Below are 57110 nucleotides of genomic sequence, written 5' to 3'. Positions count from 1 at the left end.
ATCAGGCTGACATTATAGTTTCCCATGCGGGTATGGGTAACATAATACGGGCCTTGGATCTGAATAAGGCGATTATTGTTGTGCCCAGACAGTCATCTTTAAATGAGCATATAAACAATCATCAAATGGATACCGTTGATTCACTAAGCGGCCTGCCTAATTTGTTTTGCGCCAGTAACTATGCTGAATTTTGTGATGCAATGGATCAGGCAGAAAAATACAATCCTGTTGATGTTTCGAATAATGAAAACTTACAGGGCTTAATAAAAGCAGTGGCTGATTTTGTTGGTTGATAGTGCATAATTAATCTTGTGTAAATTTACATTTGATATGGTGATTGTCAACTGACGTCAGCTGACGTGTAGTGTCATTTTTTGATACACCAGCTCCTTGTATAATTGAGCCAATACCCAGAGTAGTCAAGTTATTTTGATGCGGGTTCATAATGTTTATCAAGAAATAGAAGTGGCCTGTGTTCAATGTCCGGGGTTTTAAGCTCAGAGCCAGATTCTATTTTTATCGTGAAGATTATGGCTTCGGACATCCAGGGATATTTAATTAATCATTAAGGATTTATGCAATGAAACCAGTAATTATGGCTGGCGGATCAGGTTCGCGCCTGTGGCCCCTTTCTCGTGCGCTTTATCCTAAACAGTTTCTGCCGTTAGCCTCTGATCAGACCATGCTGCAGGACACGCTGGCGCGGATAGATGGGCTCTGTGACGCCGCGCCGATTCTGATCTGCAATGAAGAGCATCGTTTTATTGTGGCCGAACAGTTACGTGCGCAGAGCATTACCGCATCGATACTGCTGGAGCCGGTTGGACGCAATACTGCGCCTGCCATCGCTCTGGCGGCGATGGATGCGCTTGCACAGGGGGAAGACCCATTGTTGCTGGTGCTGGCTGCCGACCATGTAATTCAGGATACAGAAGGGTTTCAACGGGCCGTGCGGGCGGCAGCGCCACTTGCAGAGCAGGGCAAGCTGGTCACTTTTGGTATTGTTGCCACCGGCCCTGAAACCGGTTACGGCTATATCCGCCGTGGCATGCCACTGGAGAGTCTCGCGCTGCAAGCGTCGAACGATGGCGGTCATGATAGTTCCGCGGCTTCGTTACAATCGTACGTGGTCGATCGCTTTGTCGAGAAACCGGATTTGTCGACGGCTGAAACATACGTCGCCAGTGGCGAGTATTACTGGAACAGTGGCATGTTCCTGTTTCGCGCTAGTTGTTATCTCGATGCATTGCGCGAATTTCGGCCCGATATTCATGTCGCCTGTTCCAGCGCGATGGCTGGCACACGCCAGGATATGGACTTTGTGCGCGTGGATAAAGCGGCTTTTGTCGCCTGCCCGGATGAGTCTATCGACTATGCGGTGATGGAGCCGCTGTGCAGCGGAGAAGATACCGTTGTAGTCATGCCGCTGGATGCGGGCTGGAGCGATGTCGGCTCCTGGTCGTCGCTCTGGGAGGTGAATGCCAAGGATGAACAGGGCAATGTCAATCACGGCGATGTCATGACGCATGACACCAGCGACTGCCTTATCCATGCCAGTCACAAGCTGGTGACAACGGTGGGCTTGCAGGACATGGTAATTGTCGAAACGAAGGATGCTGTGCTGGTCGCCGCCAAAGACCGAGTGCAGGATGTAAAACACCTGGTGAACCGACTCAAGCTTGAAGGGCGAAGTGAGTACAAACTTCACCGTGAGGTCTACCGTCCCTGGGGCAAGTACGATTCCATCGACAATGGCCAGCGTTACCAGGTCAAATGTATTACCGTAAAGCCCGGCGAGAAACTGTCTATTCAGATGCACCATCATCGCGCCGAGCATTGGGTGGTGGTTTCCGGTACGGCAAAGGTACGCTGTGGTGACAACGAGCAATTGCTGACCGAGAACCAGTCTGTTTACATTCCCGTCGGTGTGGTGCATTCGCTGGAAAACCCCGGCAAGATTCCGCTTGAACTGATCGAGGTGCAGTCCGGCTCCTATCTCGCAGAGGACGATATCGTAAGGTTCGAGGACCTGTACGGGCGGGCTTGAAAGGCGAGAACATGAGAAAAGCTGTAGGCATTGAGGCATGATACGCGTGCTGTCTCGCGCCTACGGCTGACTTCCCCTTCGAAAATTTCTGACTTGCTGGATGCTAAGGCATGAATATTAGAGCTGTGCTTTTTGCTGGCCTCTGTATGGCATTGGCATATGGGCTGTTCCGGCAGGCACCACCACCGGAATTGTTTGAGCAGTCGGACAAGGCTATGCACCTGCTGGCGTTTTTCGCACTGACCTTCAGCGGATGCCTGGCGCTGCCATCTTGGTCTGGTGTTCGTTTCTGGAGCCTGTTTCTGCTGCTGGGGCCGGTACTGGAAGTCGCGCAGCACTGGTTTCAGCCGCAGCGCATCTTCAGTCTGGAGGATGCGCTGGCCAACATCGCTGGAACCTTGCTCGCTGGCGCGCTTTGGTGGTTGTGGTGCCGTGGCCGGGCCGTGGCAGCCTGAGGCTGTTGCTTCAGGTCGCAACTACCTCGCTGCCTTGACGACGGCGCCGGCGGGACGGCTTGCGGTGATGATTCGCCAGTACTGCGACCGCTGCCATTACCACGAAGGTTGCCGCATTAGCGGGGATCTGCAAATTGAAGTCGGTGGCTGAGTGAATCATCAGCGCCAGCAATCCCATTGCTGCGCCGAAGCCCACTCCGCTGCGATACCAGGACTGGCTTCGCCACAGTGCCCTGAGGGCTTGGTAAAACGCGAGCGCGACGAATAGCGCGAGCGGCAGTAATCCGATCAGTCCAAATTCGATTGCAAACTGCAGGTAGTCGTTGTGGGCATGGTCGAAATGCAGCCGGATATCAGGGCCGGGGTAGCGCTGGAAACTGGACTCGAAAGCCCCCGCGCCGATACCGGTCACCGGATGTTTCTGCAGCAGCGGTAGCGCGTAGCCCATGATGTCATCACGCTGTTCGTTCGCACTCGCGACCACCTCGCCATCGACCACCTGGTCCTCAAATTGTGTCTCCAGCAGTCGGTCCTTGAGCTTTTCAAGACCGAAATACTGGCTAATCACCAACACGTCGATTAAGACCAGGCTGGTAATGATCAGGCTGTTGCGAAGTCGATGCTCCCGGTTGATCAGGGTGAAGAGAGCGCCGACGATCATCAGGCTGGCAAAGAAGGCGGCATTGCCCATTCGGGAATGCGTCATTACAAGCGCGATGACCATGATCACCAGCGCGAGGCGCAGGCGGGTCTTGGGTCCTTCCAGCAGCTCGAGGATATAGCGCCAGCGAAACGGGCGGCCATCACGCAGTGCCAGCAGCAGGCCGATGCCGCAGGCAAGCGTCATCTCAAGGTAACCTGCAAGGTGATTGCGGTTGACGTAGGTGCCGGTGGCATTGCCGAGATAGGCGTCCTTGCTGCTTGTCAGCAGCCATTCAATGCCGGACAGGGTCATCAGGGTGCCATAAAAAGCCTGCATCGTACCGCTGACTACCAGCACACTGAGTAACAGCGTGAGACGCCGGCGGGTATTGAACAGCCCCACGATCAGGATGAAGAGCAATGTGTAGGCACAGCCCAGCATCAGGTATTGCACGCTTGCGCCGACATCCTGGCTGAGGCCCAGCAGGATTTGCAGTGCTACCCATAACTGGGGGACGGCGAGCAGTGCGACCATCGGCCAGGCCTGGCGGCATATTGGGGTATCGACCGGCGCCGCACGCCATTTGGAGATACAGAAAAGGCCGCATAGCAGAGCGCTGACCAGTACCAGAAAACCGGCGGACCAGTCCCGGTTGCTGCCCAGCGGTATCGGCAGCCAGAGCAGCAGCAAGAGCGTGGCTGCAATCAGGCAGTTATCGAGTAGTGTACGTTTTCGATTCATAACTATATCCGGTGTATGTTGAGAATGCCGGCAACCTGAATCATAAATAAACCGGTCCGCGGATGCTAGCGAGCTTTTAATTAACGGGATGTTAATGCTCAAGTGTCGCGTTATGGATACAAATAGATTTGGTTAAATATAAAATTCACTTATTGTGCGTCGCAGCATCTTATATTTTGAAATAAAAATGCCTTTTATTTGGCGGAATATGTATCGATTACTGCCAAATAAAGAGCTATCTATGTCCGTAACCCCGTTCTTATATTAACCGTCATTCTTTGGCGACAATACTCGGTACTCAGTCGTAGTTGGTGCCACAGGGCCTGGTCTCGACAGGCTCTCCAGTCGCTCAGGTGAGACAGAATACAGCAAAAATCATGACTATTTCATCTTAAAATCATAGCTTTACAGCTGAATGGCCCTTGTTCTTATCCAGTTGGATCGGCTGCCAGAATACGCTGATCCGTCAGTCCCCCACCTGTATGCGGTGCTCATTATGCTGCAGGATATTTCTTGGATGAGTGGAATTATTCAGTTAGTGCTCAGCTTTTTTATTCTCGATTTATAGACTGTTGCCTGTCAGGGACGCTACTTAATAGCGACAGATTTTCCGAATTTTCAGTTAATTATTTTTTGCATCGCAGCGATGCATGTAATCATTTTAAAAGGTGAATTTATTTGGCAGTATATATAGGCTTCTTAGCGTTCATAGAGGTTCGGTAAGGCTTGCTGGCTGTAGCCCATCGGCTTTTTTGTGCGACTGAAAAGTATCCACATATTCGCGGATAGCTCTGTTGTCTGGTCTATGTACTTCAATCATCAACCCACGAGGAAGTTAATATGCGCAAAGCGTTAACTGCTCTGGTCATGGCTGGCGCTCTGGCGTCGACCCTGACCACCACTGCTGCTTCTGCAGCACCGTCTGATAAAGCCGTGATGGCAACCAGCATGTCCGATACCACACCTGGCGAAGGTAACGGTAATGGTCAGGGTGCCAACAATGGTAACGGCTGGGGAGTAGGCGGTACTCCCCCGGCCAGCCCGCACTAAGCGGCGCTGACCGCCGGGTCGGCGCATGCCGGCCCGGCATTTACCCCAACTTGATGATTTTGAGCCATGCCCCTGAACATGAACCCGATGCCTGTTAACCTGCGACAGCGGCACTTGCTGGTCGCAGCCCTGGTCATTCTGCCGGTACAGGTTCTCGCCGGTAACCCGGCTGATATCCGTCTGGGTGGAATGTCGCTCACGCCGACTCTGCGCCTGACCGAGGCCTACGACGACAATTTTCGCGAGACCGCCGCACCAAATGAGGCATCCAGCTGGATCACCACCATCGAGCCGGCGTTTGAACTCGCGGCGGAGGACCGGCTGAACATCTATCGTCTGCGCTATGCGCTGGAATCCGACATCTATCACTCCAGCCATGGCAACGACAATACCGATCACCATCTGGACGCCAATGCGCATTTGGAATTCAGCAGTCGCCACCGCCTTGACCTGAATGCCGGCTACGACCGGGTGGAAAGCGCCGCCGATGCCACGTCGCTGGCGGAAAACGACAAGTACCACACCAGCAACGTTGGTGCCGTCTATGGCCTGGGTATCGAGTCCGCGACGATGCAGCTCGAGCTGGCCGTGGACCAGGAACGCAAGCGCTATGATAACCGCGGCACGCTGAACCAGGACAAGGACCGGGATACTCGCAGCCTGGGCGCCACGGCGTTCTACCGGCTTGCGCCCAAGACCCGCGCGCTGTTTGAAGTCAGCTTGACCGAATTCGACTATGTCAGGCTCAGATCTGTTGACAGCAGCACCCTCAGGTCGCTCGACAGCGTCAACCACTCCTATTTTGCTGGCCTGGCTTTTGATGCCACCGCCAAGACCTCCGGTACCTTGAAGATCGGCCACGAGAAAAAGGATTTCGATGCTCCAGGAGAGCGCGACCCCAGCCTCACCGCCTGGCATGCGGACCTGACATGGAAACCTCGCACCTACTCTGCGTTCCGGCTGACCGCACGCCACGGCATCAACGAAGGTAGTAACGAGGAGCAGTTCATCGAGAACCGAACGGCGGGTCTGGCATGGAGCCACAAATGGAGTTCCTTCTTCTCGAGCGACCTGGGCTATGTCAGGTCAAAAATGAATTACGACAACGCGGCCAACCGCGAGGACATCACCGACAGTTATCGTGTCGGACTCACCTGGGATGTTCGCCGCTGGCTGTCGCTGGAACTCGGCTACCGCTATCGCGAGCGCGACTCGAATGTCGCGCTGGAAAACTTCGAACGCAGCCTGTATTCGGCCGGTTTGAAGCTAAGTTTATGATTAATAATCTTTTTTGATCGAAATGGGGCGCTGGCTCCGTACCGTTTTCTGATAACTGCGATTTAGGAGAACCACATGATTGCGCGTTACCTGTCGGGCGTCTGGCTGTTGGCCGGCCTGTTTCTGCTAAGCGCTACGACCTGGGCGGCCGACGACGACCAGTACAGGCTCGGGTCCGGCGATGTCATCAGTATCAACGTCTTCGGCGAAGGCGACCTGAGTCTGGACGAGGTTCGCCTCAATGATGCGGGCAAGTTCTCCTATCCGTTTTTCGGCGAAATCGATGCGATGGGCAAGACCGCCGCGCAGCTGGAACACATGCTCGTCAGCGGTCTGAAAGGCGACTACCTGGTCGATCCCCGGATTTCGGTGCGCATCCTGGAGTACCGCGATTTCTTCGTCAACGGCGAGGTCAAGAGCCCCGGCGGCTACCCGTTCAAACCGGGTCTGACGCTGCGCAAGGCGATCGCCCTGGCCGGCGGATTCACTGAGCGTGCTTCCAAGAGCAAGTTCAGTGTTATTCGGGACGGCAACCGCACACCGCAGGAGAGGGCGCTCGACACCCTGATCATGCCGGGCGATATCATCACTATTGAACAGAGCTTCTTCTGATTATGGAAAACCAACTGATTCCGCAACAGCCTGCGTTTCCCGACCGGCTTGGCGAGCGGCAACCGGAACGTATTCGGGATGATGAACTCGACCTGCTGCGTCTCTGGCAGCCAATCTGGCGCCGCAAGTGGAGCATCGCCACCCTGATGCTGGTGGTGATGATGCTCGCGACGCTGGTGGCCCTGGCCATGACCCCTGTGTACCGTGCTGCCTCGACCCTGATGATCGAGGAGAAAGCCGCCCAGGTATTGTCGATTCAGCAGGTCTATGGTCTGGACGGCAACAGTAGCGGGTATCTGCAGACACAGTTCGAGCTGCTTAAATCCCGCGAACTGGCCGAGCGGGTCGTGCACGAACTCAGTCTTAACACCCATCCGGAGTTCGACCCGCGCCAGCAATCAGCCTCCTTGATCGATATCAGGGGCTTGCTCGACTTCAATGCCTGGTTGCCCTTTACCACGCCAGAGGACGTTGCCGAAGTCGATCCTGAGCTGGCCGAAGCGCAGGCTTTCAGGGCCGCGGTCGACACCTTCATGAAGCGCACGACTATCACGCCGGTTCCCAAGACCCAACTGGTCAAGGTCCAGATTGAGATGGCCGATGCGTCGACCGCCGCCCGGGCAGCTAACGCTCTGGCCCGCACCTATATCGACAGCCAGATGGAAGCCAAGCTGGAGATGACCAACAATGCCACCCGCTGGATAAACGAGCGGCTGGAGACGCTGAAGGTCAGTCTGCAAGAGTCTGAACGGCAGTTGCAGGCATTCCGGGACCAGGAGAATCTGGTCGACCTTCAGGGGGGGGTGACCACCGTGAGTGCCGGTGAGCTGTCCCGTACTAGCGATCGCCTGGTCGATACCCGCCGCGACCGTGATGCGGCAGAAAGCCAGTACCGGCAGGTCGCCGAGTTGAAGGGCGGCGGCTGGCAAAGGCTGACCGCAGCACCGGCCGTGATGAGCAACCCGCTGGTGCAGCAGTTCAAGGCGCAGGAAGCGCAGGCGCTGTCTAAAGTCCAGGAGCTGTCCAACCGCTACGGGCCCAAGCACCCCAGCATGATAGCTGCCCGCTCCGAGTTGAATACCGCCACGGCCAGCCTGAAATCGCAGGTGGAGCAGGTGGTCGCGAGTATCGAACGGGCCTACCAGCTCGCGGTCGCCAACGAAGATGCACTGCAGTCGTCGTTCGAACTTAACAAGGACGAGATTCAGGCGATCACCCGCAAGGAGTTCAAGCTGCGTGAACTGCAGCGTGAGGTCGATAGCAACCAGGCGTTGTACAACACCTTTCTCAACCGCCTGAAGGAAACCTCCGCCACCGCTGACCTGCAGAGCGCCAACGCCCGTATCGTCGACAGGGCCGTACGACCCGAGGTGCCGGTCAAGCCGAACCGCAAACTGATCGTCATCGCGGCGGGCTTGCTGGCACTCATGGCCGGCGTCGGCCTCGCCCTGCTGCTGGAAATGCTCAACAACACCTTCAAAAGCACCGAGGAGATCGAGGAGCAGCTTAACCTGCCGGTACTCGGCATCTTGCCGCTGCTCAAGGACAAGCTACGCAAGGATGTCGCCCAGATGTTCGGGCGCGGCGGCGAGACGGATCGAGCCTTCCTTGAGGCCATCCGTACGCTGCGCACCGGCGTGGTGCTGTCGGGGCTCAACAAGGAGCAGAAGGTGCTGCTGGTCACCTCGTCGATCCCCGGCGAGGGCAAGAGCTCCGTCGCCGCCAACTTGGCGCAGGCACTTGGCCAGATGGAGAAGGTGCTGCTGATCGACGCCGACATGCGCCGTCCCACCGCCGCGAAAAACTTTGAGCTGCCGGTCGGCACGCCCGGCCTCGCCAACCTGATTGCCGGTATCGCGAAACTGGAAGACTGTATATATCCGCTGGACGGAGTTGACCTGATCAGCGCCGGCACCGTGCCGCCGAACCCGCTGGAACTGCTGTCCTCCAAGCGCTTCGCCGAAACGCTGGAAGTGCTGGGCAGCAAGTACGATCACATCATTATCGACTCGCCGCCGATGCAGGCCGTGAGCGATGCGCTGATGCTGTCAGCGCTGGCAAGCTCGGTCATCTATGTGGTCAAGGCCGAGTCCACCTCGGTGCAGCTGGTACGCGACGGTATCGGTCGACTGCTGCAGAACCGGGCGCCGGTCTCGGGTGTCGTGCTGAACCAGGTCGACATCGAAAAGGCAAAGAAAAATGGTTACAGCCACGGTGCGTACTACGACTACGGCTACAGCAGCGACCAGCCGGCCTGAGGAGGTGTCCATGATAGACCTGCACAACCACCTGCTCCCGGGCATCGATGACGGCGCCCCCGACGTTGAGGCCTCGCTGGAACTGGCGCGCATGGCCGTTGTGGAAGGCATCACGCATATGGTCTGCACGCCCCACATCCATCCCGGGCGTTATGACAATACGCCGCAGTCCATTGCGGCGGCGCTGCAACAGTTCCGTGAGGCGTTGGCAAGCGCCGGCATCGAACTGCAGGTGGCCGCAGCGGCTGAAGTGCGCTTCGGGCTGGAATTGATGACCGGCGTTGCCGAGGACAGGATCCCGTTCCTCGGTCAATGGGAAGGCAGCAAGGTGATGCTGCTGGAGTTCCCCCATGGCGAGATCCCCTTTGGCGCCGAGCGCCTGACGCAGTGGCTGAAGGGCCGCGGTGTCCTGCCGATGATCGCCCACCCCGAACGCAACAAGGGCATCATGCGCCAGCCGTCGCGGCTCAGGCCGTTCCTTGAGCAGGGTTGCCTGCTGCAGGTGACGGCATCATCCCTGACGGGCCATTTCGGCGAGCAGGCCGCGGAGATCGCCACCGACCTGCTACTGCAGGGTCATGTCACCATTCTGGCGACCGATGCCCACAACCGCGACCGCCGTCCTCCCTGTCTGCGTAACGCCGTCAAGGCTGCTGAGCAGCTGATCGGCGCCCAGCGTGCCGCAGAGCTGGTGAGCCTAAACCCCTGGAAAATCGCGCTGGACCACTTCGATCGATGAACACTGCTACAAACCGACAAATACCGCCACGCCTGCGCCAGCTCGGGCTTGGCATCTTGCTGTGCTGCAGCTTGGCACTGGCCGTCGTCGGCCTGCGGCTGCTGATTGCGGGTGTTGCCGCCCACCAGGCGGAGCGCTTTGTCGAGGACTGGGAGCGGCAGGGCGTGCTGCCTTCGCTGCAGGCCTGGGATATTGCCGAGGCCGCCGCACAGCGGGCGGTGGCCTTCTATCCCGGCGCCAACGGGGACTACTACGCGCGGCTCGGCAAGGTCTACGCATGGAAGCACCAGCAGCTCGATTTCGGCGATGCAGAGGCTGAGCCTTCCCGGCTGCAGGCGCGGGATGCTTACCGGCTCGCCATCGCGGCCCGTCCGGACTGGCCCGACACCTGGGTGCAGCTGGCCTTCGTCAAGCTGCACCTGCTGGAGTTCGACGAAGAATTCGACCGGGCCCTGGCGCGCGGCTTCGAGAACGGCCCCTGGCGCATGACGATCAATCGCGGACTTGCCAAAGTAGGGCTCATCGCCTGGCCGCAGCTTGAGCCTGAACAGCGCCGGCAGATTCTGGAATCGGCACGGCGTACCGTCGAATACAGCCAGGCCCAGACCCGGTCGCTGTTCAATCTGGCCGATCGTATCGGGCAGACCCCGCTGCTCTGCGGCGCTCTGCCTGACGAGTTGAAATTCAGCCGCGGCGTTTGCGTGCCGGCCTCTGCCGCTGAAGGTCCACCCTGGCCATCCAGGGTCTGGACCGGCGTACTGCATAGCAGCTAGCCACGGTTGTGCAGGCAGACTGTAATGCGGGCAACGGCAGCTGGACATACAGTCCAGCGTCCGGCCTGGAACTGGGCCCTGTTGCAGCGACGCGCATGTTTTGTGGTGAGGGCTCGATCGATCACCGCTTTCTGCGTGACCTTTCCCATGTTCGCTCTGTTGTAATGCGTGACGGGCGAATTTATCTCGCGACCTTCGCCGACGGCTCAATTCTGGAGTTTTTGCCGCTGGACGCAGAGCGCGTTCAGTCGAGCTTTGACTGCGCTCGGGCGCGTGGCAGCGTGCAGGCGCTGGTCTGTTCCGATAGCGCGCTGGCGCGGCTAGATCTAAGAATGGATGAGCTCTATCGCAAGGCTCTGAACCAGTTTGAGCCGAGTGAGGTTCCCTCTCTGCAAGCGATGCAGCGCGGATGGATCAAGGGCAGGGGCGATTGCTGGAAAGCGCAGGCGCTACCTGAGTGTGTGTGTACCGAGTATGACCAGCGCATCACAGAACTGGAGGTCAAGACCGGCGATGTGCTGGTGCCCGCCGCCGTGACTTATACCTGTGACGACGGACGTCGCCTTGCAGCGTACTTCGACAACAATACCCGGCTGCCTTCACTGATGCTCAATGACGGCGAGGATCAGATGCTGCTTTACCGCAAAGCGTCCGGTAGCGGTGCCCGTTTTACGGGGCGAAATGTCGAGTTCTGGGACAGGGACTCAGGCGCGTTACTCCAGGGCCCAGGGCGGTATGCTGCAGTGCGAGGCGTTGTGACCGGCTCCAGGGGGCTGGCCCGGTACTGACAAAACGAAGCAACAGGCCCCGGTGGGCGCTGATTCGTACTGATCATGCGTTTTGAGGCATCGGTAATGCCCAGTGTCGGGGTTGATCAATACCTTGCTGTAACAACAGCAAAGCGCGAGCGACCGATCGGTGGTTGAAGTTGCCGGGTTTCAAGGCGATGGATCGCGTTGAGGCGCGAAACAGTTGCGATAACCATCGTCCATCGCCGTTGAAGGACTGATTGCGAAGGCGTGCTCGATCAGGTGGCCGAAAGCGGGGGTCCATTTATATCGCGGCAGTACAGGATTGCATATCGACAGGCCCGTCGATATGAAAACGCACCTTGATGGTGCGTAAATGTTTTGAGTTAGGCGCTAACGGGCGGTTATCTGCGTCGATCTTTAATTTTTTACCTGCAAGCTGTGGTCTGTCATTTTCTTACCGGATTATGGCCTTATAATGCTGCGCGTTTTGCACGCCAACGTGAGCAGAGTAGACATACATGATTAACCAAGACGACCCATCCAGACACACTCGGTATCCTGTTGCCCGGTTAAGCGGTGATTTCCATTACCGTATCGAGGGTGACCGCGCACGGCTTGGCGCCGATGTGACCATTCTCGACCCGCAATCGTTGGGCCAGCAGCGTTGTCTGCTGCAGCTTTGGGCCTGCCACTCACGCTTTGATGGCGGTACGTTGCAGGGAATCAAGGTCGCTGAATGTCCAATCGATATTCAGGACACGACTGTTTCTGTCGCCGAGCAAAGCACGCTGGCCCTGCCGCCAGCCGGGCAGGAAGATTATGCCATCGTCCTGACGCTTGTGGCCGTGGACGGCAGTGGTGCGGTACAGCTGCATGATTACGTCAATTTCGATAACCGCCAGGCGTTCACCCAGCCAATGCTGCTGGGCGAGGTTGAGTGCGAACTGGCTTCGGCTCATGTGGACTTGAGGGTTGAGCGCATTCTCAATCCGCGTGCCGCCAGCAACCTGTCCGGCTCGCTGACGCTGGAACTCTGGGCGTTGCACGAGCCCTACCGGGGGGGCGCATTCAGCGGCACCCTGCTGGCCACCACCACGCAGCTGGGTACGCTGTGTGGCGGCTTCGAGTGGCTGCAAAACCGTTTCAACCTGGACTTGATGGCGGTACCGGCTGGCGATGCATACCTGGTGCTGATGTTGCGCGAGTGGAGTGAAGCCGGGCGCCTGACCCGCGACTACCGTGTCCTGCCCAGGTCTGTTGGCGAGACTCCGATACCGGCTGATCCTGTGGAGGAGGGTCCGTGCGAGCTGGAAGCTGAGCCTGAACAGGCGCCGCTCGCGGAAGCGCCGATCGAAGCTGAGCCGAAGTCGTGCGAACCGGTCCAGTTACCACCTCTGGAGTCGGTGCCCCACTTGCCCGCGTGCCAGGCAGTTGAGATCCCTTTAGCTGGGGCGCCCGTGGATGCTCCCCACAAAGCGCCCGCCAAGGAGCCCGTCGAAGCGTCTTCGGCCGTCAGCCTGGTGTCGATCAATCGCGCCAGTGCCCGGGAGCTTGAGAAGGTGAAGTTTCTCTCGGCGCGTCTGGCAAGGGCCATCATCCTGGAGCGTCCTTTCGGCAGTCTGGACGCGCTGATCCAGGTGCGCGGTATCGGCAGAGTGACCCTGGAGCGTATTCGTCCTTTTCTTTGTATCTGAATTCGGTTGGCCGGTTGCGTCCGGTGTGTCAGGCAGGCATGTTGGACAAAACGAATGTTCAGGGAGGGTGGTATGCAGCAGTGGGTGGAAAAGATCGCGCAGCGGATGCTGGAGCGCAACTGGATGCTCGCAACGGCGGAGTCCTGTACCGGCGGCTGGGTGGCGCAGGCGCTGACGGCACTGGCCGGCAGCTCAGATTGGTTTGATGGCGGTTTTGTCACCTATTCCAATGCCGCCAAGGCGCGCATGCTGGGCGTGTCCTCTGAGTTGATCGAGCAGGAAGGCGCGGTAAGCGAGGCGGTGGTGCGGGCCATGGCCGAAGGCGCGCGACGCCAGAGCGGTGTGCAGCTGGCCGTATCGGTCAGCGGCATTGCAGGACCTGGCGGTGGCAGCGAGCTCAAGCCCGTGGGTACTGTCTGGTTTGCCTGGGCCTGTGAGGGTCAGCCGACCCGGGCGCAGTGCCATCTGTTGGCAGGTGATCGTGAGGCAGTGCGGCGTCAGGCGGTGGAGATTGCCTTGCAAGGCCTCTTGGGCATGCTGGAGCGAAGCTAGTCCGTTGTCGGTGCCTATCGTATAAAAAGCACTCAAATAGGTTGCATTCCGAAAGCGATCTGGAATAATACTGTCCAAACATACAGTATCCGGTCAGGCGCCAGAGTGCTGTATTCGATTAAGCGCAAGGGGTTGAAAATGGACGCGAACAGAAAGAAAGCACTCGACGCGGCACTGGGTCAGATTGAACGGCAATTCGGCAAAGGCGCGGTTATGCGCATGGGCGATCAGCCGCGCGAAGCCATTCCAGCGGTGTCCACCGGCTCCCTCGGCCTGGATATCGCGCTGGGCATTGGCGGCCTGCCCTACGGGCGTATCGTTGAAATCTATGGCCCGGAATCGTCGGGTAAAACCACGCTGACCCTGCAGGCCATTGCCGAGGCGCAACGCGCTGGCAAAACCTGTGCCTTTATCGATGCCGAGCATGCGCTGGACCCGATCTATGCCGAAAAGCTGGGCGTGGATGTCGACGCTCTGCTGGTGTCTCAGCCGGATACCGGCGAGCAGGCGCTGGAGATTGCCGACATGCTGGTGCGTTCCGCTGCCGTTGACGTGATCGTGGTCGACTCCGTTGCAGCCCTGACCCCCAAGGCTGAAATCGAAGGCGAGATGGGTGATTCCCACGTGGGTCTGCAGGCGCGCCTGATGTCCCAGGCGCTGCGCAAGCTGACCGGCAACATCAAGAACACCAACTGCCTGATGATTTTCATCAACCAGATCCGCATGAAGATCGGTGTCATGTTCGGTTCACCCGAAACCACCACAGGCGGTAACGCGTTGAAGTTCTACGCTTCGGTGCGTCTGGATATTCGTCGCATTGGTGCGGTGAAACAGGGTGATGAAGTCACCGGTAACGAAACCCGCGTCAAGGTCGTCAAGAACAAGGTGGCACCGCCGTTCCGTCAGGCCGAGTTCCAGATTCTTTACGGTCAGGGCATCTATCGCATGGGCGAAGTGATCGACCTGGGTGTGCAGCAGGGGCTGGTGGACAAGTCCGGCGCCTGGTATGCCTACAAGGGTGACAAGATCGGCCAGGGCAAGGCCAACGCGGCCAAGTACCTTGAGCAGCATCCCGAGATTGCGACCGAAATAGAAAACGCCATTCGTGAAAAGCTGCTGGTCAAGCCCAAGCCCAGGGAAGCCGCTGACGACAAGGCCAGTGAAACCGAAGAACTGCAGTTCTGACGCGGTTCGACTGAATATCTGAAAAAAGGCTCCCGAGGGAGCCTTTTTTGTTGCCTGCGTAGCGCCCACATGGTGCCGTACCAGGCTAGCGCGACCAGGCCGCGGATTACGCCGGAATGTTGGCGCCGAAAATACCGCATGCCATTCGGCATACCACGGGGGCGGGGTGCGGCGGCCTGTTGCCCACCAGATGGGTGACCCGCTGCGCACTACCGGTGCGGTTATCGGGGCTCGCCCGCGAGGGCCGCAATCCGATTGAATATGTCGACAGTACCCATCTGTCCGCCTTTGAGGATCATGGGGAGTTCGTTCAAGTTAGGTATGTAACTGTGGGCCCGAATCAGGGGGACTCCGCGCTCGAAATCCCCGATAAAGGACAGGCAGTCAATGTCCATTGTCTGAACGGCAATACTCGATGTGTCGCCGCCAGCAATGGCCAGCAAACCGATGGCAGATTGGCTCACTATGGCATCCAGCAGCGTGCCGGTCGCCAGTGCCAACTCGCGACCACTTAACAGGTGTCCGGTATTGGCAGAGAGATAGAGCAGCAGGTTGCTGCCCATTGCCAGAATGTCAGCCCCTTGTCGAATAATGCGGTCACGCTCTGGGGCGTGGATCAGGTCCGAAGGCTCAAGCTCTAGCTTTACATAGTCCAATGCGGCCTCAACCTGTTGTGAGGTTAGCGTCGACCGGCTGCCTGCAAATGCGAGAACGGGGCCCTTTATAAGGCTGTCGTGTGGCCCGTGCCTTTGCGGGTCGATTGTCCCCGGGCAGAGCGGAGACAATGCTTGCGCCACGCTGCTGGATCCAACACTCAAGATGCGACAGGTATCGCTAAGTGTCTGTAGTGCCAGGCCTATGACCTGGAGGTCCTCGTCCGCACTCACGTCAAACAGGGTGCGGGTTTCGCCGTCTGCGATTCGACAACGGAGTTCTGCCGCCAATTCCGTGGCGCCGCGTCTGTAGGAGGTAATGTCGACCAGCCCCGTTTCTAACCAGCCCTGTTGCCGAAAATGCAGGCGCAGGTCGGACTCCTGCATTGGCGTGATCGGATGGGTCCGCATGACTGGGTGGCGGTCGATACGGTGAATCACGCCGTTGCTGTCCGCGGCAAACAAATGTCCGAATATGCAGTAGCGCCCCAGGGAGGGCTGGCCGCCGATAACCGCGGTCCAGTCTGCTTCGATTTGCTGCGAATAGGCATCGGCTGTCGCGCATAGATTGCCGATATCCGGTGAGCTATCGAATGTTGAACAGACTTTTAGGTGATGAAACCGGCCGCCAATTCGGGCCAGGTTCGCTCCCATGTGGTTCATCTCGCCTACCGCGGCTTGCTGTGACATCGATCGCAGCGAACTCGCGATACCGACGGCATCGAGCGTCTGGATGTCGGGATTGGCAGCGAGGTCTTCCGAGCGCAGGTAGAGTCTTGACGTCAGGCCGTTGCGGGTCAGCGTGGCGAGAGTGTCGGATGCACCGGTAAAATCATCCGCACAAAAAACGAAGTCTGGCATTGGTGAAATTCCTAGGCCTTGCCTTCATAGAATGACAGTGCGCCCGCGAGTTCGGCATGGCGGGTTGCATGTTTTTCCAGAGCCTCGCCGGCAACCACGGCGTCCCAGGCCTGCTGCAGGCTGCGGACCCCGGCCTGCGGGCCGCCCGGGTGTGCCAGAATGCCGCCGCCGGCCAAAAACATGAAATCCGACGAGCCCACCGCGTTGACAGTGGCCGGCAGGGTCCCGGCCCACTGACCGGAGGAAAACACCGGCAATACACAGTCATTCGCCGGGCCATCCGGTGACAGTGGCCGGGCACAAAGGCGTGCCGCTTCGGTCACCTCGGCATCGCTGTCGGAAAACTTTCCACCCATGCCATGGACGTGCATGTGATCCAGGCCAGTCAGTCGATAAAGTGCCTGGTAGGCAGGAAAGGCGATACCCAGTGCCGGGTGGCGGGCCCAGCCACCATAGCCATTGCGGTGCCCATGCAGAATCAGTGGGGTTGATCCCCGCAAGGTCTGCATGGCCGATAATCCGACCCAGTTCATGCTGACCATCGCGCAGGCTCCGCTTTCCTGTTCGATCAGGTCGGCGTGCCGGCGCATGGCGTCGGTTTCATCGGTAATATTGAACGCCATCATCACGTCGCGACCGGTACGGTCGCGGTAACGGCGAACCCGCTCCATGACGGCGGGTATGCGCTTGTCCAGCGGAGCACAGGCTGGGTTGGCACAGACTTCGTCATCCTTGATGAAATCCACGCCGGATTCGCAAAGCAGTTCGACAAGGTCGGCAATCTCATCCACTTGCATGCCAATGTTTGGCTTGATGATCGTGCCGAAAAAGGGGCGCCCCTGCAGGTTCAGTCGGGCGCGGGTTCCTGCAATGCCGGCCTGGGGCAGCGAATAGCGGGCACGGTAGGGCGCGGGCAGCTGAATATCCAGCAGCTTGAGTCCTGTCACTTCCCCGAGGTCATAGAGGTTGCCAGACACGGTTGCGGCCAGCGTTGCCAGATTCACGCCGATATTGTCGGCAGGGAAGCCGATGCGCACCCTTGCCCTGCGATACGGGCCACCAATACCGCGGGCCTCGAGGAAGGCGCTGTGCAGACTGGGGCTCGCAACGGGCTCGAGTTCCTCGACTGCAAGAATGCGGGCCGCGGCGCGTTCGCGCAGCTCATCCGTTTCGGATGCCAGGCGCACGAAGGTACCACTGCTTTGCTCACCGGCGATGACCTGGGCAATTTTCTGCGGGTCGAGCGGGGTTTCGATCAGGTACTCGGCTTCTATCAATTGCACGGTTTCAGATCTCCGACAAGGAAGGGAAAGGGCGGATCGGATCATTCGCATCCCAGTTGATGGAGGCGTCATGAATCTGTTTGAACAGCCGCCCCTTGGGGCCGAGGACTTCGGAAAGCTCAATAACCGTGCCGGGGTGCATTTCACGATCGAAATAGACAAAGCGGCCCTGAGCCCCGACCATTCCGCTCATCTTGACTCGAAAGCCCTGGGCGAGCATGCATTCCAGGTCTTCATCGAAGTGTTCGGTCCAGTAGGCGACATGCTGCAAACCGGTATGACCTGCCTGCAAAAAGTCGCGATACATGGAAGGCGCATCGTTGCGCGTCTGAATCAGTTCCACCTGCACGTAGCCAGAATTGGCCAGGGCGACCGAGTTGTGCACCTCATAGGGCTTGCCGTCGTAGTGGTAGTCTTCTATGGGCACCTTCGGATTGTAAAACCAGGGGCCGACACCCATGGTCTTTGACCAGTAGTCCATGGCCTTCTCTATATCCTGCACGACATAGCCGAGCTGGCGAATTTCTCCGAGAAATCTGCTCATTTTGTCCTCACTTCATTATTAGGCCGGGTAACCAGGTTGAGATTGCCGGAACACAAGTGACTGCCAGAAGTGACAGCAACAGGGGCAATAGGAAGGGCACCACGCCTCGAATAACCTTATGCAATGGCATGTCGGCAATGATGCTGACCATGTAGAGACTCATGCCCATGGGCGGGGTCAACAGGCCAATCATCAGGTTGAGGACGAAAACGATGCCCAGCTGCAGGGGATCGACGCCAGCGGCGACCAGCGCCGGTGTGATAATGGGAGCAATAATCAGGATGGCTGCGATGGACTCCAGTACCATGCCCACCACCAGCAGTAATCCGTTGATGATCAGCAACAGCATCAAGGGGTCGTCGGACAGTCCCAGCAAAAAGGTGCTGGCTTTTAACGGGACGCGATCCATCGTCAGCACCCAGGCAAAAAGTGCCGCCGTCGCGACGATGAACAGCACGCTGGCCGTTGCATCGACCGTTTCGCGTGCTGCTCTGGTGATACCCGACCAGTCGAGCTTGCGGTAAACGAAGAGGCCGATGAATATGGCGTAAGCCACTGTGACGCCGGCCACCTCGGTCGGTCCAAACAGGCCGGACATGAGCCCGCCAATCAGCAGAATCGGTGCAAACAGGGCGGGGATGGACAGCACCAGCTTGCGGGCAAAGGCGCGCGTGTCGAATGCCATATTATCGCGAGGCATTTTGTAGATGTGGGCCAGAATGGCCACCTGCAGTATCAGCAGCAGGGTGATGAGCAGTGCGGGAATGATTCCTGCCAGCAGCAGCTTCACCGCAGACACATTGGCTGTGGTGGCAAATATGATAATGGGAATACTGGGCGGAAATATCGGGCCGATCGTGGCGGCTGCCATGGTAATACCGGCGGCAAAGTCTTCGCGGTAGCCTTGCTCGCGCATCATCTTTATCTGAATACCGCCCAGCGCGCCGATATCCGCCAGCGCTGCGCCCGAAATACCGGAAAAAATCAGACTGACAAGAATGCTGACCTGTGCGGTTCCCCCGCGGATCCAGCCGACAAGCATGCGCACGAGATCAAAAAGGTGGTTGGTAACCCCGGCGGCACTCAGCAGGTTGGCTGCAAAAATGAACAGTGGCACGGCCATCAGCGGCGACGAGTCCAGAGCGTTGACCATGCGTTGCGCCAGAACGGTGATGGGTAGGTCGAACAGGAGTATGGTGACTGCAGAAGCCAGGCCCAGGCAGAGGGCCACCGGCAATCGCATCAGTAATGTCCCCAGAAACAGGACAACTAGGATAATGCTCATCATGATTCAGATGGTCTCTTGCGTGGGGCTACTTTTCTTTTGATGGCGCAAACAGAAGGTAAAGCGCCACCACCGCCAGCATGGCGATACCAATCAGTGCGGGCGAATAAAAGACCCAGTTGGACATCTCCAGCGACGGGGTTGAAAATTTCCCCGCCCGAATAAGGAATTTGTAAAAGCTGTAAAGGACGATCGTGCAGAAGAACAGCGTGAGCAGGCAGTTGAGTCGGCGAAGTCCTGTTTTGTATCGGCTACCGAGCATGTTGTAGACGATGTCGACCGCAATATGGCGGTTACGCAGCAGCAGTGTCGGAATTGCCAGGAACACCAGCGCAATGCAGGTAAATCGGGCCAGCTCATCCGCCCAGGGCAAGCCCAGGTCAAAGGCGTTGCGGCACACCACCTGTCCAAGTATCAGCAGTGACATCAGCCCCAGCAGGAGTTCGGCTATCCTGCTCAGCATGGAGCATATTCGCTCCAGCATGACGTGAACGGGTCCGTGCTTCTGTTGCATGTTATTCCTCGCGATAGATCAAGGATCATGGATCCGAAGCCCGCAAACGGCGCCCGCATTCTGCTGGCCGGGAGACTGCGAACAGGTCCCGGCTACTCCCTGGGATGTCGGCGCAGCCGGGCGCGTTGTTGTCGTTCCCCGGCAGGGCTGGGCTGTGTCTTGAAGCTGCGTCTTGATTTCGACCGGTGCCACCCCGCCGGATGGGTGTTGGCAGTGCCTTAGTGCGCGGCCTGCTCGATCTTGGAATAGAGATCACCGTACTGTTCGCTGAAGCGCTCTTTGACCAAGGCTTGAACATGACTGCGGAAGGCGCCTGTTTGCAGTCCATCCTGCGGTCCGATAACGGTCATGCCGGCGTCTTTCAGCGACTGAAGCTCTTCGGCTTCCTGGTTCAGCACTTGCTGGGTGGCGCGCTCACGCACGGTTTGTGCCGCCTTGGTCACAGCATCTTTTGTTTCAGGCGAGAAGGACTGCCAGATGTCCTCATTGATCACCACCATTTCGGCGGCCGAGATATGACCAGTCAGCATGAGGTGGGACTGGATGTCGTAAATCTTGTGATCAAGCACGACATTGACCGGGTTTTCTTGTCCAGAAACGATACCTGTTGCCAGGGCTGTAGGCACCTCAGACCAGTCTACCGGTACGGGTACGGCACCGAGTCCTTCCACCGCACTGAGGTAAATCGGAAAGGGGATCGCCCTGATTTTTACACCGGCCAAGTCAGCCGGCTCCTTGATCGCCCGGTCGGCGGTCAACTGCCTGGTACCGAAATAGAACGCATACAGTACCCTTACCCCGCTGTTTTCGATCAGGCCCTTATTCAGTTCCTGCATCACGGGAGAGTCCACATCGACCACTTTCATCAGGTGGTCGACATTGTCGTACAGGTAGGGCGTGTCGAGCGCCGCGAACGGAGCATAGAGAGAGCCTATTCCGCCGGCCGTGTTGTGGGAAAGCGCGATGGAACCGGTTGAAACGCCTTCTGCGAGTTCCTGAATCTTGCCCAGCTGGGACGAAGGGTAGACCTCGATATTCACTTCGCCCCCGGTGTTCTTGGCAACCTCCTCTGCCAGCCAGGTTGCCTGGAGGCCTGCGATACTGGAGGGTGAGTTCATGTGGCCGTAGTTCAGCGTTACCGCTTGGGCCGAGGCGGAAATTCCACCCAGGGCGCAAGCCGCGGCTCCGAGCAGGACAGCAAAAGTACGACGTTTTAAGGCGGTGCTGATCATGATGATCTCCCATGAGGGTTTATGATTATTTTGAGATCAGTGTCTTTGGAGATAACGCTTGACTGGTGTTAGTCTAAGTTGAGTAATGCTAGCGGGCAATCATTATAAAATGATGGTTTTTGATGTTTATTGAGCGAAATTCAAACCATGCCAAAGACAAACGGACCTATAATCAGGGACATAGCCGAACGGGCCGGTATTTCGCCGGCCACGGTGGACCGGGTATTAAACAAACGCCCTGGCGTGCGTGAACTGACCGCCAAACGGGTGCTGCAGGCGGCGGCAGAACTGGGCTACCTGCCCGAAGATGAGATACTGCGCACGTTGCGTCCGCGGCCCCTCAAGGTCGTATTCCTGCTTCCAGCGGGAACAAACCCTTATCTGCGCCTGCTGGGTGAGACCATTAAGGACACCACCGAAAAATCGTCAGATCATAACGTCCGTCCGCGCTGCTTCTTTATCGACAGCTTTAATCCAAAGCATCTGTCCGATGCACTGAAGCGTCACGGCGAAAAGGCGGACGGTATAGCATTTATGGCGATCGACCATCCCCTGGTGCGTGAAACGATTGGTACGCTGGCTGCCCGAGGCAAACACATCGTCACTATCGTGTCCGACATATCCAGTGTCAGCCGCACGGCCTATGTCGGGCTCGATAACCGGGCGGTCGGGCGTACGGCTGCCTATCTGCTGGGCCGGTTGTCGAAACACGACAGTGGGCGCATAGCGCTGATCTCGGCCAGCCGCACCTACCGTGCGCACGAAGAGCGGGAGATGGGCTTCCTGAGCCTGATGGGCGAGGAATCCCTGAAGTTTAGTGTTATCGCGGCCCGGGAAGGGCACGATGATCGTAGTGAAAATTATCACCATACCTTGAAGCTGCTGGCCGAATATCCCGACCTGATCGGGATCTATAATGTTGGTGGCGCGTCCGATGGCATCGCGCGGGCGCTTCGCGAAAAAGGGCGTGACAAGGACATCGTTTTCATCGGTCACGGTCTGACAACGGATACCCGCACCTTTCTGCTCGAAGACACCATGGACCTGGTGATCACTCAAAGTCCGGATAGCATCGTGCAGAATACGCTCAAGATCTTTGAAAATGTGCGTGCTGGAAAAGCCCCGCTGACGGGGGTTTCAAAGCTCAGTATGGAGCTGGTATTCAAGGAAAACCTGCCCTAGAGCACCGGGGCCTCCTGTCTTTTGATCGCTCATATCCTTGCCGTCGGCAGGCGCATGCTAGAGTGGCTGTGGTGCGCTGGCTGGGCGCACAGAGTACGGAAATTCGGAGGATGAAACGCGTGATCGATAGCGAACTTGACGGCCTTTCGGGCCGAAGCAGTCTGCCTGCACTGGAAAACCTGCAGGCGGTGTTTTTTGATTTTGACGATGCGCTGGCGCAGTCACTGGATATCAAGGCCGAGGCCTTCCTGTCGCTCTTTGCCGAGCGTGATGAGGCGCTCAGGCAGCAGATCCTGCAATTCTTTCTCCATAACACGGGACGGGCCCGCAGCACCAAGCTGCGTCATGTGTATAGCGAGCTGCTCGGTGAGCCGTTGAATGAAACCGCGCTGGAAGCGCTGTGCCAGCAATTTGCCGAACGCAGCATGGAAGCCGTCATTCGCTCGCCGGAAGTCGCCGGGGCCGATGCGCTACTGCGTGAGCTCAAGGCACGCGACCTGCCCATGTTCGTGGTGTCCGGTACGCCCGAGACCGAGTTGCAGCAGGTTGTCGAGGCTCGTGGCATGGCGGGTTACTTTGTCGAGGTGCGGGGGACGCCGGTGGAAAAGGAGATCAACATCGCCGAACTGCTGAGCGCGCATCGGCTGGATGCTGCGCGCTGTCTGATGGTGGGTGACGGTCGGGTCGACTACATAGCGGCGGTGCATAACCTGATGCCCTTTGTCGGTGTGGTAAAGGGCAGTAATCCCTTTGCGCCCGGTGTTCCGGTGGTGGGGGATTTGATCGAACTGCAGGGCAGGCTGGAAGCATACTCTCAAGCTGAATGATACAAATGCTGATTGCCGGCGTAGAAGTGTAGCGGCCCTGAATGCAGGGTCCTGGATAAAACAGAGGGATCTATCATGCCAGTCATTTTGTATGTGCTTTTTATCGTGTCAGTGATGCCGATTGTGCTCGCGGGCCTGGGAAATTATTTTCGTGCCCGCCAGTTCGGGGCCTTTGACAACAACAACCCGCGCCTGCAGCAGTCACGGCTCGAAGGGCCTGGCGCCCGTGCCCAGGCCGCCCAGGCCAATGCCTGGGAAGCACTCTCGATCTTTGGTGTCACCTGCTTTATCGCCTATGCCAGCGGTGTCGAGCTGGCGAGCCTGACAGGGGTCGCGTTGCTTTTTCTGGCCTGCCGGGTTCTGCATGCCGTGTTTTACATTGCCAATATGGCGGCGTTACGTTCGCTGATTTTCGGCGCTGCAATGGCGTGCTGCCTGTATATCGTGTTTCAGGCCACCACCGTGGGGGCGTGATCTGCGACGCCCATGATCAGGGTCCGCCCTGCGGGGCGTCCAGCACGATCAGGACTCTTTGTTACAGCGTCCCAACAAACCTCGGTCTGGCCTTCAGCGCTGCGCCGTGATGCCGGCGCGCTTGCACCTATAGTCAAAGACTCATAGGGGCCTGTTCCCGGGGAGGCTTAAAGCGGCAGGGGCGCCTGCGACTTTACTTCGCGCAGTGCAAAGTTGCTTTCGATTTCCCGCACCATGCGCAGCGCCTGCATCTGACGGACCCAAAGGTCGTAGTCGGGCAGGTCGCTGACAACCACTTCCAGCAGGTAGTCGGCTGAGCCCGATACCGTATGGGCGTTGATGACCTGCGACATGCCCATTAGCGCCTGTTCAAATCCCGCCACCGATTCGATGCCGTGATCCTGCAGTTTGACCTGGACATACACGGTCATGCCAAGACCGATGGTCTGGCGATCGAGCTGTATTCGATATCCCTGGATGACGCCGTCGCGTTCGAGGCGCCGCAGGCGGCGCAGGCAGGGGGAGGGCGAGAGTGCGACCGCCTCGGCGATGTCGGCATTGCTGAGGCGGCCGTCATGCTGCAGGGCACGCAGTATCTTCAGGTCAGTGGTATCGAGATCCTGTTTTTTAGTCATCTACAGTCCGGTTGAATGTTACTGCCAAAACCTTGAGGTTATGCGCAATAATCAGCTCAAGATGGCCTGTTTTGCAAGTGAAGTGGCACGAATCGTTTTCTGCCTTTGGCCGATAATGGCGCCTGAACTTATACGGTGCAGGGCGGGAAAATGAATCAATATCGCGGCGAACCGGCGATGAATGCCACGGGCCTGACCGCCATGGCCGTGACTCTGCTGATCTGGGTCGGCTTTCTGTTGTCACTGCGGGCCGAGAGCCAGTCTGTGCTCACGCCCACGGATCTGGCGCTGCTGCGCTTCGGCCTGCCGGCGTTGTGCTTCTGGCCCTGCCTGTTGCAGCGCGATGCGTCTTTCCGTCAGGTCCGCTGGCCTTATGGCGTGATGCTGTTACTTGGCGGCCTGCCATTCTTTTATCTTATTTCCTATGGCAGCGGCTTTGCGCCCGTGGCCCACGCCGGAGCCCTGGTGCCCGGTACGGCACCGCTGTTTGTGACCGCTCTGGCGGTGCTGGTGTTTGGCGAATCCCTGTCCCGGCGTCGCCTGCTGGGGTTGACGGTTATTGCCGGTGGCGTGCTGCTGTTGCTGGGTAATGGCCTGTTCGAGACGCACACCGGTTACTGGCGCGGGCATCTGGCGTTTCTCGCCGCCAGCCTTCTATGGGCGTTTTATACCCTGGGCCTGCGCGTACTGGGTGTTGGTGCCCTGCAGGCGACGGCGCTGCTATGTGGACTGTCATCCCTGGGGCTGGTGGCATTGCTTGGATTCGGGCGGGTGGAATCGAATCTGCTGTCGGTCGGCTGGGCCGAACTCTGGCCTTATTTGCTGGCGCAGGGCCTTGGCGCAGGCATTCTAGGTAGTTTTAGCTATGCTGTAGCAATTCGCGCCCTGGGAGCCGAGAAGACGGCAGCGCTGGGCTCATTCACGCCGGCACTGGCGGCGCTTGCTGCCATTCCGCTTCTCGGCGAGGCGTCGTCGCTGTTGAGTCTTCTGGGGGTGGTCGTCGTTATGACCGGTGCTCTGCTGGCCAGCGGTGTGCTGGCTGCGCGCCAACCTGTCTCCCTGCAGCGATAGTATGCTTCTGTGCGACAGCGACAGGGTTGCGTGTCGTAATTGAATATCATCAGGGCGCCGGTGAACACTTTCACTTTGCAGTTGAGGACTACTATCGGTTGCATGACGCGTTGTTCTGTGGGGGAGCTGCCTGTCCGTTTTAAACTCTATCGCAACATCCACGCCTGTGGCGCTGGATTTGTTGATCCTACTTGTGGTACGTGCTGCGTGCCGATAAAACCTTGTGAACCAATTCCCGGCTGAATGTCCTGGCGAGGAGACTTTTTAGATGTTTAATAAAAACGACCTGATTGAAAATTTTGATGCAGACCTGTGGGCGGCCATGACCGCTGAGACACAGCGTCAGGAAGACCATATTGAACTGATCGCCTCCGAGAACTACACCAGCCCGCTGGTGATGCAGGCGCAGGGCTCGCAGCTGACCAACAAGTATGCCGAAGGTTACCCGGGCAAGCGCTATTACGGTGGTTGCGAATACGTTGACGTGGTTGAGCAGCTGGCCATCGACCGTGCCAAGGAAATGTTTGGCGCTGATTACGCTAACGTGCAGCCGCACTCCGGCTCCCAGGCCAATGCCGCTGTTTACATGGCGCTGTGCGAGCCGGGCGATACTGTCCTGGGCATGAGCCTGGCACACGGTGGCCACCTGACCCACGGTTCCCATGTCAACTTCTCCGGCAAGATCTATAACGCCGTACAGTACGGCCTGACTGAGAACGGCGAAATCGATTACGACCAGGTTGAAGCCCTGGCCCGTGAACACAAACCCAAGATGATCGTGGCCGGTTTCTCCGCCTACTCCCAAATTGTCGACTGGGCGCGTTTCCGTGAAATCGCCGATGCCGTAGGTGCCTACCTGTTTGTCGACATGGCACACGTGGCGGGTCTTATCGCCGCAGATCAGTACCCCAACCCGGTACCTTTTGCTGACGTGGTAACCACCACCACTCACAAAACCCTGCGCGGCCCCCGTGGCGGCCTGATTCTGGCTAAAGCCAATGCCGACCTGGAAAAGAAGCTGAACTCTGCTGTTTTCCCGGGTGGCCAGGGCGGCCCGCTGATGCACGTTATCGCTGCCAAAGCCGTGGCTTTCAAGGAAGCGCTGCAGCCTGAATTCAAAGAGTACCAGGCACAGGTCGTCAAGAACGCCAAGGTACTGGCCAAGGTGTTTATCGATCGCGGTTACGATGTCGTTTCTGGCGGCACCGAGAACCATCTGTTCCTGCTCAGCCTGATTAAGCAGGGCCTGACCGGCAAAGACGCAGACGCAGCCCTGGGTCGCGCCTCCATTACGGTCAACAAAAATGCTGTACCGAACGATCCGCAGTCACCCTTCGTGACCTCGGGTCTGCGCATCGGCTCGCCTGTTATCACCACGCGTGGTTTCAAGGAAGAGCAGTGCGAAGCCCTGGCTGGCTGGATTGCCGACATCCTGGATGCCATGCAGGCAGGTGACGCTGAAGCCACCATCACTGCTGTTAAAGACAAGGTCCACGCCCTCTGTGCGGACTTTCCGGCGTACCGTTAAGCCTGATTCGTCACGGGCACCTGCGGGTGCCCGGGTTTAACGTTATTCAAGCATGTTATTTCCCGGCGTGGCCGGGCGTTTAGGGGGAGCTGGCACTATGCAGCATTATTCCGGTTTCGGGCTGTTGAAACATGCCCTGCATTACCATGAAGACTGGCAGCGCGTCTGGCGCAATCCAACGCCGAAGAAGAAGTATGATGTCATCATCATCGGCGCTGGTGGTCACGGTCTGGCAACGGCTTACTACCTGGCGAAAGAGCACGGTATCACCAACGTGGCCGTGCTGGAGAAGGGGCATCTGGGCGGTGGCAACATTGCTCGTAACACCACTATTGTGCGTTCAAACTACCTGTGGGATGAGTCCGCTGCCCTGTACGAACATTCCATGAAACTGTGGGAAGGTCTTTCACAGGACCTGAACTACAACGTGATGTTCTCCCAGCGTGGCGTATACCATACCTGCCATACACTGGGGGACATGCGTAGCAACGAACGCCTGGTGGCCGCCAACAGGTTGCAGGGTATCGATAACGAAATGGTTGATGCCGAGCAGCTGCAAAAAGAGATTCCATCCCTCGACTGCTCCAAGGGCGCACGTTACCCGATTATGGGGGCGTCTGTGCAGCGTCGTGCCGGTAACGCCCGTCACGATGCCGTGGCCTGGGGTTATGCCCGTGCAGCTGATGCTCTGGGTGTAGACCTGATCCAGAACTGCGAAGTCATCGATATGGAGATCAGTGAAGGCAAGATCACTGGTGTCAAAACCAAGCAGTACGGTGTCCTCAAGGCTGACCGTGTGGGTTGCGTGGTCGCCGGTAACAGTGGCGTACTGGCTAAAATGGCCGGTTTCGAACTGCCGGTTGAATCCCATCCGCTGCAGGCGCTTGTTTCCGAGCCGATCAAGCCCTTCCTGGATACGGTTGTAATGTCCAACCATGTACACGGTTACATGAGCCAGTCAGACAAGGGTGACCTGGTTATCGGTGCCGGTATCGATGGTTGGGTAGGGTACGGCCAGCGCGGTTCCTACGGCATCATCGAGCACACGATTCAGGCCATCGTTGAAATGTTCCCGTGCACCAGCCGCGTGCGGATGAACCGTCAGTGGGGCGGTATCGTCGATGCGTGCCCGGATGCCAGTCCGATCATTTCCGACACCCCGGTGAAGAACCTGTTCTTCAACTGTGGTTGGGGTACAGGTGGATTCAAGGGTACTCCGGGCTCCGGTAACCTGTTTGCTCATACGCTGGCGCATGGCAAACCGCATCCGATTGCCGAACCTTTCTCCATGTACCGTTTCCACACCGGTGCGCTGATCGATGAACACGGCGCCGCTGGCGTTGCTCACTGAGGACTCACGAAATGCTATTGATTTATTGTCCGCACTGCGGCGAGCATCGCGACGAGGAAGAGTTCCACTCCAAGGGGCAGGCTCATATTGCCCGTCCGCTGGATCCGGACAACTGCACCGACAAGGAATGGGGCGAGTACCTGTTCTTCCGCAAGAATCCGCGCGGTCTGCATCATGAACTTTGGATCCACGCTACGGGCTGTCGCAAGTTCTTTAACGTTACACGCGATACCGTTAGTTACGAAATCAAAGAAGTCTACAAGATCGGAGAGCGGCCCAGTGTGGTCGCCACCGCCAGCTAAGGAGCGGACATTATGAGTCAGAAAAACCGTCTCGCCTCCGGTGGGCGCATCGACCGGTCTAAGGTGCTGACCTTCAGCTATAACGGTCGTCAGTATAAAGGTCACCTGGGCGATACCATCGCCTCAGCACTGCTGGCCAACGGCGTTGATATCGTCGGCCGCAGCTTCAAGTACAGCCGTCCGCGCGGAATCGTTGCGGCCGGTGCCGAAGAGCCGAATGCCGTTCTGCAGATGGGCGCAACCGAAGCGACCCAGGTGCCCAACGTTCGTGCGACGCAACAGTCTCTGTTTGACGGACTGGTGTGCGGCGCCACTAACGGCTGGCCGAGCGCAGAGTCCGACATGATGGGCATCTTCGGTAAAATCGGTGGCAACATGATGCCGCCGGGCTTTTACTACAAGACCTTCATGTACCCGAAGTCCATGTGGGAAACCTACGAGAAGTTCATCCGTAAGGCAGCCGGTCTCGGCCGCGCGGCGAAAGAACTGGACCCGGACCTCTATGACAGCGTCAACCATCACTGCGATCTGATGATCGTCGGTTCTGGGCCTGCGGGTCTGGCAGCGGCGCTGGTTGCAGCACGCAGCGGTGCCCGCGTGATCCTGGCCGACGAGCAGAGCGAGTTTGGCGGAAGCCTGCTGGATACCCGCGAAACCCTCAATGGCCGTCCGGCGGCCGAGTGGGTTGCCACTGTGGTTGAAGAGCTGAAATCGAATCCCGAAGTGCTGTTGTTGCCGCGCTCCACCGTGAACGGCTACCACGACCACAACTTCCTGACGATTCACGAGAACCGTACCGACCATATCGCCGACAAGGCGCCGGCCGGCCAGACGCGTCATCGCATGCACCGCGTGCGTGCTGAGCAGGTTGTACTGGCAACCGGTGCGCACGAGCGTCCGCTGGTATTCGGCAACAACGATGTACCGGGCTGCATGGTGGCCTCCGCTGTGTCGACCTACATCAACCGTTACGGCGTGGTGCCGGGTAACGAGCTGGTACTGATGACCACCAACGACCATGCGTACCAGACCGCGCTGGACTGGCACGATGCCGGTCGCAAGGTTGTGGCTATTGTTGATACGCGTCAGAACCCCAAGGGCGACCGCATTGAAGCGGCCAAGTCCCGTGGTCTGAATATCATTGCCGGTTCCGCGGTGATTGAAGTGCAGGGCAGCAAGCGCGTGCGTGGAGTATCCATCGCACCGCTGAACGCGTCCGGCGATGGCCTCAGTGGTTCGGTTGAGCGTCTGAGCTGCGATACCGTCGCCAGCTCCGGTGGCTGGAGCCCGGTCATTCACCTGTCCTGCCACACTGGCAGCCGCCCTGAATGGCGCGACGACATCATTGGCTTTGTACCTGGCAAAACCGTGCAGAAACAGCACTGTGCCGGCGGTATCAATGGCACCTACAGTCTCAAGGCTGTGCTGGAAGAGGGTGCCCGTGCCGGTGCTAAAGCCTGCGAAGCCGCAGGTTTTGGAGACGCTGCCAAGGGTATTTCTCTGCCGCTGGCTGAAGAAGTGCGTGAAGGCAAAGCCATGGCGCTGTTCCATATTCCACACACCAAACCGACGTCGCGGGCGCCGAAACAGTTTGTGGATTACCAGAACGACGTTACCGCCGCGGGTATCGAAGTGGCGACTCGTGAAGGTTTCGAGGCGATCGAGCACGTCAAACGCTACACCGCGATGGGCTTCGGTACTGACCAGGGCAAGCTTGGTAACATCAACGGCATGGCGATCACTGCCAAGGTCGTAGGCAAAACGATCCCGGAAGTCGGTACAACCGTATTCCGTCCGAACTATACGCCGATCGCCTTCGGTGCGATTGCAGGTCGCAACTGCAAAGAGCTGTTCGAGCCAGAGCGTTATAGCGCTATGCACAAGTGGCATGTCTCTAACGGCGCGCTGTTCGAGGACGTGGGTCAGTGGAAACGCCCCTGGTACTTCCCCCAGGCCGGCGAATCCATGCAGCAGGCGCTGGATCGCGAGTGTAAGGCGACCCGCGACAGCGTGGGTATTCTCGACGCTTCCACCCTGGGCAAGATCGATATTCAGGGTAAGGACGCGCGCGAGTTCCTGGGCCGTGTCTACACCAACGCCTGGGCGAAGCTCGCGGTGGGCAAGTGCCGCTACGGCCTGATGTGTGGTGAAGACGGCATGGTGTTCGACGACGGTGTCACCTCGTGCCTGGCCGAGAATCACTTCCTGATGACCACCACCTCAGGCGGCGCTGCTGCTGTACTGGAGTGGCTGGAGATATACCATCAGACCGAGTGGCCGGAGCTGGAAGTGTATTTCAGCAGCGTGACCGATCACTGGGCCACCATGACGATTTCCGGTCCCAACAGCCGCAAGCTGCTGGCCGAGCTGACCGATATCGACCTGGACCGTGACACCTTCAAGTTCATGGACTGGCGTCAGGGCAATGTGGCGGGCGTGCCTGCACGCGTGTTCCGTATCTCCTTTACCGGTGAGCTGTCTTACGAGATCAACGTCCAGGCCAACTACGGCATGCACGTGTGGGAAAAACTGTTCGAGCACGGCGCCAAGTACAACCTGACGCCTTATGGTACCGAGACCATGCACGTACTGCGTGCTGAGAAAGGTTTCATCATCGCCGGGCAGGACACCGACGGATCCGTGACACCGATCGATTTGGGGATGAGCTGGTGTGTATCCAACGCCAAGCCGTTCAGCTACATCGGCAAGCGCGGCATGGCCCGTGCGGATTGCATTCGCACCGATCGCAAGCAATTGGTGGGCCTGAAAACCCGTGATCCAAAGGTGGTTATTCCGGAAGGTGCGCAGGCGGTCGATAACCCCAAGCAGCCGATCCCGATGACTCTGCTGGGTCATGTGACCTCAAGCTACTACAGTGCCAACCTCGGTCACTCGGTGGCCCTGGGGATGATCCGCAACGGTCACAACCGCATGGGCGAGACCGTGTACTATCCGCAGGCCGATGGCAGCGTGATCGAAGCCGAAATTTGCAACCCGGTGTTCCTGGATCCCAAGGGGGAGCGTCAAAATGTCTGACATCATTGCACCAACAAAACCGACCGCTGAGCAGGGCGCATCCGCTGCAAGCATAGCCTTGATGGATCAGCTGGCTGGCCCTGCTGTCCGTGCCGAGTCGCCGCTGTACAATGCGGATCTCGCCACCAAAGCCCGTCAGGGCGCCAAGACCGGCGGCGTGACTTTGCAGGAGCATAAGCTGCTGGGTCACCTGGTAATTCGTGGCAGCCAGGACAACGCGGCTTTTCTGGCCGGTGCCCAGGCGGTGTTGGGGTTTGATCTGCCCACGCAGCCGTTGACCTCGGCCGAATCAGGCGCTCTTTCAGTGCGCTGGATCGCCCCCGATGAGTGGCTGCTGATCGCGCCGGGTCGCGAGGCTTTTGATCTGGAGAATCGTCTGCGCGAGGCTATGAGCGGTCATATCGCCATCGTCAACGTCAGCGGCGGTCAGACAGTGCTGGAACTGTCGGGTCCCGATGCGCGCGCGGTGCTGAAGAAAAGCACCCCGTACGACGTGCACGACAGTAACTTCCCGGTTGGCAAAGTCGTCACTAGCGTCTTTGCCAAGAGCCAGGCTGTGATCCGTCGCACCGGCGAGCAAAACTGGGAGCTGGTGATTCGTCGTAGCTTTGCAGACTATCTTTGGCTGTGGTTGCAGGATGCATCTGCCGAGTATGGACTGGTCGTTAAGGACTAAGCGAGTAGACTGCTGGAGCTGTGCACGGGTGATTCGTCGCAGCTTCCACTCTTTCGCTGACAGGCCTGTGGCTTAGGCTGCAGGACGCTTGTGCCGAGTTCGGCCTGGTGTCGTTAAGGGCTGAGCTATATGACTGCTGGAGCTGTGTACGGGTGATTCGTCGCAGCTTCCACTCTTTCGCTGACAGGCCTGTGGCTTAGGCTGCAGGACGCTTGTGCTGAGTTCGGCCTGGTGGTTAAAGACTGAGTGAGGTGATTGCGGGTGCTGTGCACGGGTGATTCGTCGCCGCTTCGCACTCTTTCGCTGACCCAGGTCTTCGGGCTCTGGGCCCAGAGGTTGAATCCGCAGGCCGGCGTGGTATCTGCAGCAGGCTGCGACTAACGAGGACGTGAAATGACAGCAAAAATCAAGCCGTGGATATTCACGGCGCACTGCCCGAGCCGCTTGGGTACCGTTGATGTGGTGACCCGGTTTCTGGCCGAAACCCGCAACTATGTGCTGGAAATGCAGTCCTTTGACGACCGCGAGTTGGATCGTTTCTGCATTCGAGTCGAATTTCGCCCGGAAGATGATGCTTTCAGCGAGGCGGCTTTCAATGCCGCCTTTGCCGAGCGGGCAGCGGGTTTTGACATGGAATGGCAGCTGCGCACGCCGGATCACAAGCCGCGCGTGGCGATTTTGGTGTCCAAGTATGACCATTGCCTCAATGACCTGCTGTACCGGTTTCGTACCGGTCAGCTGAACATCGAAATCCCGGTGATTATCTCCAATCACCCGGATCTTGAGTCGTTGGCGCAGTGGCACGGCATTCCGTACCACCACCTGCCCATTACGCCGGATACCAAGGCGGAGCAGGAAGCCGAGGTCTGGAAGCTGATTCAGCAGTACGATACCGAACTCGTGGTACTGGCGCGCTACATGCAGGTGTTGTCGCCGGACCTGTGTCGCAAGCTGGATGGCTGGGCCATCAACATTCACCACTCACTGCTGCCGGGCTTCAAGGGTGCCAAGCCCTATCACCAGGCCTGGGCCAAGGGTGTCAAGCTGGTGGGTGCTACGGCGCACTATGTAAATAACGATCTGGATGAAGGGCCGATCATCACCCAGGGCATTCAGCCGGTGGATCATGCCCAGTATCCGGAAGATCTGGTGGAGAAGGGTCAGGACATCGAGCGTGTGACGCTGTTCAAGGCTATTCGCTACCACATTGAAAAACGTGTCTTTGTGCTGGGCCAGCGTACTGTGGTTTTTTCTGACTAACAGCCTGGCGGCTTAGCCGCACTAAATTAGCGTCAAGTCCGACAGGCTGCCAGTACCGCTGTCGGCACTTGATGCAACCCTACCCCTGGGCCTGGCAACCGCTCGTAGAGCTCCCCCCAAACTGCCAGGTTCGGGGCCCTATCAAAGTCCCTTGGGACGCCGGTTCATTGCCTCCCTGATCGTTCAGATTCAGCTGATTACGTGCTAGCGTCTGTTCGCTTTCAGCCAGAGCTTGGCCTGTTCCTGTGCCTGCGCGATTTCACCCATGCTGAGTCTGCTTGTGAGCATGTCCAGTGCCGGAGTATCGGCACCGCTGGATTTGGCGATACTCAACCACTGGTAAGCAAGCTTGTCGTCCTGTGTTACACCGCGGCCGTGGAGATACATGAGGCCCAGGTGTGTCTGGGCGTCGGCGAACCCCTGCTTGGCGGCAATCTGATACCACCTGTAGGCATTGCTGTCGTTCTGGGTCAGGCCAAGGCCCTTTTCATACATCAGTGCCAGATTGAACTGCGCGTTGACATGCCCCAGCTCCGCCGCCCGCCGGTACCACTGCGCCGCCGCCGGCAGGTTCTGCGGGATGCCGCGGCCGGTGTAGTACTTGCCCGCCAGGTGGTACTGGGCGTACATGTGTCCCTGCTCGGCGGCCTTTTGGTACCAGTACGTGGCCGTGTCATGGTTTTCCACAACGCCGTCCCCCTGCTCGTACATGCCCGCCAGTATGAACTGGGCTCGGCTATTGCCTTTCTCCGCTACCGGGGTAAACCAGCGGGCTGCGTTAACCGGGTCCCGGGTAACGCCCAGACCTTCTGAGTATATGAGGCCCAGGTTGTACTGGGCCGCGGCATCACCCCGTTCGGCCAGGGGGGTAAAGTGCATCAGTGCCAGGGTGTAATCCCCGGCTTCGTATGCGTTGAAGCCGGTCATGAAGTCGGCAACGGGCTCGGCGGCCAAGGCCGGCGGGGTAAGCAGCATCGCGACACCCAGGCTGGCAGATGTGGCCACCGCTGTGGCGAACGCCCGCAGTGAGGTGCGTCGGGTACGGGCGTTATGGGCTCTGGATACAGCAGGTCGATTGAACATGTCAGAAATCCCTTTTTGGCACCGAGCGGGCGCGATAAGCATATGAATGGGCAGAATTAAAATAGCAAATCGGTCCGCCGTAGAGAATCCCCTGCCGGTAAGGTTGCTGCTCAAGGGCTGCTGCGGATCCCGACGCAGTGGCTGTTCCGTGTTACCGGCTGGCTGATTCTGCTGCTGGCCGCAGGCCTGGCGGCAGCAGCAGGTTATCTGAGTCAGGCGGGCCTTTTACCCCGCCTGCCACCGTTGTGGAATGCCAGCGACATTCTTTCCGAAAAATCCATGCTGGGGCAGCTGCTGCACATTCTCATCGGCTACCAGGCCCGTTCCACTGCCATTCAGCGGGGACTCTACCTGATGACCCTGGTGCTGATCGGGGCGGGTATGAAGTGGGTCGGTGCGACCACACTTACATCAAGCATGGTCAGCGCCCGCTGAGTCCCTGTGGGGGCTGATGCTTCGCGAGCGGCTCTGTCTGATTTATATTCAACCCCGGCTGCGGTTCTGCCGGGCCTGGCTCGGTGACTGGCCGAAATAGTCGCGGTAACAGTGGCTGAAGTGGGTGGTGCTGACAAAACCGCAGGCTACGGTAATGGCGGCAATGGTTTCGTTGGTCTGCAACAGCAAACGTCGAGCGCGGGTGATGCGCAGCTCCAGGTAGTACTTGGACGGAGTGCTGTCGATATAGCGGTGAAACAGACGCTCGATCTGGCGCCGCGACAGGTTCACCAGGCCCGCCAGCTCTTCCATCCCCAGGGGCTCTTCGATATTGGCTTCCATAAGCTGCAGTACCGCCTGCAGCGGCTCCGGCAGGGTGGGGTCGATGGTGGTCGCGGGCATTGGACGCTCGGGGCTCTCGCCGATCTTGTCGCAGCTGAGGATTTCCTCGATGCCGCGGACCACCTCATTGCCGTAATGTTGCCCGATCACGGCCAGCATCATGCTCAGGGCGCTGCTGGCCCCGGCGCAGGAGACCCGTTCGCGGTCGATTACATAGGGATGGCTCGACAGCGTGACCCGTGGGCAGGTTTCCTGCAGGCCGTCGCGGCTCTCGGGATGCACGGTACATTCATAACCGTCCATCAGGCCCGCCTGGGCCAGCAGGTAGCTGCCGTTCCAGAGCCCCCCGAGGACAAGACCATGATGTGCCGCGTTGCGCAGCTGCTCCTGTAGTGCTTTGTCGGGCTGCAGATTGCAGCGCAGGCCACCGCAGACAAACAGCATGTCCAGTTCATTCGCGTTCAGCGTCTGCAGGGCGCTATCCACGGAAATTTCAATTCCCAGGTCACTGCGGATGGCGCTGCCGTCCAGGCTCAGGGTACGAAAGCTGTAAAGGGGGGTGCTACTCAGCAGGTTGGCGGTGACGAGGCCATCGACGGCGGCGGTAAACGCCATCATGGAAAAATGCTCGCGCAATACGAAGCCGATACGAATAGCGGGCGCCGAAGTGCTTTCGCTGTCCTTGAGGTAGGCCTGGTTACTGCGTTTGAAACGGCTGTCGAAGGTGCGCTGGCGGTGCTGGTTTGTCATAGGCAGGGTCGCTAACAGGTCGTCAAGAAACCGGGTAACCAGTATAGCAAGGTGGGGGGCGGGCCGGCAGGGGTATTATTGACTCGGCATGAGAGTGTCAGGCACGCCCGGGTGACGGGCCTGACAGGGCCGTCGGCGCGGAATCACTCCAGTCCGTTGAGGGCTTTCCAGTTGCCGGGGTAAACGGCATAAAAGATGGTGGCCTGTTCGCCTTCGTATTTCAGCTCGGTGCCTTCGGGAATCCAGATGATATCTCCGGCCTGTCCTTCCAGTACGCCATCATGGGTTACCAGGCGGAAGACGCCGTCGACCACATAGACGACTTCGTCGTAAAGCACTGTCCAGGCGATTGAACAGGCATCGAATTTGGCCACACCGGCGCCCATGGTGGCGCTCATGTCGGTGCTGACGGCGCGGGCGACGGCGGCCGCGCCCGGCGGGCCTCCACGGTGCTGGAAGTTGAGGCTGGAGGCGTGAATCAGTTTGGCGGACATGTTTGATCAACCTGTTAAGCGCGTACAAAGCGTGATTGGAGCGCCAGGTGAATTTGCCTGGCACCGGTGGATGTGTGGAGGGCGGCGCGGGTTACAGCTCAGAGCGGCTGGCGAAACGGGCCATGGCCATGCGCAACGGTACACCGATATGCAGTAGCGGCTTGGGTGGCAGGCGCGAGGGCTTGCCTGAAACCTCCAGCATGTTGTTCAGCAGGTCGGTCTTCTTGCCAGACGCCATATCGGCCAGCATCATGCCGGAGATGGTGCCGCGGGCGGCGCCGACACTCTGGTCGCAGGCGGAGGCGAAGATGCCCTGTTCGAGTTCGCCGAAATAGGTCTCAAAATTGCCCGACAGGCTGCTGGCCCCGCCCCAGGTGTAGTCGAACTGCACATTTTTCAGCGCCGGGTAACGGGCTTCGAAGCCCTCACGGTGACGATGGCGAATACCGGGCAGCATGTCCTGCGGCGTGTTGTAGTCATGGGCATAGCGGTAAGAGTTGCGGATGATAATCCGGCGATCCTGGGTCATGCGCAGCGTGGTACCGGCATGGTCGGCCGGTGTCAGGCCCCAGTCGAGCTCGCCGCCATAGCTTTGCATTTCCGCATCGGTGAGTGGTCGCGTCATGCTGGCAAAAGTCATCACCGGCAGGATGCGATCACGCAGAAAACCCAGTTCCGCGGTAAAGATGTTGGTACCCAGAATCAGCTGACGGCATTCGATGCGCGTCGTGCCGGTGTTGAGTAGAAATCCGTTGGCGGTGCGGGTGATGTCCAGCAGCGGCGTGTGTTCGGCAATGCGTACGTTGGCCGGCATATTATCGGCCAGGCCGCGCATCAGGGCCGCCGGCTGCATCAGGGTGCCGCCGGGCGTAAAGATGCAGGCGCTGTAGTAGTCGGTGCCGAAAGTATCCTGCATTTTCTGGCGGTTGAGGCGCTCGTAACGCTCACCGAAGTTCTTCAGCAGCTGCTCGTAATGATCGAGGAATTTTTCCCCGCGTGCACCTACGGCACCCTGGTATTTTCCGGCACGGGACCACTGGCATTCGATGCCGTAGCGGCTGATCTGGGTTTCCAGGTAGTCGATGGCGGTGCGGTTTAAATGCACCATCTTGCGCTTGAGTTCCTTATCGCCCAGCTCCAGGTCGCGCTTGTGCGGCTGGTCGATGACAAAGCCCGAGTTGCGCCCCGAGGCGCCCTGGCCGATCTTGAGGGCGTCGATCAGCAGGAAACTGTCATCGGGGCGGTTTTCCGCCAGCCGGCGCACGGCGGCACAGCCGACAAACCCTCCACCAATCACGGCAGCGTCGACACGAATATCCTGCATCAGCTGCGGGAATTCCGAGACCGTTCCGAGCATTTCATACCAGCCACAGTTACCGTCATATTGGGGAAGAATCATTGTGTTTGTCCGCTGTGCATTTACGTTGTCGTGTGGATCGCGATGGCAACCCGGTGTTTAAATCTGAAGGCGATTATTTCGAACATTTATTAGACCTGCTACATAAATGCTCCTTTAGTACCAACTATAATGAGCTTCATAAGTTCGGCTAATAATCAGGTGCTGTATGTCCGATACGCGACTGCTCGATACCCATATGCTCTATACATTCGTCATGATCGCGGAGTCGCCTTCCCTGACCGATGCTGCGCGTCGCCTGGGTGTGACCCAGTCGGCTGTCTCGCAGTGCCTGAAACAGCTCGAAGAGCAATTGGGTACCGCGCTGGTGGTGCGACGCAGCCGGCCGCTGCACCTGACCGCCGCCGGCGACGCCCTCAAGCGCAATGCCGATGGCATTCTGGGGGAGCTGCGCCGCCTCAGCGCCCGCGTGCGTGGCGCCGCGGATCAGGGACTGGTGCATTGCCGCCTCGGGCTCATCACCTCCTGCTCCGAAGTGTTCGGCAGCAAGCTGATCGCACAGCTGAGCCCCTTTATCGAGCAGCTGACACTGCGCAGCGGTCTGACGCCCCCATTGATGCAGGCCTTTCTGGATCGCGACATCGATATCCTGGTGTCCAACGACCCGCTCACCGGCGTGGATGGACTGGAACGCTTCCGGCTGTTTCGGGACCCCATGCTGCTGGCCGTGTCCGCCCGGGACCTGGCCGGACTGCCGAACCCGGTATCGGTTGAATCCCTGGCCCGGAGCCTGCCGATGATCAAGTACGGGCGTCATACGCATATCGGCGCCTACAGCGAAGTGGTGCTGCGGCGCATGGGCGTGCAGGCCAACGTGCGCTATGAAACCGATGACACCCATACCTTGATGAACTTTGTCCGCGACGGTCACGGCTGGGCCATCCTGAGTGCGCTGTGCCTGGCGCAGGTGCTCTATCTGACGGAAGATGTGCGCCTGATGGAGCTGGATCGCAGCCGCCACGCACGTACGCTGTATCTGCTGGCGCGGGAAGGGGAGATGGGTGCCATTCCCGGGCAGGTGGCGGACGCGATCCGGGCCATTCTGCTGGGCCCGGTCTTTGCGGGCATGTCTGAACGGGCACCTTGGTTGACGCCGCAGGAGCTGGATAGCGAAGGGGAGGTATGACGCTGTTGAGGGGGCTGTTCGTTATGCGGCTACAGTAGCAGCGGAACCGGTTCTGTGCGGTCTGTACGATGTCCTCCTGTATGCCCTCGCATGGTCTGTACCGATACGACCGTCGGCGAGCCGGGTCCGTAATTGGGTATTGGCAAGGCCCTGTCGCACAACCTTCGGCCGTTCCACGGCCTCCAGCACCATCTTGCCAATGGCCCGTCGCGCCCACGATCAGCAGGCGTTCTCGATCGGATTTTCGGGCATTGGTATCGGGCGCTGGCTGTTATCAGCCGCCGCGCCGCGTGCGCTGTTCGGTTGGCAACACCACCAGGGTAAACCAGTAGTCGGTCAGCGACTGCACCACTCTGGCGAAATTCTCGAAATCGACGGGCTTGACGATGTAGGAACTGCAGCGCAGCTTGTAGGAACTGAGCACATCGCTTTCCGCGTCGGAGGTGGTCAGCACGACAACCGGCAGATGTCTGAGTCCGTCGTCCTGGCTGATGGCTTCCAGCACCTCGCGTCCGTTCATGCGCGGCATATTGAGGTCCAGCAGGATCAGGTCGGGAGTCGGGACGCCGGCATACTGGCCTTCCTTGTGCAGAAAGGCCATGCATTCGACGCCGTCGGGCACATGGTGAAGATTGATGCTCAGGTGCGTGCGCTTGAAGCCGATTCTCGTCAGTTCCACATCGTTGTCATTGTCCTCGACCAGGAGGATTTCGGCCGGTCGTCCATGGTCAAGCGGATGGCTATTCATGAATATGTCCCTCTTGTTCCGGAATAGTGAAATAAAAACGGCTGCCTGTACCAGGCTCCGATTCAACCCAGATTCTGCCGCCATGGCGGTGTACCACGCGGCGGCAGACCGCCAGTCCGATACCGCTGCCGGGGTGACTGCGCTGGTCGTGCAAGCGCTCGAAGATCTCGAAGATCCGGTCGTGATAACGCGGATCAATGCCGATGCCGTTGTCCTGAACCATGAGCCGCCATTCGGCGTCCAGGCGGTCGGCTTCGATGCGGATCTTCGGCGCTTCGTTACCCCGATATTTGAGGCTGTTGCCGATCAGGTTGATCAGCAGTTGCACCAGCTGTGACCGGTCGCCGGTCAGTACCGGCAGTTCGCCGCAGCTGACCTGTGCGCCGGACTCCCTGATCGAGGATTCCAGCAACGTGACCGCGGCATCGAAAACCGCGCGGCCCGGCACCCGCGTAAACGGATGGGCCTGGGAATCGACGCGCGAATACTCGAGCAGGTCGCGGACCAGCGTCTGCAGCTGCTTGACGGACTGGACGATGCGGCGAATCCAGTCGTTTGCCTGCGCATCGAGCTGGTCGGTATAACTGGACTGCAGCAGTTCGACGAAGCTGGCGACATTGCGCATCGGCGTTTGCAGGTCGTGGGAGGCGACATAGGCGAAGCGCTGGAGTTCGATATTGCTGCGCTCCAGCGCCTCGTTGGTGCGCTGCAGCGCAGCATCGGCGGCCCGCTGGCGCTCGGTGAGATCGATAATGGCTGCCAGTACCAGGGTGCCGTCCTCGGTCTGGACCGGGTTCAGGCCAATCTCCACCGGGAACTCGGTGCCGTCCCGGCGCAGGCCATTCAGGTCACGTCCTGCGCCCATGCGCCGGGCTTGCGGGGTGTCAAAGAAGCCGGTCCGCAAGCCCGGATGGTGGGCCCGGTAGCGCTGCGGAATCAGCACCTCGATCTTCTGGTGCAGCAGGGCTTGCCGTTCGTAGCCGAAAAGCCGCTCCATCTCACTATTGACCAGTTGTATGGTGCCGGTGGCATCGATCATGACCATGGCGATGGGGGCCGACTCGACGGTGGCACGAAACAGGGTTTCCAGTCGTTTGCGTTCCGAGATGTCGAGGATGGCGGCCAGTACGAACTGGCCTTCGTCGGTATTGACCGGATTAAGACCGATCTCGACCGGGAATTCGGTACCATCCTTGCGTGCGGCGAACAGGTCCCGACCGGCCCCCATGCGCCTGGACTCCGGGGTGGTGAAAAAACTCGCACGCATTCCGGGATGGGCTGCCTTGAAACGTTCCGGCAGCAGAACTTCAATCTTGTGCTGTAGCAACTCTTCGCGGTGATAGCCGAACAGCCGTTCCATCTCGGCGTTGACCAGCAGGATGGTACCGGTCTGATCGATCATGACCATGGCCGTTGGCGCCGACTCCACGGTGGCGCGAAAGCGCGCTTCCATCCGCTTGCGTTCAGTGATGTCGACGATGGCGCTGACCACCAGGATGCCCTCGTCGGTGGTGATGGGATTGAGGCCGATTTCAATCGGAAATTCGATACCGTCCTTGCGCAGGCCAAAGAGATCGCGGCCCGCGCCCATCGGCCGGTTTTTGGGCGTATGCATGAAGCCTGCACGCAATTCCGGGTGCCCGGCCCGATAGCGCGCTGGCAGCAGGATATCGACCATTTCGCCCAGCAGCTCGGTGGCGGTATAGCCAAACAGACGCTCGGCCTGTGCATTGACTAGTACGATAGTGCCGTGCTGGTCCGCTACGATGATGGCCGTGGGGACCGAATTCAGGATAGCGGTCAGTTGCGTGACGCTGTTGATCGGATGATTCCGGACCACCATTTCCCCTCCTGATAAAGATCCATCCCGGTGCGGGCTTGCAGGCGCCACGCGGCAGATGCCAGGCGAGGGGAGTTACAGGAAACGAGGGGTAGAAGAGCGTTTACAGTCCCTTGTCAGGCCACTTGCCTGGAATCCGCAGCAATCCCCGGGGCTAGGCCCCGCTGCGCTTATCACTATAGTCCTTCCCGACTGAAACGCTTGGGTTTATTTTGCGACAGTTTCTGCATAAATAGCGTGCTACGAATCCGGAGCCTGCAGGCCGCCGACACCAATTTTGGCACCAGCGCGGTGCGGTATTTTCATGGTCATACCGGGCGGCGCCGGTGGAACTTGGGGCTATGCTTCAACCATGCGACGGAGTAAATCGAGCGTAATCCGTCTGTCTGGGCACTGATTGATGCAAAGGTGAGGTGATGGAACATAAGCCGACGGAACCCACACAGTCTAATGCGGAAATGGACGTACATCGCTCTATCGTTCTCTGGCTGTTTTTCGCGACACTCATTATCGCTGCTTTTGCCGGTTGCGCGCTGTTGTATTCAGACTGGACAGGTAACGAGCTGCTGGCGATTCTGCCGGTGGTAATACTGGCCGGGGTGCTGGGGAGTTTTGTCAGCGCGCTGAACCGGATTTATTCGTCCAAGGATATTTTTCCAATCACGAGCTATTCGGTGTTTCTGCGTGGTACCAACACCTACCTGATCGCTTACTCGTCGATTCCGGCCCTGGTGGGCGCCATTTCTTCCACCATTCTGTACGTTGTGTTCGCATCAGAGATTGTTGTGGGACCGTTTTTCCCCGAGTTTTCCTGCAAGCTGGGGGAAAATCTCTGCGTTGAGTTTCAGCAGTTCCTGACGTCCTGGAGTCCCAAATCTGCCCCGGATCATGCCAAGGCAATTGTATGGGGCTTTGTTGCCGGATTCAGTGAGCGTTTTGTGCCGGATATTCTCAACCGGGTGGTCAGCGAAAACGACAAGTAAGACCTTCAATGCCCTTGGTGCCTGGCGCGGCTACGGCCGCCTGGCTTCGGGATGCACCCACCTGTGCAGGTTCGGGACATCCTTCCATTTGTGCGTTGTTCAGATGGCTCGGTTGCCAGTAGAATCGCTCTTTTTGTGATCATTACGGAGCATTAGCCGCATGGGCAGAGCCTATCAGAACCGCAAAGAGTCGATGGCCAAAACGTCTGACATGAAGGCCAAGGTGTACAGCCGCTATGGTCGTGAGATTTATGTCTCCGCCAAGTCGGGCGGAACGGACCCTGCCGGCAATCTGACCCTGCGCAGCCTGATCGAGCGTGCCAAAAAGGACCAGGTTCCCAGTCATGTCATCGACAAGGCGCTCGAGAAGGCCAAAGGCGGCGCAGGTGAAGATTATGCGGCGGCACGCTACGAAGGCTATGGCCCGGGCGGCAGCATGGCCATCATCGAGTGCCTGACCGACAACCCCAACCGCACCTTCGGCGATGTTCGCCAGGCGTTCACCAAGACCAAAAGCAAGATCGGTACGCCGGGCAGCGTCAGCCATATGTTCGATCATTCGGCTATCTTCGTTTTCGCCTACGACAACGAAGAGACGGTGCTGGAGGCACTGATGGAGGCCGACGTCGATGTGACGGATATCGAAAATGAAGACGGAAAGATAACCGTCTTCGCACCCAACACCGATTACTTCAAGGCCAAGACGGCGTTGCTGGATGGCTGTGGCGAGCTGGATTTCGAGGTGGATGAAATCCAGTTTATTCCCCACGCCTTCACCACGGTCACGGGGGACGATGTCGCCCTGTTCGAGAAGTTTATGGCCATGCTGAACGATCTGGATGACGTGCAGCAGGTGTACCACAATGTCGAACTTGCATAGGGGCGCCAAGCTGTTTAAAGGCGGCTGAGCGGACCAGACCAAGAAAGCCCCGCCGGGTATGACCGGGCGGGGCTTTCCAGTTAAATTCGTGTGCCGGCGTTGAACCCTGCGCGAGCGCCCGGGACCTGGCTTGGGGCCCTGCTCAGTGTCTTGGTCGGGGCCGGCTGCCAGTGCGTGTATACTGAGCGTGCCTTCCCTGCCGGGAGCGCTTCTGATACAGGATGCCACGGATGAAAACGCCCCGCCCTTTTACCGATAACGCTGTCTGCGTCCGAAAGGTCTTGATCCACCACCATGAATAGCGCCGGCTGGTTTGTACTTGTCGGCGCGCTAATGCTCGCCATGGGGCTGACAACCCCGCTGATCAAACGTTTTGCAGTGACCTCGGCGATGCTGTATCTGTCCGTGGGTCTGCTGGTGGGGCCAACCGGATTCGGACTTTTTCATTTCAACCCGCTGGAACAATCGGCCCTGCTTGAGGTGCTCACCGAAGTGGTGGTGCTGATTTCGCTGTTTTCCGCCGGCGTAAAAATGCCGGTGCCGGTGACCTTGGCGCGCTGGCGCGCGCCGGTGCTGCTGGCATTTGTATCCATGACGGTGACCGTGGCGCTGGTGGCCGGGTTTGGCTATTACGTTTTAGGGTTATCGTTGGGGGCGGCCGTGCTACTGGGTGCCATCCTGGCGCCGACCGATCCCGTGCTGGCAACCGAAGTGCAGATTCGTCACGCCGACGATCGCGACCGGCTGCGCTTTACCCTGACCTGTGAGGCGGGGATGAATGATGGCAGCGCCTTCCCGTTCGTCATGCTGGGTCTGGGCCTGCTCGGGCTCCATGACCTGGGGATATTAGGGCAGCGCTGGTGGCTGGTGGATGTGCTCTGGGCCACGGCCGCGGCGATCGTTGTGGGTGGGGTGGCCGGCTGGGGGCTCGCCCGCATCGGCCTCCATGTGCGCCGCAGCGGGCGGCATGTCGAGTTGCTGAATGATTTTCTGGGCCTGGGCTTGATCGGATTGGTGTATGGCATTTGTCTGTGCATCAGTGCCTGGGGCTTCCTGGCGGTTTTCGTTGCGGCCGTGGCATTGCGCCAGACCGAATTGAAATTCGCAGACGCGGAGCGGGATCAGACGCTGGCGATACCAGAGGTGCCTGTCGAGTCTGCGTCGGCGCGTGTCAGTGCCGGCTCGCTGGTGTTCAAGGAGCATCTCGAACGGCTATCCGAGCTGGTGCTGATCCTGCTGGTCGGCGGCATGCTGTTTCTCGATTCCTGGAGCTGGCGAGCCACGGGACTGGCATTGTTCCTGTTTACCGTCGCCCGGCCCCTGAGTGTGATGGCGGGTCTGGCTGGCAGCCGGACCCCGTGGCGAATACGCAGTCTGACGTCCTGGTTCGGTGTGCGTGGCATTGGCTCGCTCTACTACCTGATGTACGCTATCGAGCACGGCATCGGCGAGGAGCTGGCTGTCGAGCTGATTCACCTGACGCTGGTGGTGGTTACGCTGTCGATTCTGGTGCACGGCGTCAGCGTCAAGCCGATGATGCGCAAATTCTGGCGCCGTTCCCGCGAATAGGTGCTTCCAGATCCAGCACAGGAAACGATTCCCGTGGCTCTCTTTTGGCCGCCGTCGCACAGGGTGTTGCCGCCAGGCCTGGATTCTTGCGGCGCCGTTTCCCACCCCGTGATCGTAGTGCATCCTGCGACAAGGCTGAGGGCAAAGCCGAACAACAGACAGGTACTCTACAGGCAGTTGCTCTACAGACAGGTGCGCCGGGGGGCCGGTGCTTCAGGGCGGTCAGCGCTGGGCGATCACTGCAATAGGCCGCAGCGCTTCTACCCGGTCACCGATCAGCTTGAGCGTGATCAGCATCGGAACCGCCATCAGGGCGCCGGCCACACCCCAGAGCCAGAACCAGAAAAGGACGCTGAGGAAGACCATCAGGGGATTGAGGGCCAGGCGCTGACCCAGTACCAGAGGGGTGACAATCTGCCCTTCGATAATGTTTAACAGGGTAAAGGTAGCCACCACCATGGCGGGTAGGGCGAGGCCGTCAAAGGTCAGCAGCGCGGTTGCGCCGAGCAACAGTGCGGTGACCAGCCCGCCGAGATAGGGGATAAAGTTCAGCAGGCCAGCCACGGCACCCCAGAGCAGGGGATTGGGCATGCCGAACAGGTACAGGGCGGCGGCAACGATGCAGCCAAGGCCGAAATTGATCAGGGTGATGCAGGACAGATATTTGGAAATCTCCGCCTCGAGGGTCAAGGAAAGCTCGATAAACTGGTTGCGGCGGCCCTCCCTGTTCTGCAAGTGGCTGATGCGCATAATCATCAGCTGTCCCCAGGAGAGAATGAAATACAGCAGCAGGGTTGTCGTGACGGCGCCGGTTGCCAGTTCGCGGGCGTTGGCATACAGCATCTTGGAAAAGCTGATGCCTTTCACCTCGACGGTCTGGGCCGGGTTGACAGAAGCGATGCGGTCGACCTGGTCGGCGGCCTTGCTCATGTCTTCGACGGTTTTCTTGATCGGGTTGATCTTGCGTTCAAGCTGTTTGAGCAACTTGGGCGCCCGTTCGAACCAGTCGCTGACCGGGTCGACGGATTGCGACACGCCATAATTGAGTCCGGACAGCAGTAGCAGCACGATGACGGCCGCACTCAGCGGCCGGGGGATCCGTAACAGCGCCAGCCAGCGCATGACCGGGGCCAGCACCAGGCTCAATAGCAACGCCAGGGCGATTGGGACCAGCAATAGCTGAGCCAGCGCCAGGGTATAGACCACCGCCAGCAGGGTCAGGCCTATCAGCAGCCGGGTCTCGATCCGGCTCCAGCCCGTTTCGCCCCGGGCGGTGGCTGGGATGCCCGGATCGGCGTTCCCATTGTCCCCGGCATTGTCCCGGGTCGTGGCGGGGTCCGGGAGCGGCTTGTCGGAAGCTGTCATGTCTGTCCTCGTACCGTCCGGGCGTCGCTATCGCGTTCAAAACAGACGCAGCAACGGCAGCAGAAAACGCAATAGTTGAAGGAGACGAGCAGATCCATTGCCGTCGCTGGGGGGGGCAGCTACTGAGCGGCCAATGCTTAATCCAAGGACAAACCCCGCAATCAGACCGGGTGCTGAAGTTGCCCCTGCGCGGATCGATTGACGCAACTGTTCCCGTGCCCGTTGCGCCTGCCGCCGCGCCTGGAGTACCTGCTGCTCCTGACGACGCAGCTGCGCTCTAGTCGGCATCATTGCGCAGGTCCAGTCCCAGTGCCCGCCGGGTACTCTCAAGGCCGATGCGCGTCAGTGCGCGGCGCATCAGCCACAGCGAGAGCAGCGCCAGCATAGCGTTGGCCAAAGCCAGGCTGCTCAGCGCCAGGCTCCAGCTCCAGCCCAGTGCCAGCAGCCCCGCCAGTGCAGCAGCCAGCAACAGACCCCAGGCGCTGAATGCCGCCAGGGCACCAATAAGCGCCATCGCCAGGGTCATGCCCAGCATCAGGCCGGCGTAGCGGGCCTCCAGCGTGAGCAGTGTGAGCAGTTGGGCAAGGTGCTGGCGTGTGGTGGCAAAAACGCCGGCCGCCGCTTCTATCAGTGACAACGTTTCGGGCGCGGCGGAATCGGCTGCGTCCGGCGGGGCGGCGTGCATTGACTGTTTCATGCCTTAACGGCGTCTCGTCAGCACGCCGATCAGGATACCCAACGCCACGGAGCCGCCCACCACCGCCCAGGGGTTATCGCGGACAATCTGCGTGAGCTTAGTATTCATGTCGCGGCTCTTGTCGGTTAACTGTTCACCGCGCTCGTGCAGCCCGTGCTCAAGTTCTTCACCCACTTTAGCAGCCTGTTCGATGCGCTCATGCAGGTCGTCGGCGACCCGCCGGGACAGGGTTTCACTTTCCTGAACGGATGCTTCGCTGTCCGCAGGATTCGGCTTGTTCATGGTGTTTTCCATCCTCATAATCCGGCGAATGCAGGGTTCAGCAGCACATTCTGGCACCGGGTCCAGTGCGCCACCCTAATCACTGTAGTTCAGATCAGCGGCCGGTGGTGAGCCGCGAAGTGACTGATTTCATCCCTTGACCCTGCAGGATTCGCCAAAGGCCAGCTCTTGGTCGACCTCACTGTTGCCTGGCCATGCAAACTGACGACGCCGTCGTGCGGTGTGTTCGATGCGGGTACGACATCAAACATCTCCTGGATACTGTTGTGGTGTGCTTCATTCTGTCGATAGTGTTCTTTATCGCAGGACGCCGGTCACCGCCTTGCATGGCTCGGCCGCGGGCTTGCGATAAGATAATCGGCGGCGATAACAGCATAAAAAAACGCCCCTTTCTCACGAAAGGGGCGTTTCAGCATCCGACCGGCTATCTGTTGGGTGTTATTGAGGCACGCCACCGTACCGTGCGGATCGATGAGGGTGTTGTTCGCTGCGCCGTCGTCGTACCCGGCATCGCTGCTGATCGGCGGGCCGATTCGAGGTAATAAAGGGGGATCGTAGTTACGTCCTGTAGCCGCGATCTTCCCCTGTGCCTCTCACCTTGCCCTTTTGGCTCTGAGCGTCTCAGGCCGCAACGGTTCCGTGCGGATCGATAACGTATTTCTTCGCTGCGCCGCCGTCGAATTCGGCGTAACCGTTCGGTGCCTGATCCAGGGTGATGACTTCCACGTTGACCGCGTCGGCAATCTTCACCTTGTTGAACAGGATGGCCTGCATCAGCGGGCGGTGGTACTTCATCACCGGGCACTGGCCGGTATGGAAGGAGTGGGACTTGGCCCAGCCCAGGCCGAAGCGCATGCTCAGGGCACCCTGCTTGGCGGCATCATCCACGGCACCGGGATCTTCGGTGACGTACAGGCCCGGAATACCGATCTGGCCGCCGGCGCGGGTCAGGCTCATGGCGGAGTTCAGTACCGTGGCCGGCGCTTCCTTGCCGTGGTTGCAACCACAGGCATGGGCTTCAAAGCCGACGCAGTCAACGAAGGCATCGACTTCACGCTCGCCAAGGATGGCCTCGATCTTGTCAGCCATATCGCCTTCCTGGGTCAGGTCGATGGTTTCGCAGCCGAAGCTGCGGGCCTGGGCCAGGCGGTCTTCAACCATGTCGCCAACGATGACGCAGGCCGCACCCAGCAGATGCGCGGATACAGCGGCTGCCAGACCTACGGGGCCGGCGCCGGCAATGTAAACGGTGGAGCCAGGACCAACACCCGCGGTAACACAGCCGTGGAAGCCCGTGGGAAAGATGTCGGACAGCAGGGTCAGATCGCGGATCTTTTCCATCGCCTGGTCGGCATCCGGGAATTTCAGCAGGTTGAAGTCAGCGTAGGGCACCATGACGTATTCGGCCTGACCGCCGACCCAGCCACCCATGTCAACGTAACCATAAGCGGCACCCGGGCGCGCAGGGTTCACATTGAGGCAGATGCCGGTTTTGCCTTCCTTGCAGCTGCGGCAGCGGCCGCAGGCAATGTTGAACGGCACGGAAACCAGGTCGCCCTGTTTGATAAATTCAACGTCGCGGCCACACTCCACCACGATGCCGGTGATTTCGTGACCCAGTACCAGGCCTTCTTCGGCGGTGGTGCGTCCGCGTACCATGTGCTGGTCACTGCCGCAGATATTGGTGGTGACGACTTTCAGAATGACGCCGTGATCGCATTTGCGGTTGCCAATGGCCAGTTCTGGGTAGGCGATGGATTCGACGGCGACTTTGCCGGCGCCTTTGTAAACGACGCCGCGGTTTGCGTTGCTGCTCATTGACAACACTCCTTCTAATTTTTATGGCTTAGCCGGTATGGACGGGGCTCTGTGTTGCTGCCTCTGATGGCAATAGATGTGTTGCAGCAACCCCTGAAATCCATACTGCTACCCTAGTGCTTCAGGCGGGATGCTATGTATCTGTATAAGTCGCCCGCATATCTAATTGAGACATGCGGGCGACTTAACGTTCTTGCATGCGTATTTGTAGTTAGATAAAGGTCGCAACCTGACAAGTGCTTCCGGGCCGAAAGCCTGATAATCGGTGGATTGTGAACAGGGCTGTCAGTATCGCCTGGCTTGTCGTACCACGGCGGCGCGCGATGCGCATCAGTACCTGCTTCACTTCAGAATATCGACAGCTCTGCCGGAGGCATCATGGGTATCAGCGTATTTGATTTGTTCAAGATCGGGGTCGGCCCTTCAAGTTCTCATACCGTGGGGCCCATGAGCGCGGCGGCCGAGTTTGCGGCGCACCTCGAGGGCATGGCGCTGATTCCGGACGTGACGCGTCTGAAGGTTGAGCTGTTCGGCTCGCTGAGCGCAACCGGCGTTGGTCACGGTACCGACAAGGCCGTGATCATGGGGCTGATGGGGCTGCGCCCGGCCAGTATCGATCCGGATATCATCGATCCCACCGTCGATGCGTTGAAAAACACCGGTGAGCTGATGCTGATGGGTAAAAAGGTTGTGGCCTTTGACTGGCAGCGCGACATGCAGCTGCTTGAAGAATGCCTGCCTTATCATCCCAATGCCATGCGCCTGAGCGCCTATTGCGGTGACCAGGAGCTGTTCAGCAACACCTATTACTCGGTGGGTGGTGGCTTCGTGATTGACGAGAAGGAAGCGCAGGCTGGTGAACCGGCGGTGCATCAGGTCAGCCTGCCTTACGAGTTCAACAATGCCGCTGAGCTGCTGCGCCTGTGCAAAACCCACGGTCTGCGCATCAGCGAGCTGATGATGGAAAACGAAAAGGTCTGGCGCCCTGAAGAAGAAACCCGTGCCGGATTGATGCAGATCTGGCAGGCCATGCAGGATTGCGTCAGCAAGGGATTGTTGCAGGAGGGCATACTGCCGGGCGGTCTCAATGTACGTCGCCGCGCCGCAGGCCTGTATCGTTCGCTGAACAAGGCTTCTGCGCCCAATGTGATCAGTTCGACGCTGGGCGCGATGGACTGGGTCAACCTCTATGCGCTGGCCGTCAACGAAGAAAACGCAGCGGGTGGGCGCATGGTGACGGCGCCGACCAATGGCGCGGCGGGCATTATCCCGGCAGTGCTGATGTACTACATGCGCTTCAAGGAGCAGGCGACCGATAACGATGTGGTGGACTTCCTGCTGGCGGCTGCCGCCGTCGGTACCCTGTGCAAGAAAAATGCTTCTATTTCCGGTGCCGAAGTGGGCTGCCAGGGTGAGGTGGGGTCTGCCAGTGCCATGGCATCGGCGGGTCTGACCGAAGTGATGGGCGGTACCCCTGAGCAGGTGGAGAACGCCGCTGAGATCGCCCTGGAGCACAATCTCGGCCTGACCTGCGACCCTGTGGGTGGCCTGGTGCAGGTACCCTGCATCGAACGTAATGCCATTGCCGCCATGAAGTCGATCAACGCCACCCAGATGGCGTTGCGCGGCGACGGTGAGCACTTCATCTCGCTGGACAAGGTTATTCGCACCATGCTGGAAACCGGCCGCGACATGCAGGACAAGTACAAGGAAACGTCCCGCGGCGGTCTGGCGGTCAACGCCATCGAGTGTTGATGCTGGGATGATAAACGTGGGAGCCCGCTCAGTGGGCGAATGTGAAGGTTGTCATTGTCGACCTGAAAAAGTTCGCCCGCAGACCGGGCTCCCGCGGATGGTCGAACCGCCATTGTGCTTATGGCTTGCTGCTTTCTTTTCAGTGCGTACGTTCTGTGTACCCCATGGGCGCTTCCTCGCGGCGAATGATGCTGGCATTCGGTCATTGGTGGCGGGGCACCACTCCTACGGGTAAATGCTGCGTCTGTCCGGATTCTCGAAGGCTCCTGTCGGGTGTTCGATACAGTGGTGCACTTTTGGTGATAGGTGCAGGTATGAGTACTGGCTGCATGGGATCTGGATGTAGCCGGGTCTATCAGCTGCCCGGTGTGATCTGCAGCCGGTCCAGGTTGCGCCAGTCGGGATTCTCGAAGGCTCCTGTCGGGTGTTCGATACAGTGGTGCACTTTTGGTGATAGGTGCAGGTATAGGCAGCGGGTTGTGTGAGGTCTGGGCCTATCAGCTGCCCGGTGTGATCTGCAGCCGGTCCAGGTTGCGCCAGTCGGGATTCTCGAAAGCTTCCACCAGGTAGTCGATACAGTGGCGTACCTTGGGGGACAGGTGCCGGCTGCGCGGGTACACCGCCCACACTGCGTTGTCCTGGCAGCGCAGCTCATCCAGTACACTGACCAGGGTGCCGCTGTTCAGATGCGGCTGGACGATATAGTCCGGCAAACAGGCCACACCCAGGCCCTGCAGTGCGGCCCGCAGAACCAGCACGCCGGAGTTTGCGTGCCAGTTGCCCTTGGCGCGAAACTCCTTGCGCTCGCCCTCGATACAGAAACCCCAGTTGGTGTTGGATCCGCGAAGGCAGTTGTGTTGTGCCAGCTCAGACAGGCTCAGTGGTGTGCCTTTGGCAGCGAAATAATCGGGTGTTGCGACTACGTATTCGCGTCGGTCGCTGAGGCGGCGGGCCACCAGATTGGAGTCTTTCAGTACGCCCAGGCGAATGGCCAGATCGTAACCTTCATTGATCAGGTCGACAGAGCGGTTGGTCAGGTTCAGTTCCAGGCTCAGGCGCGGTTGCTGCTGCATAAAGTCGGTCAGCATCGGGCCTATGTAGCGTTCGCCGAATATGGAGCCGCAGCTGACACGCAGCAGGCCGTGGGGCTCGTTGCTGAAGCTGGTGATCTGCTGTTCGGCGTCGGTGAAACCGTCGGCCAGTATCTGGCTCTGCTCAAAGAACCACTGGCCCGATTCAGTCAGGGTGACGCGCCTTGTGGTGCGCACCAATAGCTGGGTATTCAGGCGTTGCTCCAGGTGGCTCAGCAGGCGGCTGATATGTGAACTGGAAACGCGCAGCTTGGTGGCGGCTGCCGACAGGCTTCCAAGGCGGGCGACCTCGATGAAGGCTTCAATACTTTCCCAGCGATGCATGGAGGGCTGCCTTTGCTCTTTTGTGGTGCGTAGTGGAGGGTGAGTGTTGCTGTAGCGTGCAAGCTGCCGGTTTTTTTGGCGGCCGCCGATTCTCTTTCAAGTCGATAAAATATAACAGTTTTTATTTGCCTTGTTCAGCTGCAACAATGATTTGCAGTATAGGTGATATTTATGGCTTCCTATTGTCTCAAAAACGACTAGAGTCAGCACCTTCTGCAGTGTCGCTGCGGAAGGCAGTCGGTGTCTAAGCCTCATCGGCCGCAAACTGCGCATCCCTAAGCCGTATGCGCGGATACAAAACATACAGAGCCCGCATGACAGGCGCCGCCCGGTGTACTGGACAGAGGCTGTGATTATAATAAAAACTGGCATAGCAATTGCTAGCCATAATTCAGCAGCCGACGTAATTGGACGCGTTGCTGAAGGAGCCAATGATGAAAGATCCTGTCCCGGGTACCCGCGCCGCTGCTGAGCCTAAAAGCCGCAACATCGGATTTCTGCTACTGAAAAACTTCACGATGGTCTCGCTGGCATCCGCGATTGAGCCCCTGCGCATGGCTAATCAGCTCAGCGGCCAGGAGCTCTACAACTGGTATACCCTGACCGAAGACGGCGAGCCGGTCTGCGCCAGCGATGGCATAAAGATTACCCCGGATGGTGCCATGACCGATCCTTTGGAGCTGGACACCATCATCGTGGCCGGCGGTGTCAACATAACCCGCAGCTACAGCAAACGCGAGCTGTCCTGGCTGCAGTCCATGGGTCGCAAGGGGCGCAAGCTCGGCGGTATCTGCACCGGTGCCTATGCGCTGGCGGATGCCGGCCTGATGAACGGCCATGACTGCAGTGCTCACTGGGAATGTATCGCGTCCCTGCAGGAAGCCTTTCCCAAGGTGAACTGCACCAATCGCCTGTTCTCGGTCGGCCGCGAGCGCATGACCAGCAGCGGTGGAACCGTCCCGATGGACATGATGCTGAACATGATCAAGCAGGAGCACGGTTACCAGCTGTCGGCGGCGATCTCCGAAATGTTTATCTGCGACCGTATTCGCAATGAAACCGATCACCAGCGTATTCCGTTGCGCCATGTGCTGGGCACGACTCAGCCCAAGCTGGTGGAAGTGGTGTCGCTGATGGAAGCCAACCTGGAAGAAGCCATCGAGCTGGATCAGCTGGCCTGCTATGTTGGCCTGTCGCGACGCCAGCTGGAGCGACTGTTCCAGAAGTACCTGCAGTGTTCGCCGTCGCGCTATTACCTCAAGCTGCGCCTGACCAAGGCGCGCCAGCTGCTGAAGCAGACCTCGATGTCGATTATCGAGGTGGCCTCGGCCTGCGGCTTCGTATCGACACCTCACTTCAGCAAGTGCTACCGCGAACACATCGGTATTCCGCCGCGCGAGGAGCGCATGGGCATGCGTGTGGCTCGCAATGACGAAGCATTGATGGATCCGATGTCCCGTACCCTGGGGGTGGTGTTCGGTGGCGCGGGTGGCGTGCTTTCGTCCACAGCCCTGACCGCGCTGACCGAAGCACAGTCTGAACCTAGCTATGGCTCGGTGACGCTGCAGTAGGATTCTGCTCTTGTCAGACTGTCCCGTAACTAGCCCCGGCCTTCGCGCCGGGGTTTGTCGTTTTAAGAACAGTCCTTTATTCCTTTCTGTTCGCTTCCAGGGGGCGGTTGTAGGCGTCGAAACCTGCGTCGTTACTGGCTCTGCGGCATTTTTTTTGCGTCTGGCGCTTTTAGCAATCAGCGGGTCGTTTTTAGTATCTTTGGCCGGGCGGCTAAGGACTAGACTGGCTCCATTGCTGCTCTTCGCTGTGGCTGTTATTGCACTGCGTTTCGGGCCGCTAGCTGAACGAACTCCTGCGGCGTGAACTGCGGGCATCTGAATTTTTGGGGGAACCGATGAACGCAGCTGAACTGCATCAGGACTCGATCGTTATCGACGGTCTGATTATCGCCAAGTGGAACCGTGAGCTGTTCGAAGACATGAAGAAGGGCGGCCTGACAGCAGCCAACTGCACCGTGTCGATCTGGGAAGGCTTTCAGAATACGGTCAACAACATCGTTGAGATGAACCAGCTGATCACCGCGAACAGCGACCTGCTGCGCCCGGTGCACAGCGTTCGCGACATTCAGCGTGCCAAGGAAGAAGGCAAGACCGGTATCATCTACGGTTTCCAGAACGCCCACGCCTACGAAGACAAGATTGGCTACGTCGAGGTATTCAAGAAGCTCGGCGTTGGCGTCGTGCAGATGTGCTACAACACCCAGAACCTGGTCGGCACCGGCTGCTACGAGCGTGACGGCGGACTGTCTGATTTCGGTCGCGAAATCGTGGCGGAGATGAACCGTGTTGGCGTCATGTGCGACCTGTCCCACGTTGGCAGCAAGACCTCCGAAGAAGTCATTCTGGAATCCAAAAAGCCGGTGTGCTACTCCCACTGCCTGCCGTCCGGGCTCAAGGATCACCCGCGTAACAAGTCTGACGAAGAGCTGAAGTTCATCGCCGATCACGGCGGCTTCATCGGTGTGACCATGTTTGCGCCCTTCCTGAAGAAAGGTATTGAGTCCACCATCGACGACTACGCCGAGGCCATCGAATACGTGGTCAACATCGCCGGCATCGATCAGGTAGGTATCGGTACCGACTTTACCCAGGGTCACGACCAGGCATTTTTTGAAATGCTGACCCATGACAAGGGTTACGCCCGTCGCCTGACCCGCTTTGGCAAGATCATCAACCCGGAAGGCATTCGCACCGTGGGTGAATTTGGCAACCTGACTGAAACCTTGCTGCGCCGTGGCTTCGATGAAGCCTCTGTGCGCAAGATCATGGGTGAAAACTGGGTTCGCGTGCTGGGCGATGTCTGGGGCGAATAAGACGCCCTGTCGACCCTGACTTGGCTTACTGAATAATAAGACGGCACGCCGTTACTGATTAAAGAATTTTGGGAGATACGAACATGGGTGTACATGCACCGGAAATGCCGATCCAGGTTGATGATGAAACCGGCGTCTGGGTTACAGATGCGCTGCCAATGCTGTATGTACCGCGCCACTTTTTCGTCAATAACCACATGGCTATTGAAGAAGAGATCGGTGCTGAACGTTACGCCGACATCCTCTACAAGGCCGGATACAAGTCTGCCTACTATTGGTGCGAGAAAGAAGCCGAGGCTCATGGCCTGTCTGGCGCCGCGGTATTCGAGCATTACATGAAGCGTCTGTCCCAGCGCGGTTGGGGCTTCTTCATTACCGAAGAACTGGACCTGGAAAAGGGTACGGCCCGCGTACGGCTGGAAAACTCAGCCTTTGTCTACCAGTATGGCAAGGTAAACCGCAAAGTTGATTACATGTTCACGGGCTGGTTTGCCGGTGCCATGGATCAGATCGCAGAGAGCCTGGGGTATCCCGTGCGCACTGTTGCGGTACAGACCCAGTGCGCTGCAGAAGAAGGCTGTGATTACGGCATCTTCGAAGTCCGCCCGCTGAGCTGATCGCCAGACTAGACTAGACCAGGCCGGCGCACACTGCGCCGGTTTTATTGCCACAGCATTGCTGTGTGTCAGATTTCCGAGACAATACCGGTGCCGCAGGCCCCGGTTATCCATAAGAGTTACGGGGTGTCGCCATGTCCCAGTACGACGTGCTGTTCCAGCCGCTGAAAATCAATCAGCTGACTATTCGCAACCGTGTGGTCAGTACCGCCCACGCTGAGGTTTATGCCACCGACGGCGGCATGACAACCGACCGCTACGTTAAATATTACGAAGAGAAAGCCAAGGGTGGCTGTGGTCTGTGCATCTGCGGCGGGTCCAGTGTCGTTTCTATCGACAGCCCGCAGAGCTGGTGGAGTTCGGTCAACCTGTCGACTGACCGCATCATTCCCCACTTCCAGAATCTGGCCGATGCCGTGCACAAGCATGGCGGCAAGATCATGATTCAGATCACGCACATGGGGCGTCGTTCGCGCTGGGACGGTGAAAACTGGGTTAACCTGATGTCGCCCTCCGGCATCCGTGAGCCGGTACACCGCGCCACCTGCAAGACCATCGAAGAGGAAGAGATCTGGCGCATCATCGGCGACTTCGCCACGGCCGCCGTGCGTGCCAAGGAAGGTGGCCTGGACGGCGTTGAGCTGTCCGCCGTGCACCAGCACATGATCGACCAGTTCTGGTCGCCGCGTGTCAACAAGCGTACCGACCAGTGGGGCGGCACCTTTGAGAATCGCATGCGTTTCGGCATGGAAGTACTGAAGGCCGTGCGTGAGGCGGTGGGCCGTGATTTCGCGGTGGGCATGCGCATCACCGGCGACGAGTTCCATCCCGATGGTCTGAACCATGACGACATGAAACAGATCGCCGCCTACTACGATGCCACCGGTCTGCTGGACTACTTCGGCGTGGTGGGTTCGGGCTGCGATACCCACAATACCCTGGCCAACGTGATTCCGAACATGAGCTACCCGCCGGAGCCCTTCCTGCACCTGGCGGCCGGCATCAAGGAAGTGGTCAGCGTTCCGGTCATTCACGCCCAGAACATCAAGGACCCGAACCAGGCCAAGCGCATTCTGGAAGCCGGTTACGTCGACTTTGTCGGCATGACCCGGGCACA

At 58.8% G+C, this 57110-nt stretch carries 52 protein-coding genes (2 of these 52 cut by a window edge); 33 read left to right on the top strand and 19 right to left on the bottom strand.

The window, feature by feature from the left end:
• From F451_RS0113340 to F451_RS25565, 3 genes are all read left to right on the top strand, one after another.
• On the top strand, positions 1–293 hold the 3' portion of the coding sequence (locus tag F451_RS0113340; RefSeq protein ID WP_020681877.1) for a glycosyltransferase. The gene continues 181 nt to the left of window position 1, outside the view; only the last 293 of its 474 coding nucleotides appear in the window; its start codon lies beyond the left edge, outside the window; it ends in the stop codon at positions 291–293.
• 287 nt (positions 294–580) lie between these two features.
• Positions 581–2047, top strand: a complete 1467-nt coding sequence (locus tag F451_RS0113335; protein WP_020681876.1) for a mannose-1-phosphate guanylyltransferase/mannose-6-phosphate isomerase — start codon at positions 581–583, stop codon at positions 2045–2047.
• Positions 2048–2193: 146 nt separating this feature from the next.
• Positions 2194–2502 carry a VanZ family protein gene (locus tag F451_RS25565; protein ID WP_020681875.1) on the top strand — a complete coding sequence of 103 codons (309 nt, stop codon included), beginning with the start codon at positions 2194–2196 and terminating at the stop codon, positions 2500–2502.
• Positions 2503–2512: 10 nt separating this feature from the next.
• On the opposite strand, the gene F451_RS0113325 is transcribed toward F451_RS25565, so the two are convergent.
• Positions 2513–3886: an O-antigen ligase family protein gene (locus tag F451_RS0113325; RefSeq protein ID WP_020681874.1), complete on the bottom strand. Its 1374-nt coding sequence runs from the start codon at positions 3884–3886 to the stop codon at positions 2513–2515.
• Between the two features lie 840 nt (positions 3887–4726).
• Here F451_RS0113325 and F451_RS0113315 point away from each other — a divergent pair.
• The 10 genes from F451_RS0113315 (at position 4727) to recA (ending at position 14779) form a co-directional block, all read left to right on the top strand.
• A complete protein-coding gene (locus F451_RS0113315; protein WP_020681872.1) occupies positions 4727–4936 on the top strand; it encodes a hypothetical protein in 210 nt (69 codons plus the stop codon).
• A gap of 66 nt (positions 4937–5002) precedes the next feature.
• The gene (locus F451_RS25560; protein ID WP_020681871.1) at positions 5003–6214 is read left to right on the top strand and encodes an outer membrane beta-barrel protein; all 1212 of its coding nucleotides are present in this window, start codon (positions 5003–5005) and stop codon (positions 6212–6214) included.
• Positions 6215–6289: 75 nt separating this feature from the next.
• Positions 6290–6826 carry a polysaccharide biosynthesis/export family protein gene (locus tag F451_RS0113305; RefSeq protein ID WP_020681870.1) on the top strand — a complete coding sequence of 179 codons (537 nt, stop codon included), beginning with the start codon at positions 6290–6292 and terminating at the stop codon, positions 6824–6826.
• Between the two features lie 2 nt (positions 6827–6828).
• Positions 6829–9084 carry a GumC family protein gene (locus F451_RS0113300; protein ID WP_020681869.1) on the top strand — a complete coding sequence of 752 codons (2256 nt, stop codon included), beginning with the start codon at positions 6829–6831 and terminating at the stop codon, positions 9082–9084.
• 10 nt (positions 9085–9094) lie between these two features.
• Positions 9095–9823, top strand: a complete 729-nt coding sequence (locus F451_RS0113295) for a tyrosine-protein phosphatase (RefSeq protein WP_020681868.1) — start codon at positions 9095–9097, stop codon at positions 9821–9823.
• Entirely contained in the window at positions 9820–10596 is a 777-nt protein-coding gene (locus tag F451_RS26750; RefSeq protein WP_020681867.1) for a hypothetical protein, read from the top strand. The genes F451_RS0113295 and F451_RS26750 overlap by 4 nt, the downstream gene beginning before the upstream one ends.
• A gap of 8 nt (positions 10597–10604) precedes the next feature.
• Complete coding sequence (locus F451_RS25550; RefSeq protein ID WP_083928430.1) at positions 10605–11384, top strand: MliC family protein; 780 nt, start codon at positions 10605–10607, stop codon at positions 11382–11384.
• A 482-nt stretch (positions 11385–11866) separates the two neighbouring features.
• A complete protein-coding gene (locus F451_RS25545) occupies positions 11867–13042 on the top strand; it encodes a ComEA family DNA-binding protein (RefSeq protein ID WP_083928429.1) in 1176 nt (391 codons plus the stop codon).
• Between the two features lie 72 nt (positions 13043–13114).
• Positions 13115–13594, top strand: a complete 480-nt coding sequence (locus F451_RS0113275; RefSeq protein WP_020681864.1) for a CinA family protein — start codon at positions 13115–13117, stop codon at positions 13592–13594.
• Positions 13595–13732: 138 nt separating this feature from the next.
• A complete protein-coding gene (recA, locus tag F451_RS0113270) occupies positions 13733–14779 on the top strand; it encodes a recombinase RecA (protein ID WP_020681863.1) in 1047 nt (348 codons plus the stop codon).
• 221 nt (positions 14780–15000) lie between these two features.
• On the opposite strand, the gene F451_RS25540 is transcribed toward recA, so the two are convergent.
• The 6 genes from F451_RS25540 to F451_RS0113240 all read right to left on the bottom strand — a co-directional run bounded on the left by F451_RS25540 (position 15001) and on the right by F451_RS0113240 (position 21151).
• Positions 15001–16293 carry a four-carbon acid sugar kinase family protein gene (locus tag F451_RS25540; RefSeq protein WP_020681862.1) on the bottom strand — a complete coding sequence of 431 codons (1293 nt, stop codon included), beginning with the start codon at positions 16291–16293 and terminating at the stop codon, positions 15001–15003.
• Positions 16294–16304: 11 nt separating this feature from the next.
• Positions 16305–17576, bottom strand: coding sequence for a ribulose-bisphosphate carboxylase large subunit family protein (locus F451_RS0113260; protein ID WP_026291746.1), 1272 nt, complete (start codon positions 17574–17576; stop codon positions 16305–16307).
• 4 nt (positions 17577–17580) lie between these two features.
• The gene (locus tag F451_RS0113255; protein WP_020681860.1) at positions 17581–18120 is read right to left on the bottom strand and encodes a VOC family protein; all 540 of its coding nucleotides are present in this window, start codon (positions 18118–18120) and stop codon (positions 17581–17583) included.
• 7 nt (positions 18121–18127) lie between these two features.
• Complete coding sequence (locus F451_RS0113250; RefSeq protein ID WP_020681859.1) at positions 18128–19408, bottom strand: TRAP transporter large permease; 1281 nt, start codon at positions 19406–19408, stop codon at positions 18128–18130.
• A gap of 25 nt (positions 19409–19433) precedes the next feature.
• Positions 19434–19868 carry a TRAP transporter small permease gene (locus F451_RS0113245; RefSeq protein ID WP_020681858.1) on the bottom strand — a complete coding sequence of 145 codons (435 nt, stop codon included), beginning with the start codon at positions 19866–19868 and terminating at the stop codon, positions 19434–19436.
• Positions 19869–20137: 269 nt separating this feature from the next.
• Complete coding sequence (locus F451_RS0113240; RefSeq protein WP_020681857.1) at positions 20138–21151, bottom strand: TRAP transporter substrate-binding protein; 1014 nt, start codon at positions 21149–21151, stop codon at positions 20138–20140.
• A 147-nt stretch (positions 21152–21298) separates the two neighbouring features.
• On the opposite strand from F451_RS0113240, the gene F451_RS0113235 reads away from it, so the two are divergent.
• From F451_RS0113235 to F451_RS0113225, 3 genes are all read left to right on the top strand, one after another.
• Positions 21299–22333 (top strand): LacI family DNA-binding transcriptional regulator, encoded by a 1035-nt coding sequence (locus tag F451_RS0113235; RefSeq protein WP_040879804.1) that lies wholly within the window; start codon positions 21299–21301, stop codon positions 22331–22333.
• Positions 22334–22443: 110 nt separating this feature from the next.
• Positions 22444–23160, top strand: coding sequence for an HAD family hydrolase (locus F451_RS25535; protein WP_020681855.1), 717 nt, complete (start codon positions 22444–22446; stop codon positions 23158–23160).
• Between the two features lie 75 nt (positions 23161–23235).
• Complete coding sequence (locus F451_RS0113225) at positions 23236–23634, top strand: MAPEG family protein (RefSeq protein ID WP_020681854.1); 399 nt, start codon at positions 23236–23238, stop codon at positions 23632–23634.
• Between the two features lie 167 nt (positions 23635–23801).
• Here F451_RS0113225 and F451_RS0113220 read toward each other — a convergent pair whose 3' ends face one another.
• Positions 23802–24269: an Lrp/AsnC family transcriptional regulator gene (locus F451_RS0113220; RefSeq protein ID WP_020681853.1), complete on the bottom strand. Its 468-nt coding sequence runs from the start codon at positions 24267–24269 to the stop codon at positions 23802–23804.
• Positions 24270–24419: 150 nt separating this feature from the next.
• Here F451_RS0113220 and F451_RS0113215 point away from each other — a divergent pair, with 150 nt between their 5' ends.
• From F451_RS0113215 to purU, 7 genes are all read left to right on the top strand, one after another.
• Positions 24420–25340, top strand: coding sequence for a DMT family transporter (locus F451_RS0113215; protein WP_020681852.1), 921 nt, complete (start codon positions 24420–24422; stop codon positions 25338–25340).
• A 268-nt stretch (positions 25341–25608) separates the two neighbouring features.
• Positions 25609–26868: a serine hydroxymethyltransferase gene (gene glyA / locus F451_RS0113210; RefSeq protein WP_020681851.1), complete on the top strand. Its 1260-nt coding sequence runs from the start codon at positions 25609–25611 to the stop codon at positions 26866–26868.
• Between the two features lie 97 nt (positions 26869–26965).
• Positions 26966–28219 (top strand): sarcosine oxidase subunit beta family protein, encoded by a 1254-nt coding sequence (locus F451_RS0113205; RefSeq protein ID WP_020681850.1) that lies wholly within the window; start codon positions 26966–26968, stop codon positions 28217–28219.
• 11 nt (positions 28220–28230) lie between these two features.
• Positions 28231–28521, top strand: a complete 291-nt coding sequence (locus F451_RS0113200; RefSeq protein WP_020681849.1) for a sarcosine oxidase subunit delta — start codon at positions 28231–28233, stop codon at positions 28519–28521.
• Between the two features lie 12 nt (positions 28522–28533).
• The gene (locus F451_RS0113195) at positions 28534–31557 is read left to right on the top strand and encodes a sarcosine oxidase subunit alpha (protein WP_020681848.1); all 3024 of its coding nucleotides are present in this window, start codon (positions 28534–28536) and stop codon (positions 31555–31557) included.
• Entirely contained in the window at positions 31550–32233 is a 684-nt protein-coding gene (locus tag F451_RS0113190) for a sarcosine oxidase subunit gamma (RefSeq protein ID WP_020681847.1), read from the top strand. The genes F451_RS0113195 and F451_RS0113190 overlap by 8 nt, the downstream gene beginning before the upstream one ends.
• Positions 32234–32626: 393 nt before the next feature.
• Positions 32627–33493: a formyltetrahydrofolate deformylase gene (gene purU / locus F451_RS0113185; protein ID WP_020681846.1), complete on the top strand. Its 867-nt coding sequence runs from the start codon at positions 32627–32629 to the stop codon at positions 33491–33493.
• Positions 33494–33697: 204 nt separating this feature from the next.
• Here purU and F451_RS25530 read toward each other — a convergent pair whose 3' ends face one another.
• The gene (locus F451_RS25530; RefSeq protein WP_020681845.1) at positions 33698–34576 is read right to left on the bottom strand and encodes a tetratricopeptide repeat protein; all 879 of its coding nucleotides are present in this window, start codon (positions 34574–34576) and stop codon (positions 33698–33700) included.
• A 279-nt stretch (positions 34577–34855) separates the two neighbouring features.
• On the opposite strand from F451_RS25530, the gene F451_RS28220 reads away from it, so the two are divergent.
• Positions 34856–35011, top strand: coding sequence for a hypothetical protein (locus tag F451_RS28220; protein ID WP_205624014.1), 156 nt, complete (start codon positions 34856–34858; stop codon positions 35009–35011).
• 48 nt (positions 35012–35059) lie between these two features.
• Here F451_RS28220 and F451_RS0113170 read toward each other — a convergent pair whose 3' ends face one another.
• From F451_RS0113170 to F451_RS0113160, 3 genes are all read right to left on the bottom strand, one after another.
• Positions 35060–36103, bottom strand: a complete 1044-nt coding sequence (locus tag F451_RS0113170; RefSeq protein WP_020681843.1) for a GlxA family transcriptional regulator — start codon at positions 36101–36103, stop codon at positions 35060–35062.
• A gap of 143 nt (positions 36104–36246) precedes the next feature.
• Entirely contained in the window at positions 36247–36597 is a 351-nt protein-coding gene (locus F451_RS0113165; protein ID WP_020681842.1) for an ethanolamine utilization protein EutQ, read from the bottom strand.
• A 91-nt stretch (positions 36598–36688) separates the two neighbouring features.
• Positions 36689–37996 carry an NAD(P)/FAD-dependent oxidoreductase gene (locus tag F451_RS0113160; RefSeq protein ID WP_020681841.1) on the bottom strand — a complete coding sequence of 436 codons (1308 nt, stop codon included), beginning with the start codon at positions 37994–37996 and terminating at the stop codon, positions 36689–36691.
• 166 nt (positions 37997–38162) lie between these two features.
• Between F451_RS0113160 and F451_RS0113155 the strand changes: the two genes are divergently transcribed.
• On the top strand, positions 38163–39140 hold the full coding sequence (locus tag F451_RS0113155) for a LysR family transcriptional regulator (protein WP_020681840.1): 978 nt from the start codon (positions 38163–38165) through the stop codon (positions 39138–39140).
• A gap of 274 nt (positions 39141–39414) precedes the next feature.
• On the opposite strand, the gene F451_RS0113150 is transcribed toward F451_RS0113155, so the two are convergent.
• Both F451_RS0113150 and F451_RS0113145 read right to left on the bottom strand, forming a co-directional pair.
• A complete protein-coding gene (locus F451_RS0113150) occupies positions 39415–39888 on the bottom strand; it encodes a response regulator (RefSeq protein ID WP_020681839.1) in 474 nt (157 codons plus the stop codon).
• On the bottom strand, positions 39881–41731 hold the full coding sequence (locus F451_RS0113145; protein ID WP_020681838.1) for a PAS domain S-box protein: 1851 nt from the start codon (positions 41729–41731) through the stop codon (positions 39881–39883). The genes F451_RS0113150 and F451_RS0113145 overlap by 8 nt, the downstream gene beginning before the upstream one ends.
• Before the next feature lie 413 nt (positions 41732–42144).
• Between F451_RS0113145 and F451_RS26745 the strand changes: the two genes are divergently transcribed.
• The 3 genes from F451_RS26745 (at position 42145) to F451_RS0113130 (ending at position 45160) form a co-directional block, all read left to right on the top strand.
• Positions 42145–42711, top strand: coding sequence for a hypothetical protein (locus F451_RS26745; RefSeq protein ID WP_020681837.1), 567 nt, complete (start codon positions 42145–42147; stop codon positions 42709–42711).
• Between the two features lie 160 nt (positions 42712–42871).
• Positions 42872–43591: a YebC/PmpR family DNA-binding transcriptional regulator gene (locus F451_RS0113135; RefSeq protein ID WP_020681836.1), complete on the top strand. Its 720-nt coding sequence runs from the start codon at positions 42872–42874 to the stop codon at positions 43589–43591.
• A 294-nt stretch (positions 43592–43885) separates the two neighbouring features.
• Entirely contained in the window at positions 43886–45160 is a 1275-nt protein-coding gene (locus tag F451_RS0113130; RefSeq protein ID WP_020681835.1) for a cation:proton antiporter, read from the top strand.
• Between the two features lie 222 nt (positions 45161–45382).
• Here the strand turns inward: F451_RS0113130 and F451_RS0113125 are convergent, their stop codons facing one another.
• From F451_RS0113125 to fdhA, 4 genes are all read right to left on the bottom strand, one after another.
• Complete coding sequence (locus F451_RS0113125) at positions 45383–46525, bottom strand: AI-2E family transporter (RefSeq protein WP_020681834.1); 1143 nt, start codon at positions 46523–46525, stop codon at positions 45383–45385.
• Between the two features lie 277 nt (positions 46526–46802).
• Positions 46803–47222, bottom strand: a complete 420-nt coding sequence (locus F451_RS0113120) for a hypothetical protein (RefSeq protein ID WP_156826475.1) — start codon at positions 47220–47222, stop codon at positions 46803–46805.
• Between the two features lie 3 nt (positions 47223–47225).
• Positions 47226–47504, bottom strand: a complete 279-nt coding sequence (locus tag F451_RS25515) for an ElaB/YgaM/YqjD family protein (protein ID WP_169434513.1) — start codon at positions 47502–47504, stop codon at positions 47226–47228.
• A gap of 621 nt (positions 47505–48125) precedes the next feature.
• Positions 48126–49322 carry a formaldehyde dehydrogenase, glutathione-independent gene (gene fdhA, locus F451_RS0113105; protein ID WP_020681830.1) on the bottom strand — a complete coding sequence of 399 codons (1197 nt, stop codon included), beginning with the start codon at positions 49320–49322 and terminating at the stop codon, positions 48126–48128.
• Between the two features lie 378 nt (positions 49323–49700).
• On the opposite strand from fdhA, the gene F451_RS0113100 reads away from it, so the two are divergent.
• Positions 49701–51077, top strand: a complete 1377-nt coding sequence (locus tag F451_RS0113100) for an L-serine ammonia-lyase (RefSeq protein WP_020681829.1) — start codon at positions 49701–49703, stop codon at positions 51075–51077.
• Between the two features lie 497 nt (positions 51078–51574).
• Here the strand turns inward: F451_RS0113100 and F451_RS0113095 are convergent, their stop codons facing one another.
• Entirely contained in the window at positions 51575–52492 is a 918-nt protein-coding gene (locus F451_RS0113095) for a LysR family transcriptional regulator (protein WP_020681828.1), read from the bottom strand.
• Positions 52493–52926: 434 nt separating this feature from the next.
• Between F451_RS0113095 and gbdR the strand changes: the two genes are divergently transcribed.
• The 4 genes from gbdR to dgcA form a co-directional block, all read left to right on the top strand.
• Complete coding sequence (gene gbdR, locus F451_RS0113090; RefSeq protein ID WP_020681827.1) at positions 52927–54063, top strand: choline metabolism transcriptional regulator GbdR; 1137 nt, start codon at positions 52927–52929, stop codon at positions 54061–54063.
• A gap of 335 nt (positions 54064–54398) precedes the next feature.
• Complete coding sequence (locus tag F451_RS0113085; protein ID WP_020681826.1) at positions 54399–55376, top strand: dipeptidase; 978 nt, start codon at positions 54399–54401, stop codon at positions 55374–55376.
• Between the two features lie 83 nt (positions 55377–55459).
• Complete coding sequence (locus tag F451_RS0113080; protein ID WP_020681825.1) at positions 55460–55993, top strand: 4-vinyl reductase; 534 nt, start codon at positions 55460–55462, stop codon at positions 55991–55993.
• Positions 55994–56127: 134 nt separating this feature from the next.
• Positions 56128–57110, top strand: partial view of a dimethylglycine demethylation protein DgcA gene (dgcA, locus tag F451_RS0113075; protein ID WP_020681824.1) — the start only. Its footprint extends 1081 nt past the window's final position; 983 of the gene's 2064 nt are visible here — the first part of the coding sequence; its start codon is at positions 56128–56130; the stop codon falls past the right edge of the window.

It is taken from the genome of Marinobacterium rhizophilum DSM 18822, assembly GCF_000378045.1.
In the GTDB taxonomy this organism is placed as follows: Bacteria; Pseudomonadota; Gammaproteobacteria; order Pseudomonadales; family Balneatricaceae; genus Marinobacterium_A; species Marinobacterium_A rhizophilum.
The sequence above is the reverse complement of the archived record's forward strand: the minus strand, read 5'-3'. Positions and strand labels throughout refer to the sequence as shown.

What these genes read in the sequence shown, in the direction of transcription:
- F451_RS25530 (WP_020681845.1), bottom strand. Translation starts at nt 34,576, where the DNA reads ATGTTCAATCGACCTGCTGTATCCAGAGCCCATAACGCCCGTACCCGA.
- gbdR (WP_020681827.1), top strand. Translation starts at nt 52,927, where the DNA reads ATGAAAGATCCTGTCCCGGGTACCCGCGCCGCTGCTGAGCCTAAAAGC.
- F451_RS0113155 (WP_020681840.1), top strand. Translation starts at nt 38,163, where the DNA reads ATGTCCGATACGCGACTGCTCGATACCCATATGCTCTATACATTCGTC.
- purU (WP_020681846.1), top strand. Translation starts at nt 32,627, where the DNA reads ATGACAGCAAAAATCAAGCCGTGGATATTCACGGCGCACTGCCCGAGC.
- F451_RS0113205 (WP_020681850.1), top strand. Translation starts at nt 26,966, where the DNA reads ATGCAGCATTATTCCGGTTTCGGGCTGTTGAAACATGCCCTGCATTAC.
- recA (WP_020681863.1), top strand. Translation starts at nt 13,733, where the DNA reads ATGGACGCGAACAGAAAGAAAGCACTCGACGCGGCACTGGGTCAGATT.
- F451_RS0113300 (WP_020681869.1), top strand. Translation starts at nt 6,829, where the DNA reads ATGGAAAACCAACTGATTCCGCAACAGCCTGCGTTTCCCGACCGGCTT.
- F451_RS0113240 (WP_020681857.1), bottom strand. Translation starts at nt 21,151, where the DNA reads ATGATCAGCACCGCCTTAAAACGTCGTACTTTTGCTGTCCTGCTCGGA.
- F451_RS25560 (WP_020681871.1), top strand. Translation starts at nt 5,003, where the DNA reads ATGCCCCTGAACATGAACCCGATGCCTGTTAACCTGCGACAGCGGCAC.
- F451_RS0113170 (WP_020681843.1), bottom strand. Translation starts at nt 36,103, where the DNA reads ATGACAAACCAGCACCGCCAGCGCACCTTCGACAGCCGTTTCAAACGC.
- F451_RS0113220 (WP_020681853.1), bottom strand. Translation starts at nt 24,269, where the DNA reads ATGACTAAAAAACAGGATCTCGATACCACTGACCTGAAGATACTGCGT.
- F451_RS0113095 (WP_020681828.1), bottom strand. Translation starts at nt 52,492, where the DNA reads ATGCATCGCTGGGAAAGTATTGAAGCCTTCATCGAGGTCGCCCGCCTT.
- F451_RS26745 (WP_020681837.1), top strand. Translation starts at nt 42,145, where the DNA reads ATGGAACATAAGCCGACGGAACCCACACAGTCTAATGCGGAAATGGAC.
- F451_RS0113190 (WP_020681847.1), top strand. Translation starts at nt 31,550, where the DNA reads ATGTCTGACATCATTGCACCAACAAAACCGACCGCTGAGCAGGGCGCA.
- F451_RS0113160 (WP_020681841.1), bottom strand. Translation starts at nt 37,996, where the DNA reads ATGATTCTTCCCCAATATGACGGTAACTGTGGCTGGTATGAAATGCTC.
- fdhA (WP_020681830.1), bottom strand. Translation starts at nt 49,322, where the DNA reads ATGAGCAGCAACGCAAACCGCGGCGTCGTTTACAAAGGCGCCGGCAAA.
- F451_RS0113200 (WP_020681849.1), top strand. Translation starts at nt 28,231, where the DNA reads ATGCTATTGATTTATTGTCCGCACTGCGGCGAGCATCGCGACGAGGAA.
- F451_RS0113335 (WP_020681876.1), top strand. Translation starts at nt 581, where the DNA reads ATGAAACCAGTAATTATGGCTGGCGGATCAGGTTCGCGCCTGTGGCCC.
- F451_RS0113255 (WP_020681860.1), bottom strand. Translation starts at nt 18,120, where the DNA reads ATGAGCAGATTTCTCGGAGAAATTCGCCAGCTCGGCTATGTCGTGCAG.
- F451_RS0113305 (WP_020681870.1), top strand. Translation starts at nt 6,290, where the DNA reads ATGATTGCGCGTTACCTGTCGGGCGTCTGGCTGTTGGCCGGCCTGTTT.
- F451_RS0113235 (WP_040879804.1), top strand. Translation starts at nt 21,299, where the DNA reads ATGCCAAAGACAAACGGACCTATAATCAGGGACATAGCCGAACGGGCC.
- F451_RS0113145 (WP_020681838.1), bottom strand. Translation starts at nt 41,731, where the DNA reads ATGGTGGTCCGGAATCATCCGATCAACAGCGTCACGCAACTGACCGCT.
- F451_RS0113225 (WP_020681854.1), top strand. Translation starts at nt 23,236, where the DNA reads ATGCCAGTCATTTTGTATGTGCTTTTTATCGTGTCAGTGATGCCGATT.
- F451_RS25535 (WP_020681855.1), top strand. Translation starts at nt 22,444, where the DNA reads ATGAAACGCGTGATCGATAGCGAACTTGACGGCCTTTCGGGCCGAAGC.
- F451_RS25540 (WP_020681862.1), bottom strand. Translation starts at nt 16,293, where the DNA reads ATGCCAGACTTCGTTTTTTGTGCGGATGATTTTACCGGTGCATCCGAC.
- F451_RS0113135 (WP_020681836.1), top strand. Translation starts at nt 42,872, where the DNA reads ATGGGCAGAGCCTATCAGAACCGCAAAGAGTCGATGGCCAAAACGTCT.
- F451_RS28220 (WP_205624014.1), top strand. Translation starts at nt 34,856, where the DNA reads ATGCTGGGGCAGCTGCTGCACATTCTCATCGGCTACCAGGCCCGTTCC.
- F451_RS0113130 (WP_020681835.1), top strand. Translation starts at nt 43,886, where the DNA reads ATGAATAGCGCCGGCTGGTTTGTACTTGTCGGCGCGCTAATGCTCGCC.
- F451_RS0113245 (WP_020681858.1), bottom strand. Translation starts at nt 19,868, where the DNA reads ATGCTGAGCAGGATAGCCGAACTCCTGCTGGGGCTGATGTCACTGCTG.
- F451_RS0113125 (WP_020681834.1), bottom strand. Translation starts at nt 46,525, where the DNA reads ATGACAGCTTCCGACAAGCCGCTCCCGGACCCCGCCACGACCCGGGAC.
- F451_RS0113295 (WP_020681868.1), top strand. Translation starts at nt 9,095, where the DNA reads ATGATAGACCTGCACAACCACCTGCTCCCGGGCATCGATGACGGCGCC.
- F451_RS25515 (WP_169434513.1), bottom strand. Translation starts at nt 47,504, where the DNA reads ATGAACAAGCCGAATCCTGCGGACAGCGAAGCATCCGTTCAGGAAAGT.
- F451_RS25565 (WP_020681875.1), top strand. Translation starts at nt 2,194, where the DNA reads ATGGCATTGGCATATGGGCTGTTCCGGCAGGCACCACCACCGGAATTG.
- F451_RS0113100 (WP_020681829.1), top strand. Translation starts at nt 49,701, where the DNA reads ATGGGTATCAGCGTATTTGATTTGTTCAAGATCGGGGTCGGCCCTTCA.
- F451_RS0113215 (WP_020681852.1), top strand. Translation starts at nt 24,420, where the DNA reads ATGAATCAATATCGCGGCGAACCGGCGATGAATGCCACGGGCCTGACC.
- F451_RS0113325 (WP_020681874.1), bottom strand. Translation starts at nt 3,886, where the DNA reads ATGAATCGAAAACGTACACTACTCGATAACTGCCTGATTGCAGCCACG.
- F451_RS0113275 (WP_020681864.1), top strand. Translation starts at nt 13,115, where the DNA reads ATGCAGCAGTGGGTGGAAAAGATCGCGCAGCGGATGCTGGAGCGCAAC.
- F451_RS25545 (WP_083928429.1), top strand. Translation starts at nt 11,867, where the DNA reads ATGATTAACCAAGACGACCCATCCAGACACACTCGGTATCCTGTTGCC.
- F451_RS0113120 (WP_156826475.1), bottom strand. Translation starts at nt 47,222, where the DNA reads ATGAAACAGTCAATGCACGCCGCCCCGCCGGACGCAGCCGATTCCGCC.
- F451_RS0113150 (WP_020681839.1), bottom strand. Translation starts at nt 39,888, where the DNA reads ATGAATAGCCATCCGCTTGACCATGGACGACCGGCCGAAATCCTCCTG.
- glyA (WP_020681851.1), top strand. Translation starts at nt 25,609, where the DNA reads ATGTTTAATAAAAACGACCTGATTGAAAATTTTGATGCAGACCTGTGG.
- F451_RS0113085 (WP_020681826.1), top strand. Translation starts at nt 54,399, where the DNA reads ATGAACGCAGCTGAACTGCATCAGGACTCGATCGTTATCGACGGTCTG.
- F451_RS0113080 (WP_020681825.1), top strand. Translation starts at nt 55,460, where the DNA reads ATGGGTGTACATGCACCGGAAATGCCGATCCAGGTTGATGATGAAACC.
- F451_RS0113250 (WP_020681859.1), bottom strand. Translation starts at nt 19,408, where the DNA reads ATGATGAGCATTATCCTAGTTGTCCTGTTTCTGGGGACATTACTGATG.
- F451_RS26750 (WP_020681867.1), top strand. Translation starts at nt 9,820, where the DNA reads ATGAACACTGCTACAAACCGACAAATACCGCCACGCCTGCGCCAGCTC.
- F451_RS0113195 (WP_020681848.1), top strand. Translation starts at nt 28,534, where the DNA reads ATGAGTCAGAAAAACCGTCTCGCCTCCGGTGGGCGCATCGACCGGTCT.
- F451_RS0113315 (WP_020681872.1), top strand. Translation starts at nt 4,727, where the DNA reads ATGCGCAAAGCGTTAACTGCTCTGGTCATGGCTGGCGCTCTGGCGTCG.
- F451_RS0113165 (WP_020681842.1), bottom strand. Translation starts at nt 36,597, where the DNA reads ATGTCCGCCAAACTGATTCACGCCTCCAGCCTCAACTTCCAGCACCGT.